Origin of the sequence: Bacillus sp. PAMC28571 (assembly GCF_014250435.1) — a bacterium.
Taxonomy (GTDB): domain Bacteria; phylum Bacillota; class Bacilli; order Bacillales; family Bacillaceae; genus Bacillus; species Bacillus safensis.
In genome coordinates, this window is the sequence record NZ_CP060191.1 from 57,672 (window position 1) to 115,342 (window position 57,671).

Below are 57,671 nucleotides of genomic sequence, written 5' to 3' on the forward strand. Positions count from 1 at the left end.
TCAACATTATTAAACATCATTGGCGGTTTTTTAGAACCAACAAAAGGCGTCGTCTATATTGGCGATCAGGATGTGACAGCTTTGCCGCCTTACCAAAGAAAAACAGGTATGGTCTTTCAAAGCTATGCACTTTTTCCACATCTGACTGTATTTGATAATGTGGCGTACGGGCTAAAGGTTCAAAAGAAAAAGAAGGCGGAAATTAAAGAGAAGGTAATGGAAAGCTTGTCTCTTGTTCAATTAGAGGCATTTGCGAAACGGATGCCCCACCAATTAAGCGGTGGTCAGCAGCAGCGGGTAGCGATTGCAAGAGCGCTGGCGATTCAGCCGTCTGTTCTCCTTCTTGATGAACCGCTCAGCAATCTAGATGCCAAACTAAGAAAAAACATGCAGACAGAGCTGCGAAATATTCAAAGGAATGTCGGGATTACCACCATTCTTGTGACACATGATCAAGAGGAAGCCTTAAGCCTTTCTGATCGGGTTGGAATTTTAGGAGAGGGAAGAATTCAGCAGATTGGGACGCCTTTAGAGGTGTACCGCCAGCCAAACAATCGATTTGTAGCTGAATTCATCGGACAGGTGAACATCTTTGAGGCCGTGTACAATGAAGCTGATGCGGCATTTACAGTTCCGCATGTCACCCATTCAAACGGTCAGCATCTTCAGCTGCAGGCTGCGGCACATCAAGAGAAGAGGGAAAAGCAACTGCTTATGCTGCGTCCTGAAAGAATCAGCATCTCTTCTGAGCGGGAGGAAGTAAAGCCGAACCATGTATCAGGCGTGCTGTCAGATGTGAGTTATATTGGGCATTCATTACGTTTGGTTGTGGGGCTTGATAATGGTGAAATCATTGTCCATGCTTCTGATGCGGCATTTCCCGAACTGCCTGAAGTTGGAGAAACCGTCCATATCCATTGGCAGCCTGAAGATATCGTTTTCTTAGATTCGAAGGTGCATACGTGATGCGAATCAAGAAAAAGAATCAACGATTTCATTGGTTTATGCTGCTGCCAGCCTGTTTGTTTCTTGTAGTATTTTTACTAGCTCCTCTGGTGATGATGCTCGTTCTCAGTTTTCGCGATGTCGATTCGATGATGAATACATTACAAACGTATAGCTTTTCTCAATATATGCATGTGTTCACGACAGATGCATATGTAAAGGCGATTGGAAGTACTGTGTGGGTGGCTTTGCAGACAACGGTGATTTGTTTATTGATGGCATACCCCGCAGCATACGTGCTCGTCAAAGCACCTAATCCGCGTTTGCGGGCATTTTTCTATATCCTACTTGTGTCGCCGCTTTTGACAAGTGTTGTGATTCGGACATTTGCATGGATTGTTCTTCTTTCGCAAAATGGTCTGATCAATGGCATGTTACTAGATTTACAGGTGATTGAGAAGCCGCTCTCGATGCTGTGGAATATGAATGCGGTCATTATTGCCTATGTCCAAGTCATGCTGCCATTTGCAGTACTGCCGATCGCAACAAGCTTAACCGATATGGATCGTCACTTAAGACCGGCTTCTATGAGTCTTGGAGCTGGCCGGATTCGAACCTTTTTTCATGTCACCTTACCACTGACCATTCCAGGCATGGTGACTGGCGCGATCATCGTCTTCTCATTGGCAGCAGGAAGTTATATCACCCCGCTGTTAGTCGGCGGACGGATGCAGCCGCTGCTGCCGCTGTCAATTTATCAGCAGGTCATGCAGGTGTATAATCTGCCTCTTGCTGCAGCTATGTCCTTTACATTATTGGTTTGTGTGCTTGTGGTAGTCAGTCTATTAAGCTATTTATTGAAGCGTTGGGAGGCGAGGATGCATGCGTAAAAAGTCAATAGGTGACCGCTTGCTTTCCATCCTGATTTGGACTGCTGGGTCATTGGTTTATCTTTTTTTAACCATACCTGTTCTTGTGATCGTCCTATCTGCTTTTAGTCCAAATGCCTTTCCTGAATTTCCACCGACTTCGTTCTCTGTGCGCTGGTTTCATGAGGTCGTGTCAAATCCAGAATGGATGGAATCTCTTCGGATCAGTGTGATTCTGCTGTTCATCGTGACGCCTCTCACGGTTCTTTTAGGGACAATGGCTTCGTATGCTTTAGCAAGGCTTTCCTTTAAGGGAAAGGAGGCTGTCCAAGCTTTCATTCTGTCACCTCTCATGATTCCTCAGGTGGTGTTAGGGATTGCAATGCTTTACTTGTTTACGGCTATGGGTTTTACAGGGTCTTTGTGGGCGCTCGTCATTGGTCACGTCATCATTGGTTTTCCCTATGTGGTTCGAACGGTAGGCGTGAGTGTTTCGAATTTAGATCCGCGGCTTGAGCTGGCTTCAATGAATCTTGGCGCAGGACCCATTCGCACGTTTTTTCGAGTCACATTACCTTTGATTAAGCCGGGAATCATTGCAGGAGGGGTGTTTTCAGCTGTGACGTCATTTGGGGAAATATCGATCAGTTTGTTCGTTTCCTCTCCTCAAACCATTACAATTCCTGTCAGGACCTTTAATTACATTGAGCAGACCTTTGATCCAAGTGTCAATGCGATATCTGTCATATTTATTATCATTTCTATCATTGCGCTGCTCATTATTGAAAAAACGATTGGTCTGTCTAAGGTGATGTAAATATAATGAAGAAACAAGGAGTTGTCATTTGAAATGACAGCTCTTTTTTTTGTTGTTTTTACAGTAAAAAAATTCACTTTTTTAGGGAATATAGTTCTTAAGATTTAAGAATTTGCGGGGAACGCAAGGAGACCTCTATCCTACATTTTCGGTCATATTTTCAAAATTTAAGGGAAAATATGAAATTTTTGCGGTATTTAGTCGATTATTTTCGGTTGAACGCAACTATTATTAGTTATTTTCGGTAAATATCGTCAATTCTCACAGGATCCCTTCGGTATAACGCATGAATCTTTACACCCATTTTTCGGTGAAAAAAACAATATTTTCATATAAAGTGGACGTAAATAGAAAATATCTAAAAGAAAAGAAGAAAAAGGCAAATCTATGGAAACATAGAGACGCAAAGCCATGTCCTAAGGTAAATGATTCTTTTTTGCTAAGGTCGGCAGGCTACCGAATGAAAAAGGGAGTCCCTCCGTTTTATTCGGGGTGGGCTCCTTTTCGGTTTAACCGTCTATTTTAATGAAATAGACTTGGTTCTTTTGATATAGAGGGTGCAGGGTGAAATTGGTGGAGAAAACATAGAAGAGGCGGAGGATGAGAATGAATACAGTTTATTACCCCTTAACACATGCGCAAAAGCGAGTATTCTACACGGAAAGATTTTATCCAGGTACAAGTATTTCTAATTTGGGTGGATTCGCCAGGTTGAGATCAGCATCTGGCCTCGATCCTTCTTTGGTCGTCGATGTGCTTCAAGCGTACATTCGACAAACTGACTCTCTTCGGCTGAGGCTCGTGTATCGAGATGAAGAGGAGGAGCCTGTTCAATATATCAAACCTTATGAAAAACAGCCGATTCGCATGGAAAAGGGCTGGAGTGAAGAGGAAGTAAGGGTTTGGGCAAACGAGCAGATTCGTGAGCCGATGCCATTGATTGACAGCCCTTTGATTGAATTTACGGTGTTTCAAATCAGTGATCAAGAGTGCTGGCTGTTCTGTAAAGCACATCATATTGTCGCGGATGGTATTTCCATCATTTTAATGGGAAATCGCATTATTGATTTATATCATGACATGCTGCAAGGAGTAGACATCTCGCCAGTTGAGGAGATTTCCTTCGTTGATCACATCATGAGTGAGCAGACCTATGAATCTTCTAAACGTTTTCAAAAAGACCAAGCTTTTTGGAATGAGCAATTTGCTCATATTCCAGACTTCGCATCTTTAAAACCGCATAAGGGATACGAGATGAGTTTGCATGCGGAGCGATTTTCAGGGGATGTTCCAGATTCTTTAAAGGAGAAGCTTCGTGTTTTTTGTGAAGAACAGAAAGTCAGTATGCTTTCGATGTTTATGTCCACTGTCTATATTTACTTACATCGTTTTAGCGGTATGGAGGATGTCGTTCTTGGAACCTTTATGGGCAACCGGACGAATGCCAAAGAAAAAAAGATGATTGGGATGTTTGTATCTACGATTCCAATGCGTGCATCTGTTCAAGGGTCGCAATCGTTTCTTGATTTCGTCAAGCAGGTCATGGCGGATCAAATGAAGATCTTGCGACACCAAAAATATCCTTACAATCTCCTCATGAATGATTTGCGGGAAAGAGAAGGGTTTACAGGACGCCTTTTTGATATTTCTTTAGAATATCAGGTCATGCAGTGGCAGAAAAAAGAGAATCTGTCGTTCATTACTGAACCGATTTTTAGCGGGAGCGGAATGAATGATATTTCAATACATGTGAAAGACCGCTGGGATACTGATACATTGACCATTGATTTGGATTACCGTACAGATGTATTCACAGAAAAAGAAATGAGTAAAATGTTTGATCGATTCTTGATATTACTAGAAGCGGCCGTCTCTCAGCCTGATCAGCTGATCGGGACACTGCCTTTACTTTCAGCAGGTGAACAAAAGGAGCTGCTGCAATTATCTGAAGGAGAATCGTTTGAAAGGCCAGCAGCAAAACCGGTTCATCACCTGTTTGATGAGACAGCCAACAAATATGCAGACAGGACAGCCGTTGTAGCAGAAGATGGAACAATAACTTATGGAGAGCTGCAACAACAGGCAGAAAAGCTGGCTCGTTTTTTACAAATGAAAGGTATCTCACGTGATGTGCCTGTTGCTGTTTTGATGGAGCGTAAGACAGATGCCATGGCAGCAGTCTTCGGCATACTAAAGGCTGGCGGGGCATATGTACCAATTGATCCGGCATTACCTGAGGAGCGCATTCAATTTATTGTGGAGGATTCAGGTGCTTCTATTGTGTTAACAGAGGAATCGTTCATTCAAGAATACCCAGCCCTTTCGGAAAAATTGATCGTGCAGCAGCAAATATTATTAGATGATGGACGGCTGCCTGAGCTTGTAGATCAGACGGCACCGGAGGATTTAGCCTACATGATTTATACATCGGGTACGACTGGAAAGCCGAAGGGCGTCATGATTGAGCATCTTCAGCTTCATCATTTGGTCCATGCTTTGCATCATGAGATTTATCAAGGGACGAATGAGCTTCAAATGGCGCTTATAGCCCCATTCCATTTCGATGCATCGGTGAAACAAATCTTTGCTGCCCTTTTATTTGGACATACGCTTCATATCATCCCGCGAGAAACGACGAGAAATGGCATGCAGCTAGCGGCTTATTACAGAAAACATCAAATTGAAGCGGCAGATGGAACACCGGCGCATGTGCAGCTTTTACTTGCTGCGGATTTGGACGGGCTGTCATTGACGCACATGTTGATTGGGGGAGAAGCGCTGCCTGCGAAAGCAGCACGTTCACTCATTGAAGCAGTTCGTATGAGTCAGCCTGATTTTACTCTGTGGAATGTGTATGGTCCAACTGAGACGTGTGTGGATGCGGCGGTGCATCGCCTGAATCTCAGTGAGCTGAGCGAATCAACTGAACAGCGCTATGTGTCGATTGGAAAACCGCTTGGTCATCATCGTATTTATATTTTAAATGAACATGATCAATTACAGCTGCATGGGGCAGCAGGAGAACTGTGCATTGCCGGTATAGGTGTTGGGCGAGGCTATGTGAATCAGCCTGAATTGACGGAGAAGGTATTCACAGCAGACCCGTTTTCTCCACATGAGCGGATGTATCGAACGGGGGATCTAGTCAGATGGCTTCCGGATGGCACGATTGATTATCTTGGCAGAATGGACGATCAAGTGAAAATAAGGGGTTACCGGATAGAAACAGGTGAGATTGAAGCTGTGATGGAGCAGGTAGATGGAGTTGATAAGGCTATCGTGCTAGTGGTTGACGAAGCGGATGGAGAAAAGGCGTTAAGTGCTTATTATCAAGCTCGTCATGAAGGTGTGTCTGTTGACATGCTGCAAGCGGCTATCAAACATCAGCTTCCAGCGTACATGATGCCTCTTTATTTCAAACAGCTCGATGCTTTTCCACTCACAGTCAGCGGCAAAGTCGACCGTCGTGCACTTGCTGCGTTAAAAGGTGATAGAGCGGTACATGCTGTTTATACGGCACCTAGAAACGATATAGAAACGAAGCTTGTTCATTTGTGGGAAGACATTCTAGATCAAGAGAAGATCGGTGTATATGATTCTTTCTTCGATCGAGGCGGGCATTCGCTCAAAGCGATGACCGTACTTACCAAGGTTCAGCGAGACTTTGAAGTGGAGGTGCCGCTCTCCGTTTTATTTGAACAGCAGACAATTGCTGCTCTAGCTGCTTATATTGAGCAAGCAGAAAGGTCTTCTGAAACGGTGATACCAAAAGCGCCGGCTGCTGATCATTATCCATTGTCGCCTCCACAGCAGCGCGTCTATATGGTGAGTCAATTGGAGCAAAGCACTGCATATCATATGCCTGCTGTTGTGAGGTTAAAAGGAACTCTGCAGCTTGAGAAGCTGACTGAAGCCTTTGACAGGCTGATCTCACGTCACGATATGCTGCGCACTTCTTTTCATACGATAAAAGGTGTTCCTCGTCAGCGGATTGTTTCATCAGTGTCCTTTCAAATAGAACAGCTGACAGGCGGTACGGTGGAAGAAAACATGCAGCAATTTGTCAGACCTTTTGATCTTGAGTGTGCACCGCTTCTTCGAATTGGTTTGCAGTCATTGCATGATCAGGAGCATTTGCTCTTTTTCGATATGCATCATTTGATTTCAGATGGTCTTTCGATCGATTTGATGCTGCGTGAGCTGTCAGATGCTTACGAGGGATCGGTTAAAGCACCATTGAAGCTTCAATATCAAGATTATGCTGTTTGGCAACAGCACCAAGGCTTTCAAAAAGAAGAGGCATTTTGGCTGCAAGAATTTTCGGGTGATATTCCGGCTTTACAGCTGCTGACTGATTATCAGCGTCCAGCTGTCCAGTCTTTCGCAGGTGATCGTGTCATCAAAGAAATAGATGAAGCGTTAAAGAATCAATTACAGGAGCTTGCAGCAAACCATCACACGACACTGTATACGGTCTTGCTTTCTGCTTACTATACATTGCTTGCCAAATATACAGGTCAAAAGGAATTCGTGGTCGGAACACCGGCGGCAGGGCGTGTGCATACAGATTTGAATGACATGATCGGTATGTTTGTCCAGACACTTGCTTTGCGGTCTGAGGTAGACCCGAATGGAACCATGTCTCAGCTGATTGAGCAAGTAAAGAAAAAGACAATGCAGGCATTTGAGCATCAGCAATATCCATTTGAACGGCTGCTTGAAAAGCTGAATGTGCCAAGAGATTTTAGCCGTCATCCATTGTTTGACACCGTCTTTACACTCGCGCCGGATCATGGAGCAGCCCAGCATATTGGAGACATGCTGGTCGAGGTTGAAGAAACCAATTTCCATATTGCGAAATTTGATTTAACACTGCAAGCGATGGAGTCCGATCGAGGTTTATCCTTTGTACTTGATTACAGTACGGCGCTATTTAAACGAAGTACGGCAGAGCAGATGATGAAACATTATGTTTATCTGCTGGAGCAGATGGTTCAAGCGCCGCAGGAAGCTATTCAATCCTATCGATTACTGTCTGAACAAGAAGCAGAAGCTCAGTTAAATAGGTGGAATCCGTTACCTTCGCCCTATCCAGCAGAAGAAACCATTGTGACGCAGTTTGAAAAACAGGTGCAGCAGCATGGTCATCAGCCTGCATTGCAATGTGAAGATGAGATTCTTTCTTATCAAGAGCTGAATGACCGAGTGAATCAGCTTGCTCATTATTTGCGTGAAAATGGTTTTGAAAAAGGGATGAAAGCGGCCTTATTCTTTGAACGTTCCAATGAAATGGTGCTCTCTGTTTTGGCTGTGCTTAAGGCTGGCGGTGTCTATGTACCAATTGACCCCGATTTCCCTGATGAGCGCGTGAAGCACTTTTTAACAGACAGCGGTGCACAATTCTTACTGACACATCAAGTGCTGCGCCATCGCTCAGTGCTCACTGCATTTGAGGGAACCATCATAGAAACAGAAGATCAAGCGATTGCTCAGCAGTCAGACAGCCCTATAGATGCTCATATTTTACCTGAGGACTTGGCGAATTTGACCTATACATCAGGTACAACCGGTAAGCCTAAAGGAAATATGGTGACACACCGGAACATTTTGAGAACGGTGAAGCAATCGAATTATCTCACCATTCATCATGAAGACACGGTGATGAGCCTCTCAAACTATGTATTTGATGCCTTTATGTTTGATGTGTTTGGTGCATTATTAAACGGAGCGAAACTCATTGTTCTGCCAAAGGATCATATTTTAAACATGAATGAGCTTTCTGGAGTGATTGAGAAGGAAAATGTCAGTATTTTAATGATCACAACAGCTCTTTTTCACTTACTCATCGACATGAAAAAAGACAGCCTGAAAAACGTAAGAAAAGTGCTGTTTGGCGGAGAACGTGCTTCTGTGCCTCATGTAGTGACTGCACTTGAGACAGTTGGGAAAGACAAGCTTGTTCATATGTACGGACCTTCTGAGAGCACAATTTTCACCACATATTATCCTGTGAATCATATTGAGAAGCAGGCGTTATCCATCCCAATCGGAAAGCCAGTGAGTCAAACGGCTGTTTATATTGTAGATGAGTTTGGACATGTTCAGCCGCCGGGTGTGGCGGGAGAGCTATGTGTCGCTGGTGATGGACTGGTGAAAGGATATTATAAGCAGCCAGAACTAACAAGCGAAAAGTTTGTCAACAATCCTTTTCGCCCTGGAGAGACCATGTATAAAACGGGCGATCTTGCACGCTGGCTGCCGAATGGAAATATTGAATTCATTGGACGGATCGATCATCAAGTGAAGATTCGCGGACAGCGTATCGAGCTTGGTGAAATTGAACACCAGCTGCTGCAGCATCCTCAGGTGAAGGAAGCTGTCGTCATTGCTGCTTCGAATGACACCTTATGTGCGTATTTCACAGCAGAAGGATCTGTTTCATTATCTGATTTGCGCGAGCAAGCAGGGCGTGAACTGCCTGTATATATGATGCCGGCATTTTTCATGCAATTAGACGAGCTTCCTTTGACGAATAATGGCAAGGTCGATAGGCGGGCGCTGCCAGCACCTGATCTCAGTGAGCAGGGGGCAAATGAATACACCTCTCCTCAAACAGAAACAGAGCGTCTGCTGGCGAACATTTGGGAGGAAGTTCTTGAAGTGCCGCGAATCGGCAGGCACGATCATTTCTTTGAATGCGGGGGCCATTCGCTGCGCGGCATGAAAATGCTAAACAGGCTATATGAAGAGATGCAGGTGGAGCTCACTTTGAAGTCTTTATTTGAATCCCCAACATTAGAAGCGTTCGCCCTTGCGGTTGATCAAGCGGATCAAACGGAGATCAAGCGAGTAGAAGTTGCCAAAGAGGCGTCCTATTATCCAGTGACATCTGCTCAGAAAAGACTGTTTGTTTTGGAGAAAATGACTGATGCGGAGCAAAGCTATCATATGCCGGCTGCCTTAAAGATAGAAGGAGCCTTTGATGAAAAACGATTTGAAAAGGCAATTGATCAGCTAGTCCAACGTCATGAAGCTTTCCGAACGAGTTTTGATTTTGTTCAGAATGAACCTGTTCAACGGATTGAAACAAATGTCTCTGTAGACATTGAAAAAATTGAACAGAACGGCCGAGACATACAGGAATTAATGAATGACTTTATCAGGCCATTTGATGTAGAAAAAGCGCCTTTACTCAGAATAGGGCTGGTTTCCGTCTCCGTAAATGCCCATTATTTACTGATTGATATGCATCATATCATTTCAGATGGTGCGTCTGTTGGCATTTTAATTGAGGAGCTATCAGCCCTGTATCGAGGAGACAAACTAGAGGAATTACCTGTTCAATATAAGGATTATGCAGTTTGGTCAAAAAGTGAGGCATCTGCTGCGCAAAAAGCAGCTGAAGAGGCTTTCTGGCTGGATCAATTACAAGGGGAGCTGCCTGTGCTGGCACTGCCAGAAGATCTGCCAAGGCCAAAAGTGCAAACATTCGCAGGAGATCGTGTCTCATTTACAATCGAAGGTTCGCTTAAAGCGAAATTGGACGAACTCGTTAGAGCGCTCAACAGTACGACCTATACAGTCCTGCTTGCTGGCTACAGTATTCTTTTAAGCAAGCTTTCAAGACAAGAGGATATCATCATTGGTTCTCCGGTTGTTGGCAGAACCCATCCTGATATTCAATCTGTGATCGGCATGTTTGTGAACACGCTGGCACTTAGAACAAGACCATCAGGACATCAGACAGCTGCTGAATTTGCGTCAAATGTTCATCAGCTTGTGTTAGAAGCAAATGAGCATCAGCTGTACCCATTTGAAGAATTGGTAGATCAGGTGCAAACGGTTCGCGACACAAGCCGTCATCCAATTTTTGACGTGGTATTCTCAATGGAAAATGCGGATATTCGTGATTTATCAATGGATGGGCTTCACATTGTTCCACAGCCATTCGAAGAGAATATTGCCAAATTTGATTTGACCTTAACTGGAAACGAATCCGCAGATCAAATTGATCTCGTGTTTGATTTTAATTGTTCTATCTTTCAAAAGACGTCAATTGAAAAGTGGAAAGAATATTTCCTTCATTTGCTGGAACAAATGGTGTCAGCGCCAGATCAATCGTTAGATCAAATGCAATTATTGTCACCGCAGCAGCAGCAAAAACAGCTGAATGAATGGTCAGGTCCTGTTCTAGACGTCCCGTCAGATCAAACCGTTCATGCCTTGATTGAAGCTAAGGCACAAGAAGCACCTCATCAAAAAGCAGTGACCTTCTGCGGAACGAGCTGGACGTATAAAGAGTTGAACAGCCGGGCGAATGTAGTCGCTTCAAGACTCATCGCAAACGGCACAAAACCAGGCGACCGCGTCGGTATTCTCACCCGCCCATCCCTTGATATGACGGCAGCTGTCCTTGGCGTTCTCAAGGCAGGTGCGGCATTCGTTCCGATTGATGCAGATTATCCAGCGCAGCGTATTGCATACATGCTGGAAGACTGCGGAGCAGAGGTGCTTCTAATGCAAAAAGGACTCACTGCGCCATCTTCATTCACAGGTCATGTCCTGTTCATAGAAGATGCGGTAGAGGGAGAAGCTCACGAGATTCAGGTTCAGATCAAACCAACAGATCTCGCTTATATGATTTACACGTCCGGGACGACGGGACAGCCGAAGGGTGTCATGGTCGAGCACCAGTCCCTTGTGAATCTTGCATTCTGGCACAATGAAGCCTTCCAAGTGACGAAAGACGATCGAACCGCGAAATATGCCGGCTTTGGCTTTGACGCCTCCATTTGGGAGATGTTCCCAACGTGGATCGCCGGCGCAGAGCTGCACATTATTGACGAAGCGATTCGTCTCGATATGATCAAACTCAATGCGTATTTCAATAAAGAAGACATCACCATTGCCTTCCTGCCGACTCAGTTATGCGAGCAGTTTATGTCAATGGACAACCATTCTCTGCGTTATTTACTAACAGGCGGAGACAAGCTGAAACAGGTAAAGCCAGTCCCATACAAACTAGTGAATAACTACGGTCCAACTGAAAATACAGTCGTAGCGACAAGCGGAGTCATCAATCCAGATCGAGGCACGCTTCCGATTGGAACAGCGATTGCCAATACACGTTTCTACATCATGGGTTCGTTATATGACCTGTCGCCGCCAGGCGTACCTGGTGAGCTCGTGATTGCAGGAAAAGGACTGGCAAGAGGCTACTGGAATCTTCCAGATGAAACCGACAAACGATTTGTCCCAGATCCATTTTATCCAGGTGAGCGCATGTACCGCACAGGCGATCTAGTGAAATGGACAGAGGATGGAGAACTGATTTATCTCGGCAGAATAGACCATCAGGTCAACATCCGCGGCTTCCGTATTGAGCTGTCAGAAATTGAAGCGCAGCTCCTGACGCTGGATTCGGTCAAAGAAGCCGTCGTGACAACGGTCAAAGATGCAAGTGATCAGGACGCCCTTGCCGCTTACGTGATTACGGAGAACGATACAGAGGACTTAAAAGAAAGCCTGAAACGCACATTGCCTGAATACATGGTGCCATCATGGATCATAAAACTAGACCAATTTCCAATGACGGCCAATGGAAAAGTCGATCTCAAAGCATTGCCAGCTCCTGATATCGAAGCGAACCAAACGGTATACGAAGCACCAAGAGATGAAGTGGAAACACTGCTTTGCGGCATTTGGGAAGATGTCCTTGGCATCAGCCAAGTCGGTATCCATGATCACTTCTTCTTCCTTGGCGGAGATTCGATTAAAGGTATCCAAATGGCAAGCAGACTCACGCAAGCAGGCTGGAAGCTCGATATGAAACTTCTATTCCAGTATCCGACCATTGCAGAGCTGCGCCCATATATTGAAGAAGCCGATCTTCTCACAGCCGACCAATCACCTGTCGAAGGAGAAGTCATTTTAACACCGATTCAGCGCTGGTTCTTTGAACGAAACTTTACGAATCAGCATCACTGGAACCAATCGATGATGCTTCATGCGCCAAATGGTTTAAATGAGAAAAACGTTCAGCAAGTACTGGAGCAGCTCATGATTCATCATGATGCATTGCGAATGGTGTATCCGCTCGAAGAAGGGCGCGTCATCCAGCGTCATCGAGGAATCGAGGAAAACAATGTGGCAATTGATGTGGTTGAAGTAAAAGGAGAGCTGTCGCAGCAGATCCAGCAAGTAGAAAAGCTGGCAAATGAAGTGCAGGCGAGTATGTCGTTAACGGAGGGACCACTAGTGAAACCTGCCATTTTCCGAACAGATCAAGGAGATCATTTATTGCTCGCTGTACACCATCTTGTCATTGATGGTGTGTCATGGCGCATTTTCCTTGAAGATTTCATGGCTCTTTATGAACAGTCGAAGCGCGGGGAAACACTTACCCTTCCTGAAAAAACACACTCCTTCCAAGAATATGCCCAAAAGCTGACTGAATACGCTGTGTCAGATGAGCTGCTATCGGAAAGAGATTATTGGAAAAAGGTACTTGCGCATTCCGTTCGTCCGCTTCAAAAGGATCATGTCACGGAGGATCAACGAATGCTTCATACAGAGACCCTTCGTTTTACATTGTCTAAGGAGGAAACACACAGTCTGCTGACGGATGTACATGAAGCCTATCAAACGGAAATCAATGATATTTTGCTGACGGCATTGGGGTTGTCCATGAAAGAGTGGACAGGAGAAGACAGGCACTTTATTCATCTTGAAGGACACGGGAGAGAGGACATCCTTCCTGCGGTCAATGTATCACGGACCATTGGCTGGTTTACTAGCATGTATCCAGTATTACTGGATATGTCGCATGCAGACGATCTTTCTTATCAGATCAAGCATTTAAAAGAGGAACTCAGGCACATTCCGAACAAGGGGATCGGCTATGGCGTTTTAAAATACTTAACGCCTGACAAGATGAAGGACGATATCGATTTTCAAGTCACACCAGATATCAGCTTTAACTATCTTGGTCAATTTGATGAACAGATCGGCGGCGGTGAATTGAGGCGTTCTCCATGGCATGCAGGACAATCGCTGAGCCCTGAATCTGAGAAACCTCATGCGCTGGATATTGTTGGTTTCGTAGAACAAGCCATGCTCCATGTGACGATTTCCTATCATCACCTTGAATTCGAAGAACGTACGATCGAACAGTTCAAGGAACTCTTAGAAAAGAATGTAAAGGCACTGATCTCACATTGTCTATCACAGGATGAGAGTCAGATCACACCTAGTGATGTGGGGGATGAGGATCTCACCATGGACGAACTTGAAAAGCTAATGGATCTATTTTAAGCAAAAATGAAGAGGTGGACTTATGAGCAAGCAGAAAATTCAAAAGGTATATCCTTTAACACCAATGCAAGAGGGCATGCTGTATCATGCCATGCTAGACCCTAATTCCTCCTCTTATTTCACACAGCTTGAGCTTGGAATAAGCGGAGATTTTGATCTCGATCTTTTTGAAAAGAGTCTCAATGAACTCGTACGGACATATGACATTCTGCGTACAGCCTTTGTCTATCAGCAATTACAAAAGCCTCGTCAGGTTGTACTGGCTGAACGTCATATAGATGTGTATAGAGAAGATCTATCTCATCTGAATCATCAAGAGCAGAAAAAGGTATTGGATCAATATAAAAAGCAAGTGAGAAAGCAAGGATTTCACTTAACGAATGATCTGTTGTTGAAAGTCGCTGTTTTTCAATTAAATGAAACAAACTGGCACCTGATTTGGAGCAACCATCACATCATCATGGATGGTTGGTCCATGGGTGTTTTGATGAAAAAACTGTTTCATTACTATGAATCTTATCGGAACGGCCGAACGCCGGATCGCTCACAAGGTAAGCCTTATGCGGACTATATCCAGTGGCTTGGAAAGCAAAACAAACAAGAAGCAGAAGACTATTGGACGGAGCGGCTGGATGGTGCTGTTCAGCACCAAGGGCTGCTGCAGCAAAAAGAAGCGAACGGACAATATGACCATCAGGAATGGACGTTTACATGGGACGCTCAAACCGTACAAGCCATTCAAGATGTGGCAAGACAATGCCAAGTGACAGCACCGAACCTTTTTCAGGCTGTCTGGTCCGTTCTTTTAGGCACCTATCATGCAGCAGATGATGTCACATTCGGAACAGTCGTATCAGGCAGACCTCCAAGTGTGTCTGGGATTGAGCGGATGGCAGGGCTGTTTATCAATACGATACCTGTTCGGGTGACATTAGATCAGGAGCAGACCTTTAAACAGCTGTTTCAAACGGTTCAGCAGCATGCTCTGGAAGCGGAAAAATATGATTTTATGCCGCTTTATGACATTCAGCAGAGAACAGCTGCTGGAGGAAAACTCTTTGATCATTTGGTTGGGTTTGAAAACTATCCTTTAGATCAGGAGCTGTCTGGTGACACCATGTCTGCACGTCTCGGTTTTGCCATTGATGTAAAGGACGGATTTGAACAAACGAATTTCGACCTCAATGTCCTTGTCTATCCTGGTGAAACGTGGACATTGAAATTCAAATACAATGCGATGGCTTTTGAAGAAAAGGTCATTGAAAACATATCCAAACATCTGACCAATCTCATGAAGCAAATCATTCACAATCCTGATGTGCGTCTTCATGAAGTGACATGTATTACAGAAGAAGAAAAGCAACTGATTGAAGCGTGGAACCAGACGGAGCGAGATTATCCGAAGCACCTGTCCATTCCTGAGCTGCTCAATGCACGTATCAAGGCGCAGCCTGACCATCCGGCATTAGTCGAAGGCGAGCGAACATTCACATATGAAGAACTTGGACGTGAAATCCGTCGTTTAGCGAGCAGTCTTGTTGAAAACGGCGTTCAGCCGGGGGATGCAGTCGCGGTGTATATGAACCGATCAGCAGATGCGGTGATCACCATGTTAGCCATTTTATACGCAGGGGCTGCTTATGTACCGATTGATCCAGCTCAGCCTGATGAGAGAATCCGTTGGATGCTTGAAGACAGCGGCGTATCCATTGTGCTCTATGCTGACAGCCAGCCGCCAGTTGATGAAAGCATCAAAGCTGTTCATGTGACCGGCATGTCTCATCACTCACAAGCGGAGTTATCAGTCGAGACGTCCCCATCTCAATTGGCATATATCATGTTCACATCGGGATCAACTGGACGGCCAAAAGGAGTTCAAATTGAGCATCAGCATATTGTGAGGTTAGCATGCTCTCAGGAAAAAATAGGGTTGAACACGTCGGATCGTATGGCGCATACAGGAGCTGTCAGCTTTGATGCGATTACCCTTGAAATCTTTACTACGCTTCTGAATGGGGCGACGCTTTATCCTGTTGACCGTGATACTTTATTGGATATTCACCGATTTGAACAATTTATCCAAACACATCAGATCACAGCGCTCTTTTTAACGACTGGTTTATTTAATCAGCTCGCTCAGCAGCGGCCGCAAATGTTCAAAGGGTTAAACACATTATTCACCGGCGGTGATGTGATCAATGTGAAAAGTGCGGAGCTTGTGAAAAAGCATCATCCATCAATTACCTTGCTGAATGTCTATGGCCCAACCGAAAATACAACCATCTCGACCATTTACGAAGTAAGAGGAGATGAAGCGGGCCCGATCCCAATTGGTCAGCCGATCAATCATACGTCAGCTTATATTTTAGATGACTATCAAAGACTTCAGCCAATTGGAGCCCCAGGAGAGCTGTATGTGGGCGGAGATGGTGTTTCAAGAGGGTACATCAAACGTCCAGATTTGACTGATCAAGTATTCATGGCAGATCCCTTTAAGCCGTCAGGACGGATGTATCGAACGGGGGACTTGGCTAGATATGGTGCAGATGGTCAGATTGAATTCCTCGGTCGTGCCGATGATCAGGTGAAAATTCGTGGTTTCCGTATTGAGCTTGGTGAAATTGAATCAGTGCTTCATCAAGAAGCGGGCATAGATGAAGCAGTTGTACTTGTTCAGCAGCTTTCTTCAGATGAAAAGGAAATCATCGCTTACTTCACAGGATCACTGACAGAAGAAGAGGTACGAGATGTATTCAATCAAAAACTGCCAGCTTATATGGTGCCGCACCATGTGATGAAGCTGGATACCTTTGCACTGACATCGAACGGGAAGGTAGATCGAAAAGCTTTACCTAAGCCTGACGAAGTGCATCGCGAGGAAATCAAAATCATTCTGCCTGAGACCGAGACAGAAAAGGCACTCGCTGACATTTGGGAGGAGCTTCTTGGGAAAACGATTGGGATAGACGAGCATTTCTTTATGGCTGGCGGGCACTCGCTCAAAGCGATGATGATGTCTGCGAAGGTTCAAGAAGTGCTTCAAAAGGAAGTGCCGATTCAAGTGATTTTCGAGAAGCCGACGATTCGCTCATTAGCGGCTTACATCGATCAGGATGGTCAAGAAGAAACCGGACATCCTATTTTGCCAGCAGAGCAGGCGGACGAATATCCGGTATCACCAGCTCAGCGCCGTTTATATATTTTGCAGACACTTGAACCTGACAGCACGAATTATCATATTCCGATCGTCTTAACGCTTGAAGGAACACTCGAATATCAGCGGCTTAAATCAGCATTTAATCAGTTAATCCAAACACATGAAATCTTAAGAACGAGCTTTCATATGAACGGGGAAGACATTGTCCAAAGGGTGCATGAATGGACTGAATTTGACCTTCCTGTTCATGACATCAAGGAAGAAGAGGCGGAGGCATTTCTTACTGAACGTCAATCGCCATTTGATTTAACAGCAGCACCCCTTTTGCGAGCTCAGCTGCTAAAAGTCAGTGAGAACCGTCATCTTCTCGTCTTGGAAGCACATCATCTCATTACAGATGGCAGCTCCATGAAGACATTCATTCAAGATTTGGCGAAGGCCTACGATGGAGAAGCTCTTGCTGAACGAGCCCTTCATTATAAAGATTACGCTGTCTGGCAGCTAAGTGAAGAAGAAACGGAGAAACAGAAGGAGCATGAAGCGTATTGGCTGAAGCAATTTGAAGGAGATTTACCGATTTTAGAGCTGCCAACTGATTATCCGCGTCCAGCAGAACGTGATTTTACTGGAGAACGATTCATGTTTGGCTGTGATCAAGCAACGACTCAGCGAATTCAGGAACTGCTTCAGAAAACCGATACGACCATGTATATGTTCTTGTTATCCGCCTTTCAAGTGCTGCTTGCCTCCTATAGCGGGCAGGAAGATATCATTGTGGGTTCGCCAGTTGCTGGACGGACACACCCTGATATCCAAGATATGCCGGGGATGTTTATCAACACCATTGCGATGCGCGGAAAACCAGAACAAACCAAAACATTTTTACAGCTGCTTGAAGAAATAAAAGAAACAAGTGTTGATGCTTTTGCACATCAAAGCTATCCGCTCGAAGAGTTAATTGCACATCTTCCATTAGACCGTGATACAACTCGGAGCCCGCTTTTTAGCGTGTCATTTAACATGCAGAACATGGAGGTACCAGCGCTAAAGCTCGGCGATCTGCACATTTCGCCTTATGCCATTCAGCATCACTCGGTCAAATTTGATCTATCTTTAGAAGCATTTGAACGCGAGGGAGCATTAAAGCTGAGCTTTGACTATGCAGCGGCGTTATTTAAAGAAGAGACCGTCCGCCGGTTCGGAACTCATCTTCTGGCGATTATTCGGGAGGCGGTTCGTCATCCAGAGGAACAGATCGGCTTGCTCCATATACTGGATCAGCATGAACAAATAGAGCGTCTGGAGAAAAAAACCGAAGGGCAGACGAATCGTCATGAGCCATTCCATGTCCAATTTTCACGTCAGGCGAAGGAAACACCGGATGCTATCGCCGTCATGGATGATCAAAGAAAACTCACCTACCGCGAGCTTGAGGATATGTCATATGCACTTAGCTGTGAGCTTAAGAAACGAGGCGTCGAGAAGGAACAAACTGTGGCACTGATCCTTGACCGCTCTGTCTATGTCATCGTCTCCATGCTTGGTGTGATGAAAGCAGGAGGAGCGTTTGTCCCGATTGATCCGGCCTTTCCTGCTGAACGAATCCGCTACACATTAGAGGATTCAGGTGCACAAGTCATCGTGACAAATGAGTCTCTAGCAGATTCCTATCAAAATCATAAGTCGATTCAAGTGGTGCAGGTTGAACAAGCAGTGCATCAAAGCCATCCACTAGAATTGCCGGAAGTATCGGTTGAGCAGCTCGCTTATGTCATTTACACATCTGGGACAACGGGGAAGCCGAAGGGTGTACAGCTCACGCATCGTAATCTATCACACTATGTCAGCTGGCTGATAAATGAGGTGACATTGCAGGAATGTGATCGGACGGCACTGCTTTCTTCTTATGCGTATGATCTTGGTTACACAAGCATCTTCCCTGTTTTAAAAGCAGGGGGGACACTCTATGTTCCTCATGAAGACGTGTATACAGACCCTGTACGTTTGATGCGGTTGATTGATGAACAAGAGCTGACTTATATCAAAATGACACCATCCTTATTTCATATGATGGCAGATTCTAAGGAACATTCATTTAATGCTTTACGCCTGGTGGTACTTGGAGGAGAACCGGTGATCCCTGAGGATGTTGAAACATTTATGATGCAGCATCCATGCGTGGCAGTAATGAACCATTATGGTCCGACTGAGACAACCATTGGTACAGTGACCAAGCTGATCACACCGCAAGAGCTGGACGCTTTGAAGGAACGATCTTTGATCGGACAGCCAATTGCTCACACAAGAGCGCTCGTATGCAATCAGCAGCAGCGGCTTGTCCCTTATGGCGCGCCGGGAGAGCTTTATATATCTGGAGAAGGCGTGTCGAGAGGATATTTGAATCAGCCTGAATTAACAGCAGAACGTTTTGTTGAAAATCCATATGATCCTCAAGAGAGAATGTATCGCACAGGGGATTTGGTCAGACAGCATGCAAATGGAGATATTGAGTTTCTTGGACGAGTAGACGATCAAGTGAAAATCCGCGGCTATCGCATTGAGAAACAGGAAATTGAGCATGCCGCACGTGCTCTGGCATCTATTCAAGAAGTCTATGTAAAAGTCCTGCACCTGTCCCGTTTGCCGGAGCTTGCACTCTATTACACAGCGCCTGAACACATTGGAACACTGACGTTTAGAGAAAATCTTGCGGAGACACTGCCGGATTATATGATTCCAACGTACTTTGTGAAAGTCGATCACATTCCACTCACCCAAAACGGAAAGGTGGATGCGAAGTCTCTGCCGCTTCCGCATGAGGTGCATATGAACCATGCGGCGCATGTGGCACCAGAAACGGAACTTGAGCGGGCGCTGTGTGACATTTGGTCAGAAGTTCTTGGGGTTGAACAAATAGGTGTTCTTGACCACTTCTTTGAATTGGGAGGTCATTCCCTCAAGGGCATGGTGCTCATTTCGAAGGTGCAAGCAAAGCTGAACAAGCATGTGCCGCTCAAAGTCCTTTTTGAAAAACCAACCATACGGGCAATGGCAGCCTACTTGGAAGAAACAGATTCTTCGGTGGTGTCATCCATTCAGCCGGCAGATAAGCAAGATTTCTATCCCGTCTCTTCTGCTCAAAAGCGTATGTATGTACTGCAGCAGCTGCATCCAGAAGCAGTCACTTATCATATGCCAGCCGTTTTAATGATGGAAGGCAGCCTTGATGTGAAGCAGCTGGAAGCAGCGCTTCAAGCCTTGATCGGCAGACATGAATCACTTCGGACAGCCTTTGTAGAAATTGACGGCGTACCCGTTCAAAAAGTCTATCGCCAAGTGCCGTTTACATTAGAGGTTGATGAAATAGAGGGCGATCAGGAGCAGTCTGTCATCGATTCATTCATTACACCATTCTCATTACATCAAGCACCATTAATGAGGGCAAAAGTGGCGAAGTTTTCTGATGAGAAATATGTATTCATGATGGATATGCACCATATCATTGCAGATGGTGTCACACGCAGCCTGCTCATTCAAGAACTCGCAGAGCTGTATGAGAAAAAGACGTTACCGCCAGTTCAGCTGCATTACAAGGATTTTGCGGTATGGCAGCAGGAAGAAAAGCAGCAGGCACTGCTTGAGAAACAGCGGCAGTATTGGCTGGAGCAATATGCACAGCCGCCGGAAGACTTAGCACTGCCCCTTGATTTTCCGCGTCCTCAAGTTCAGTCATTTGAAGGAGGGCGAGTCGATAGATGGTTGTCTGCTGAAAAGGTGCAGTCCATCAAAACGCTCATGGCGGAAAAAGGTGTGAGCTTGAACATGGTGATGCAAACGGCATTTGCCATTTTCCTTTCCAAGTTAACTGGGCAGACAGATATCGTCATAGGCGCTGTGACCGCAGGACGTACGCATGCTTCGATCGAACGGGTTCCAGGCATGTTTGTCAATACACTGGCTCTTCGAAACGAAGTGCAGCCAGAAGAAACGACAGCGCAGCTGCTTGAAAAAATGAAAGATCGCAGCCTATCAGCCTATGAACATCAAGAATTCCCGTTTGAGGAATTGGTGGCTCAGTTAGATCTTCCGAAAGACACGAGCCGCAATCCATTGTTTAGTGTCATGCTGACAACAGATGACCGTGACCTGACGTTACCGGATTTGCATGGACTCAAGCTGTCGCAAAAGCAGCAAGATATCGTTCATGCAAAATTTGATATAACGCTCGGTGTATTTGAAGAAAATGACCAAGTGGGCTTGCGCTTTGAGTATGCAGCGGCCCTGTTTAAAAAGAGCACCATTCAGCGCTGGAGCATGTATATTGAAAAAATCATAGATGATATGCTGGCTAAGCTGAATCAGCCAATTTCAGCGCTATCTCTCATAACTGAAGAGGAAAAACGAGAGCTGATCAATGAATGGTCAGGACCTGCCCTAGACGTCCCGTTAGATAAAACCGTTTATGCCTTGATTGAGGCTAAGGCACAAGAAGCACCTCACCAAAAAGCAGCGACCTTCTGCGGAACGAGCTGGACGTATAAAGAGCTGAACAGCCGGGCGAATGTAGTCGCTTCAAGACTCATCGCAAACGGCACAAAACCAGGCGACCGCGTCGGTATTCTCACCCGTCCGTCCCTTGATATGACGGCAGCTGTTCTTGGCGTTCTCAAGGCAGGTGCGGCATTCGTTCCAATTGATGCAGACTATCCAGCGCAGCGTATTGCCTACATGCTGGAAGACTGCGGGGCAGAGGTACTTCTGATGCAAAAAGGGCACACTGCACCATCTTCCTTTACAGGTCAAGTGCTGTTCATAGAAGATGCCGTAGAAGGAGAAGCTCACGAGATTCAGGTTCATATCAAACCAACGGATCTCGCTTATATGATTTACACCTCTGGGACGACAGGACAGCCGAAGGGTGTCATGGTCGAGCACCAGTCCCTTGTGAATCTTGCATTCTGGCACAATGAAGCCTTCCAAGTGACGAAAGACGATCGAACCGCGAAATATGCCGGCTTTGGCTTTGACGCCTCTATTTGGGAGATGTTCCCGACGTGGATCGCCGGCGCAGAGCTGCACATTATTGACGAAGCGATTCGTCTCGATATGATCAAACTCAATGCGTATTTCAATAAAGAAAACATCACCATTGCCTTCCTGCCGACTCAGTTATGCGAGCAGTTTATGTCAATGGACAACCATTCTCTGCGTTATTTACTAACAGGCGGAGACAAGCTGAAACAAGTGAAGCCTGTTCCATACAAACTCGTCAATAACTACGGTCCAACTGAAAATACAGTCGTAGCGACAAGCGGAATGATCGATCCAGAACAAGGCACGATTCCGATAGGAACAGCCATTGCCAATACACGTTTTTACATCATGGGTTCTTTATACGACCTGTCGCCGCCAGGCGTACCAGGTGAGCTCGTGATCGCAGGAAAAGGACTGGCAAGAGGCTACTGGAATCTTCCAGATGAAACCAACAAACGATTTGTCCCAGATCCATTTTATCCAGGCGAGCGCATGTACCGCACAGGCGATCTAGTGAAATGGACAGAGGATGGAGAGCTGATTTATCTCGGCAGAATAGACCATCAGGTCAACATCCGCGGTTTCCGTATTGAGCTGTCAGAAATTGAAGCGCAGCTCTTGACGCTGGATTCGGTCAAAGAAGCCGTCGTGACAACGGTCAAAGATGCGAGTGATCAGGACGCCCTTGCCGCTTACGTGATCACGAAGAACGATACAGATACAGAGAACTTAAAAGAAAGCCTGAAACGCACGTTACCAGAATACATGGTGCCATCATGGATCATAAAACTAGACCAATTTCCAATGACGGCCAATGGAAAGGTCGATCTCAAAGCATTGCCAGCTCCTGATATGGAAGCGAACCAAACGGTATACGAAGCACCAAGAGATGAAGTGGAAACACTGCTTTGCGGCATTTGGGAAGATGTCCTTGGCGTCAGCCAAGTCGGCATTCACGATCATTTCTTCTTCCTTGGCGGAGATTCGATTAAAGGTATCCAAATGGCAAGCAGACTCACGCAAGCAGGGTGGAAGCTCGATATGAAACTTCTATTCCAGTACCCAACGATTGCGGAGCTGCGCCCATATATCGAAGAAGCCGATCAAATGACAGCTGACCAATCACCTGTCGAAGGAGAAGTCATTTTAACACCGATTCAACGCTGGTTCTTTGAACGAGCATTCAGCGATCAGCACCATTGGAATCTCTCGATGATGCTTCATGCACCAAATGGATTTGACCTTTCCATTACAAAACAAGTCATGCAAAAACTGCTTTCACATCATGATGCACTGCGTATGGTATACAAGCAGGAACATGGCGGCATCCTGCAATACAACCAGCGGGAGCTCACGGTTCCGCTGGAGATTATTTCTCAAGATGTCTCAAAAGAGCACGACGTGAAAAAGGCTGTTTCCACATATGCCAATGAGTATCAGCGTCAGCTGAACCTCGAAACAGGTCCGTTAATGAAAGTGATTTGTTTCCATGCAGAAGATGGCGATCATTTACTCATCGTGACACATCATTTAGTCATTGACGGTGTCTCATGCCGAATTTTACTAGAGGACTTTATGTCTCTATATCAGCAGGCAGCTCAGGGACAAATGCTTGTCCTGCCGCTGAAAACTCATTCCTTTAAAGAATGGGCAGAGGCCATTGAACGTTATGCACAGTCACAGCCATTAAAAAATCAGCAGGAGTATTGGGCAGAAATTGAAAGCAAACCATTAACCTCATTACCTGTTGATCATGAAGTGACAAAAAGAAAAGTTGCCGAAACCAAATCAGTTCAAATGCAGCTGACAGAAACAGAAACTGAGCATCTTTTGACCGATATTCATCTGCCGTACACAACGGAAATGAACGATATTCTTTTATGTGCTCTCGGTCTTGCTGTTCAAGAGTGGACAGGTGAGTCCCATGTACATGTGCAGCTTGAAGGTCATGGTAGAGAGGATATTTTATCAGGGCTGGATGTCTCTCGCACGATTGGCTGGTTTACGAGTATGTATCCAGTTGTACTTGAAGCGAAGCCAGATCAGACCATAGCTGATGCTATTAAAGGAACGAAAGAAATGCTGCGGCGTGTTCCAAATAAAGGAATCGGCTACGGGATCTTAAAATACATGACAGCCGCTGAACCGTCAGGACAGCACGTACATCCTGAAATCAGTTTGAACTATCTTGGACAGATTGATCAGGAAGTGACGACAGAACTCTTTGGGCCGTCGACTTATGATATGGGACGACAAGCAAGCCCTGATTCGGAAGCTGTTTATAAGCTGAACCTTAGTGGTCTTGTTCAACAAAATAGATTCATTTTGTCTTGTTCCTATTGTGCAAGTGAATATGAAGAACAGACGATACAGCAGTTCATGGCATTGTTGAAGGGGAAAATTCAATCCATCATCACCCATTGCTTAACGCAGCAAGAACGGGAATTTACGCCAAGTGACTTCTCCGCGGCTGACCTTGAAATGGATGAAATGGACGACATTTTTGACATGCTTGAGGAGAAATTGACTTAACAACACGAGATGAATCATAAAAAAGGAAGGGAGGATGAAATAGATGAGTCAATTTAAAAGGGATCAAGTTCAAGACATGTATTATCTGTCACCGATGCAAGAAGGAATGCTGTTTCATACCCTCCATCATCAGGAAAAGGGCTTTTATGTAGAGCAAATGGATATGAACGTTAAGGGCACACTGCGTTATGACTTAGTTGAGAAAAGCATGAATATCATCGTGGAGCGGTACGATATTTTTCGTACCGTGTTTCTCCACGAAAAAGTAAAGCGCCCTGTCCAAGTTGTACTAAAAGAACGTCCTTTTACACTTGATGTTGTGGACTTGCAAGATCTTTCTGAAGACGAACAGCTTGAACGTATAGAGAAATTCAAACAACAGGATCAGCTGAGAGGATTTGACCTCTCGAAGGATTCTCTCATGCGGGCGTCTGTTTTCCAAACGGGCCCTGCCAGCTATCGCTGGATATGGAGCTATCATCATATCCTTCTGGATGGCTGGTGCTTTGGACTTGTGGTGCAGGAGTTATTTGCGATTTATCATGCACTTTTACATGACGTCCCTTACAAGTTAGAACCGGTCAAACCATATAAAGAATATATAAAGTGGCTGGAAAAACAAGATAAGCAAGCATCACTTCAATATTGGCAGCAATCATTAGCAGGGTTTGATGGACAATCGACCTTTAAAGAACAGCGGAAACAAACGAATGAACATGAATTAGGCGAAATTGAGTGGTCCATGAGTAAAGAAGAAACGGCCGCTTTATCAGAGTTAGCGCTGCAGCAAAATGCAACGTTAAGCAGTGCGCTTCAATCAGTCTGGTCGGTTCTGCTGAGCAGATATCAGCGGTCAAATGATGTGCTGTTTGGAACAGTTGTGTCAGGACGTCCGGCAGACTTGGCTGGCGTTGACAGGATGGTTGGATTGTTCATCAATGTCATCCCAAGAAGAATTCAGCTGACAGATCACATGACATTTCGTGCGCTCCTGTCAGAAACACAGCAGCAGTCTCTTGCTGCCGAGCCGCACCAATATATTCCGATTTATGATATTCAGGCAAAGACAGGTCAGCAGCAGCTCATTGATCATATTGTTGTGTTTGAAAATGTTCCAGCTGCAAAGAAGGACGAGCAAGAAGCACGGTTAGGGTTCACGGTGGAGGACATGAATGTCTATGAAAAATCAAACTATGATCTCAATCTGCTCGCATCGCCTGGAGAAGAATTACTATTGAAGCTGGCCTTTAACCAAAGAGCGTTTGATCCTCAATTTGTTCATAAGTTAAAGGAACAGCTCAGCCTATTGATACATGAGGCGGTCAAGCATCCTGATCAATCGGTTCATACACTCCCATTCGTCACAAAACAGGAAAAACAGCTGATTCTTGAGGAATGGAATGCACCTGAGCTTGAGCATGACCAGCTGTATTTATCGAAATGGTTTGAGCATAATGTCCGCAAACAGCCAAATGCAGTGGCGCTATCAGCAGAAGAGCAAACGATGACATATGCTGAACTGAATGAACAAGCCAATCGATTGGCACGACATTTGCAAAAAAATGGAGCCGAACATCAAACGGTCATCGCCATTTTAGCCGATCGAACGCCTGAACTCATTGTCAGTCTGCTTGCTGTCTTAAAAGCAGGCGCAGCCTATGTGCCAATTGATCCCGGCTATCCAGAAAGCCGCATTCAATACATGCTTAAAGACAGCGGAGCGACGCATCTTCTGACTCACTCATCCTTTATTGGTCAGGCGAAGGGACTTGGGTTTGCTGGCACGTATCTGTTTGCAGATGACCAGGAAATTTCACTAATGAGCTCAGAGAATCTACCGCTGGAAGCAGGTTTACACGATACGGCATATATCATGTATACATCAGGCACAACGGGTCAGCCAAAAGGCATCATGACAACCCATTCCAATATTGCCCGGGTGGTCAAAAATACGAACTACTTAACCATTTCAGAAACAGATACACTACTGTCGCTATCCAACAGCGTATTTGATGGCTTTACCTTTGATGTATACGGTGCACTTTTAAACGGAGCAAAGCTTGTCCTGCCGAAAAAAGACACCATTTTAGATATGCATGAGCTGACGGAGCTGATTAAAAGAGAAAGCATTTCTGTCATGTTTGTTCCAACTGCTTTATTTAATCTTCTTATTGATGAAGAAACCGATTGGATGCGCAGTGTGCGCAAGGTGCTGTTCGGAGGTGAGCGTGCATCTATACAGCATGTGAGAAAAGCCTTTGATGTCATGGGGAAAGGCAGACTAATCAATGTCTACGGCCCAACTGAATCAACGGTTTTCGCCACCTATTATCCTGTAGATGAAGCGCCTCCGATCGAAGCGCATTCTATTCCAATCGGAAAGCCGATTAACCAAACGGGTGCTTATATATTGAGCCAGCACGGACAGCTTCAGCCGATTGGAATGGTCGGAGAACTTTGTCTCAGCGGCAAAGGGCTTGCGAAGGGGTATTTGAATCGTCCTGATCTGACAAAAGAAGCCTTTATCACACATCCATTTGCTGCGGGAGAAAGGCTGTATCGTACGGGTGATTTGGCTTATTTTCGAGCAGACGGTCTGATTGAGTATGCAGGCAGAGTGGACGATCAGGTGAAAATTCGCGGCCACCGAATTGAGCTGACAGAAATTGAAGCCCACCTTCTCATGCATCCAGGCGTAAAGCAAGCTGCCCTTATGACGGATCAGCATGGCTCGCAGCATACAAGACTGCTCGCCTATATGACGTGTGAGGAGGAGTGGAAGGACAAAGTTGATGTGATCAAGTCAGGGCTGAAGGAGAAACTTCCGGCTTACATGCAGCCTCATGAGCTGATCAGACTTGAGAAAATGCCGCTGACACCAAACGGTAAGATTGATAAACGTCAGCTGCCAAAGCCGGAGACGCCTCAAGGAAACCGCCATGTGAAGCTTCCGGCCAATGAGATAGAACAAAAGCTGCTTGTCATGTGGCGTGAAGTGCTTGAACGAAATGATATCAGTACAGATGACCATTTCTTTGAGCTTGGTGGACATTCTTTAAAAGCGATGTCACTTTTATCAAAGGTGTCGAAGGAATTCGATGTTCAGGTGCCTATTCACTTGCTGTTTGAGACGCCGACAATTGAAGCCATCAGCCGTTATATTCAACAGCAGGATCATGAAGCTGCCGGCTATCTTGTATTCAATGAATCTCAAAGGCCAACAGTCTTTGCTCTTCCGCCATTACCGGGCTACGGCTTTATCTATCAGGAAGCTGCCAAAACGCTTGATAGCGTTCGTTTGATCGCCTTTGACTTTATTGAAGCTGATCAACGCATGACGCAATACGTTCAGCATATTCAGCACCTTCAGCCTGAAGGACCGCTGACTTTGATGGGCTACTCTGGCGGGTGCTATCTGGCCTTTGAGCTCGTTCAATCGCTTGAACAAGCAGGACGGACGGTGGAAAAGGTCATCATGATTGATTCCTATAAGAAAATTGGTGAAAGTGATTTAGAAGGACGATCAATTGATGACGATATCGCAGCGATTGTCCATCAATCAAAGCAAAGTGAACTTGCCCAAGAAGAGCTCGTTCAAGAAGCGCTTGCTCAAAAAACGCGGGCCTATTATGAAACATTTGTTAAGGGGGTGAATCAAGGAAAGATACAAGCAGATATTGATTTCATCCAATCAGAAGAGCAAATTGATATACCAGACTGGATGGATCATTGGGAAGAAGCGACGACCGGTGCTTATCGCTATTATCAAGGCTATGGTCAGCATGCTGACATGTTCAAAAACAAAGAATGTGCAGCCCAAAATGCCCAGCTGATCCAAAAGATCGTCAATCAAAAAAATAGAGAAGCCGTTTTGTAAACTTTAGATCAGGCAGGGGTGCACATTAGCAGTCCTGCCTGATAAAAAAGGAAAGGAACTCATATGAAACCATCAATTATGAACGAATCAAATGTACATGAATCAATGGATACGATTTTACAAGATGTACAGAGAACCATTTTACAAACCAACGAAATCGAACGCTTCGCTGTTTTTTCTCGTGAAAAAACCATTCGACCGCGGCCATATCACCTCTCTCATTTATTTCTCGACAATCACATGGAGCAGGAGGCCGCAGTTGAATCGATACAGACGCAAACGGCTTCCCCTGCTTCAGCGGACATGCCGCCCGCCCTTTCCTATGGAGGGGATCTAGATGTTAAGGAAGGAGCCCAAACCTTGCAGGACGCCTTAACGGAGGCGGCAAAAACGACAAATGGGCTGACTTATATCGTCAATAGTGAAAATGAACTCACACAATCCTACGCGCAGTTAAAGGAGGACGCTGAGCGGGTTTTGACAGGTTTGAGGGCGCTCGGACTTGAACCGGGTGATCCAGTGTTCTTTCAGTTTTCATCCAATCATGCGATGGTAACAGCCTTTTGGGCGTGTGTGTTAGGGGGATTTGTTCCAACATTAGTGTCCGCTGCACCGACCTATCGGGAAATGAATGCCTCCGTGAAGAAGCTTCATCATGCGTGGAAGCTGCTGGAGCATCCGCTCATTTTAACAGATGACTCGCTGATTGATGAGGTGCAAGGCTTAGCTTTATTGTGGCATACAGACAAGTTACGTGTCGCAGCCGTTGAGCCGATGCTTTCTTTAGCAAGAGATATAGAAGCTTATCCCGCGTCACCGGATGATTCAGTCTTTTTTATCTTAACGTCTGGAAGTACAGGGATGCCCAAATGCGTAGAGCATTCTCATCGAAGCGTGCTGGCGAATGTCAAAGGAACAGTGGCAGCCAATGGGTTTACACAAGAGGATGTGTCGTTAGACTGGATGCCTTTAGATCATATTGGCGGTATTGTGATGTTTCACCTTGTCAATGTGTACACGGGCTGTGAGCAGGTTCGGGCAAGAACAGATGATTTTATCGCTCAGCCGCTGCGCTGGCTTGACTGGATGGACCGCTACCGTGCAACGAAGACATGGGCGCCTAACTTCGCATTTGCGATGATCAATGATTATGAGAAAGACATCTCATCAGGATCTTGGGATCTTTCTGCTATGACCTGTATGATCAATGGGGCTGAAGCGGTCGTACCGAAGACGATTCACCGATTTTTACACTTGCTTGCTCCGCACGGCTTAAAGGGAGACGCCATGAGACCGGCATTTGGCATGTCTGAAATCTCTTCAGCCGTTGTCTTCTCTTTTGCGATAGAACGGGGAGATGAAAGCAGCGGGATTCTAACCTTTGAGGAAACATCACTCACAGAGCAGCTAAGACCAGCGGAGGCACGTGAGACAGGGACTGTCAGCTTTACAGAGCTGGGAAGACCAATTCCTGGTATCACGATTCGTATCGTTAATCATCAGCATGAGCTTCTTCCCGAAGATCATATTGGCAGTGTGCAAATTAAAGGGCCGACGACAATGAAGGGCTATTACAAGAATGACGAAGCGAATCAAGAAGTCTTTCAAACAGACGGCTGGTTTCACACGGGGGATTTAGGTTTTCTGCACGATGGAAGGCTGACATTAACCGGAAGAGAAAAAGACATGATCATCATCAACGGGAAAAATTATCACAACTATGAAATAGAAGTCGTTGCAGAGGAAGTACCTGGCGTCGAAACGAGCTTTGTAGCCGCTTGTTCCGCCCGGATGGAAGCATCTGCATCCGACGAGCTGATTCTCTTTTTTACACCGAAGCTGTATGAACCTTCTTATATCATGAGGGCAAGTCAGAATATCAAATCCCATATTGCATCAAAAATGGGGTTGACTGCATCGCGTGTGATCCCTGTCCAGAAGCACGCCTTTCCGAAAACAAGCTCTGGAAAAATAGAAAGGGCACAGCTCAAGAAGCGATGGCAGGAAGGCGAATTCGATGAAATCATCAAGGAGCTGGACATCAGACTTGAAAATGAGCACACCTTGCCTGATTGGAGTTTACAAAAAAAGTGGACACCTGCTCCGCTTCATGAAGCGGAAAAACAAACAGAAGGGGACACGGTGATCTTTGCAGACACATTAGGGCTGGCAGATCAATTGAGATCCCTTTCAAGCAATGAACAAACTTATATTACGGTTGAACCGGGGCAAGCATTCACACAACTCACACAAACACACTTCATCATCCACCCGAATCGGCCGTCTGACTACGAACAACTCTTTGAGACGCTCCGTTCGTATGGCGTTTCGGTGAAACAAATCATTCACCTTTGGAACTACACAACTCAAGAAGACACACTTCATGCAGCGTTGGCGAAAGAAGCACAGAAAACAGGCAGTATGAGTGCACTATATGTAACTAAAGCGGTCGCTGCCTATGATGAGCCGGTAGAGATCACCTTTGTCTCTGCCCATGCGATGAATTTGCCGGAAGATCAAACACATGATGTGGAGAAAGCAACGACAGCAGGACTGATGACAGCTGTTCAGCATGAATGGCCGTTTATCAAGGTGCGGTGTCTTGATTTTTCTCTGACAGAACCGGATGCTGGCCGTTCTCATGCATCATCGATCGTGACAGAGCTCACACATGACACAAGCCATCATATCGCCGCTTATCGTGAAGGTGTTCGTTATACTCCTCTTTTAATACCGCTTCATCTGGAAAAAGAACAAAGGATGAAGAAACCGCCATTTGAATCATCCGGGCTTTACGTGATGACAGGCGGGCTTGGCGGCATTGGGAGGATGCTTAGTGAGTACCTGCTGACATCCTATCAAGCGCATCTAGTACTGGTTGGAAGAAAAGCGCGAGAGGCTTTATCTGCGGAGCAGCAAGACGTATTGATTTCACTTGAGAAACTAGTGGAAAAGCACGGCGGTACAGTTCTTTATGAAAAAGTAGACATTACTGACGCAAAAGCCATTGAAGACCTGATCTCAAGAGAGGAGACGGCATTAGGTAAAAGGCTGCATGGCGTTATTCATTTCGCTGGCATCATTCAAGAAGAGCTGCTTCGTGATATGACGTCTGTGTCATTACATGCGATGTACGAAGCGAAGGTATATGGCACGATTGCGCTTCATGAAGCAGCCTCTAAACGGGAGAATGTCTTATTCCTTTCTAGCTCGTCAGCTCGAACGTTAAAGGGCGGGATGACCGTTGGCGCTTATTGTGCGGCCAATGAGTTCGTTGAACAATTTGCTCATTATCAGAGGCTGACATCTACAGTAAAACCATATTGCTTTAGCTTTAGCATGTGGGATAAGACCGGAATGAGTGAAGGTTCGATGATCAAAGGCATGCTAAAAGAAAGGGGCTATCTCCCGATTCAAAAGCGGGCGGGCATTCAAACTATGCTGGCATGCTTGATGACAGATGCTCCCCTCATTTATATCGGGCTGGATCGGTCGAAGCAGGAAATTCAAGAGATGATACAGGGGGAGACTCAAACAGAGCAGGTCATATATGTCTTTTTCAAAACCGATCAAACAAAGGCTGTTGAAGAAAGGCTGTATCAGTCCATTTATACGTGTATACAGTCTCGTCTCTCTGGTGAATATTCCGTCCATCTATATCCTGAAGAATACTGGAAAGAAACAGAGGATGGGATGCCGGACGAAGTGCATTTCAATGAATTAATAGAGGAAAGTGGACATGCTTCAGAGGACAAAGCACCTCAAACTGAGACGGAGAAACTCTTGGCACACATTTGGTCCGAGCTGCTTGATGTCTCAAACATCAGCTGTGGTGATCATTTCTTTCTACTCGGAGGTCATTCGCTCAAGGCAACGCAAATGCTGTCTGCTGTTAGACAGAAAACGGGATTTGACGTGCCGCTCGCTGTTCTTTTTGAGCATACGAGACTTGGAGAGTTAGCGGAGTGGATTGATTCACATGCCAAAGCCGATGAAGCGATTCTGATACGGAAAATAGAAAAGGGTCAGGAGCTTCCGATGTCCTATGCCCAGCAAAGACAGTGGTTCCTCTATCAATTACAGCCTGATCTGCCATTATACAATAATACGATTTCCTTTCGGATGAATGGACCTTTAGATGTAAAGGTGCTTCAGCGCAGCCTGCAGCAAATGGTGCAAAGGCATGAATCACTCAGAACATCCTTTGCGATGAACGGCGATGAACCGGTACAGATCATACATGAGCATATGACTCTTCCAGCGCTTGAGGTGGTCGATGTATCGGATTTGGCATCACAGAAAGAAAAAGAACAAAAAGCGGCTGAGTGGGCGAAAAAAGAAGCGGGCACGCCTTTCCGCTTAGAGCATGATGCACTCTTTCGCACGAAGCTGATTCGGCTGTCAGAAACAGATCATTTGCTGCTGATGTCCATTCACCACATCGTGTCAGATGGCTGGTCGATTGGCATTGCCGCAAAGGAGCTGTCCGAATGGTATACAGCGATCATCGAAGGGAGAGAGCCTGTTCTCTCACCGCTGCCGATTCAATATGCAGATTACGCACTATGGCAGAAGGAGTATTTGACGGGAGAAACGCTTCAGAAGCAGCTTTCCTATTGGAAGGAGCAATTTGCGGTACCTGTGGAAGAGTTGATGCTGCCGTATGACTACACGCGTCCGGCCGTTCAATCTTATAGGGGAAAAACGAAAAAATACCGCTTATCGAAGCCGCTGTCTGACCAGCTGTCTGCTATTTCTCAGAAAACAGACAGCACCCTTTATATGACATTACTTTCGGCTTTCTCTACCTTGCTGCATCGATTGTCTTCACAGGATGAGTTTGTCATTGGATCCGTCATTGCCGGGAGAAATCGGACGGAGATGGAGCAGCTCATCGGATTTTTCGTGAATACGCTGGCACTTCGGATCGATCATAGCGGGAATCCGGCTTTCACAGAGCTATTAGAGCGAGTGAAGGAAACAACAATGGGTGCCTATGCGCATCAGGATGTGCCGTTTGAGATGGTCGTAGATGAGCTGAATATTGTACGTGAGGCTGGGAAGCAGCCGCTGTTTCAGGTCATGTTCGTTCTGCAAAACCTGCCCCTTGAAGCTTCTCCGATGGGTGAGGTGACATCTGTTTTAGCTATTGAAGATAATGATACAGCCAAATTCGATCTCTCTCTGTTTGTTTTTGAAGGGGCGGAGGGTCTTCAATTAAAACTAGAGTATGATGCAGACTTATTTTCTGACGACACGATGGAACGGTTCCTTCGTTACTACGAGCAGCTGCTTGCATGTATTTGTGAAAATCCAGCACAGCCGATCAAACAAATGAATTACCTGCCAGAGAAAGAGAGGAATCAGCTGCTCTATGAATGGAGCGGCACAACAGATCAACCAGCGGGCCCGCTTCTCATCACAGAACGGTTTGAAGCGCAGGTGAAAAAGACGCCTCATGCGATCGCCCTCGAATCTGGGGGAAAACAGTGGACGTATCAGGAGTTACAAGAGAAAGCCGACCGGCTTGCCGCTTATCTGCAGCAGCGAGGAGTGAAGCCGCATGAACCAGTAGGGCTTCTGATCGACAGGTCGCCTGAAATGATTTTTGGGGTGCTGGCGATTGTGAAAGCAGGCGGGGCCTACGTCCCAATTGATCCTGAATATCCAGATGCACGCATTGATTATATGCTGAGGGATACAGGTATTCAGCTGTTACTGACAAAAAATGAATGGCTGAAACAAGTCTCGATCAGTCAAACCGAGCTCATTTGTCTTGATCAGGGGTATGAAGAGTTTTTATCAGAGGCAGAACTCAAGTCTGCTGCTTTAAAACCTGATGGACTCGCTTATATCAATTACACATCAGGATCAACCGGTCAGCCAAAAGGGGTTTTAATTCCGCATCAAGCGGTCATCCGGCTTGTATGCGAAACAGATTATGTCACCCTTAATGAACAAACGCGTATTTTACAAATCGCGAGCTTTTCCTTTGATGCCTTTACGTATGAAATATGGGGAGCCCTGCTCAACGGGGGAAGGCTGATACTGACCGATCGAAATACGATCTTATCAATGGATACACTGGCTGACACGCTGACATCTTACAAGATCACAACAGGATTTCTGACAGTGCCGCTGTTTAACCGATTAACAGAGGAACATCCAGAAGCTTTATGTGGATTCGATGCCTTATTGGTCGGCGGTGATGCTTTGTCAGCTGCTCATATCCGTAAAGCGCTGCTGTATTTACCTGAAGGTCTTTTAAACGGCTATGGACCAACTGAGAATACGACGTTCTCCTGTGTGCATCACATTCGGGCAGTGGATGAGGGGCAGGCAACAATTCCTATCGGTCAGCCAATTGCGTATTCTCAGACCTATGTACTAGACGACCAGCTGCAGCCGGTTCCGCAAGGTGTTATTGGAGAGATTTACGTAGGCGGTACAGGGCTTGCACTCGGATACCTTGGAGATGAAGAAAAAACATCGCAATCATTTATCCCGCATCCTTTCCAAGAAGGAGCGCGTTTATATAAAACAGGCGATATGGGCCGCTGGCTGCCAAACGGCATCATCGACTGCCTTGGAAGAATCGATCATCAAGTGAAAATTCGCGGACACCGCGTCGAATGCGGAGAAATTGAAGCTGCTATGCTGCGCTTTGAAGACATCATAGAATGTGCGGTCATTCCGCATCAGCATGATAGTGGTCATAAGCGATTGATCGGTTATTTTGTCCAAAAGGGCAGCATGACCACGCAAGACATTCGCCATCAATTAAAAGAAATACTGCCAGATTATATGGTGCCAAGCCTATTAATAGAGCTGGAGGAACTCCCGCTCACGGCAAATGGCAAGGTAGACCAAAAACGTCTTCCGCCGCCAGAGTGGAGACAGGAAGAAGTGGACAAACCGGCTGACAGGGCACTCAGTGAGGAAGAGCGTGTACTGGAAAAAGTATGGACTCAGCTGCTCGGTACGCCTTCGATTGGCGTACATGATAACTACTTTGAGCTTGGCGGAGATTCGATTATTGTCATACAAATGGTGGCGCGCTTAGCACAGGAAGGCTATGTCATTCAGCCGAGAGATGTATTTGAAAAACAGACGATTTCACAGCTGGCACTTGCTATGAAAAGGTCAGATGCTGCTGCGTTCTATGACCAGTCACCTGTCACAGGAGCTGTTCGTCTGCTTCCAATCCAATCATGGTTCTTTGAGCAATCAATGACAAACCAAGATTATTGGAATTTATCAGCGCATATGGAATTCAAGCAATCCATACAGCTAAAGCAGCTGACACAGGTTCTCTCAAAAATTGTCGATCATCACGATATGCTGAGAGCGATGTATACAAAAACAGCAGATGGATCATGGATTCAAACCATTCGTGCGCCTGGCATCCCCCCTTGTGTCTCCTTCTTTGATTTGACGGGTGTTTCTCAGGAGGAAGCGCTGGAACAAATCCGCATGGAGACCGCCGCTTGTCAAGGAACGTTGTCATTAGGGCGGGGAGAAGTCATCAAAGCCATTCTTTTTCACACAAGTGATGGCACGTCTGAACTCTTTATCGCTGCCCACCATCTTGTAATGGATGGAATCTCATGGCGCATCATACAGGAAGACATATTAAATGGACTGAAGCAGCTTGCGGCAGGGCAGGAAATCGAGCTTGCAAAGAAAACTGCGTCCTATCAGCAGTGGGCAGATGCTCTTTATGAATATGCACAAACCGATCAATTACAAGAGCAGGTTCCTTTTTGGCAAAATATCATCAGACAAGAGGAAGAGGGTTCTCCTTTTCAAACACCTGCGCTTTTCAATATAGAAGAACATGCAGAGATCCTGTCTATTCAATTGACGAAGGATCAAACAGATATTTTATTAAAACAGGCATCACAAGCGTACCGAACAGAGGTAAACGATTTACTCTTATCAGGACTCACACAAGCCGTTGGAAAGCCGCTGCTCATCACGTTAGAAGGGCACGGACGCGAGGATTTATTTGAACAGATGGATTTGTCACGAACAGTCGGATGGTTTACAAGCTCTTATCCTATTTTTATTCCTTTTATTCAAACCGATATTGAGAGACAAATCAAAGATGTCAAAGAAACCTTAAGAGCTGTGCCGCAAAAGGGAATCGGCTATGGCTTGCTTCAATATATGACAGCATCTCGTTTCCTTAAAAAGGCCGCGCCGCAGATGAGCTTTAATTATCTTGGACAGTTAGATCAAATAGACGGTGAAGCACATCTTTATTTAGCAGATGAACGAAATGGACTTGTACATGATCCAAAAGCAGAAAGACAGCATTTGATCGATGTGTACGGATATGTTGTGAACGGTCAGCTTCAGATGAATTTTATGATAAACCGTGAACTGCTTCAGTATGAAGAGGTGCGCCTGTTACCTGAACGGTTCAAAGAAAAAATGGAGGATATTCTGACGCATTGTGTAGAGACAAAAGGCGGCTTTACTCCATCTGATTTTCCAATGGTTCAGCTGACGCAAGAGCAAATCGATGAGCTTCCAGAGAATGTAGTGGATGTGTATCCACTATCTCCAATGCAGCAAGGGATGCTGTTTCATGCTCTATTAGATCAAGCGTCACAGGCGTATTTTGGTCAAGTGCATATGACACTCGTAGGCTTAACGGACGGCGCAGCCTATGAAAAGGCCTGGAATCTGCTTGTGGAGCGTCATTCGATTTTGCGGACAACATTTGCTTGGGAAGGGCTAAAGGAGCCTGTTCAGTTGATTCAATTAGAAGGAAGCATTCATCTCACTCAGCACGATGTGCGCCACCTGAGCGAAACGGATCAGAAGGAAGCCATCCAGCAATATTTGCAAACAGATCGTTTAAAGGATTTCAAACTAGAAGATACGGATGAACCACTGATTCGTATTGCTTTATTCCATCGTGATGAAAACACATGCACGTTTATTTTTAGCTTTCATCATATTTTAATTGATGGCTGGAGTTTGTTCAGTTTTATTGAAGAATCCTTTTCTTTATACCGCTCTCTTGTGGATGAACGGGAGGTGGATCTTCCTGCTGTCCGTCCATATAAAGATTTTATCGAGTGGCTGCAAAAGCAGGATCAAGAGAAGGCGCTAGAGTTCTGGAAAGGTTATATGTCAGGAGTAGAGGAGGCTACACCGCTACCAGGAGACGGCGGGCAGGCTTCGGATGAAGATGCAGGTGTTGATCAGCTAAGTATCAAACTAACGCCCGAGATGCAGCAGAAACTCGAAAAGATGACAGGCGCGCAGAAGGTGACAATGAGCACATTGATTCAAACAGCATGGGGGCTGCTTTTGCATCTTCATTCAGGATCAGAGGATGTTGTGTTCGGAGTGACAGTATCAGGACGGCCGGCGGATTTACCACAGGTTGAAAGCATGACAGGGCTCTTTATAAACACATTGCCGCTCCGTTTGCCGATTACGCCAGAGTGGACCATTTCCAAGCTGCTGGCACATACGCAGGACACAGTTTTTCAGATGCGGGAATTCGAATATACCGTACTGCCAGATATTCAGCAGCTGACCCACATCCCGAATGGAGATTCATTGTTTAACAGCATTGTCGTGTTTGAAAACTATCCGATTGAATCTATCGAGCCATACGGAGTGCGCATTTTAGACATTGCGAGTCATGAAGAAACGAACTATGACCTGACCCTTGTGGCAGTTCCGGGAAATACGCTGGAGCTTCGGGTCACCTATCGTTTCAATCAATATACAGAAAAGCAAATACAAGCGCTGATGCAGCAGCTGATCCACACACTTGAAGCGATGACAGAACAAATGGAGACACCCCTCTCTTCCTTCACGATCGTGACGAATGAAGAAAAAGAGCGGATGATCACCGATTGGGCGAAAAATGCACAAGTCAGCGTGCTGTACCCAGATCAAGAAGAGGTCTATTCAGGTGTGCATGATCCTTCCTGTGAGACGGAAATATATGTCCTGAGCGAAGAGCATCAGCTCATGCCGGTAGGATTTTCTGGAGATATTTTTATCGGTGTAAAGGATATCAAAGCAATTTGCGGGGAGCTTGCCGATTGGATGGAGACGCATAAAATTCCGCATCCATTCAAACATCAAACTGGCGAATACCTCTATCCGACAGGGGATGTCGGCGTTTGGACTGAAAAAAACAAGATTCAGATTTTGGATTGGATGTAGGAGGAGAAGAACGATGCTAGTGAGTAGACGAAAAGGACATGCAGCAAATCATATCGTCAGAATCAACGGAAAACGGATAGATCTCAAAGCATTAGAGCAAGTCATGATGCTTCATTTTCCGCTTAAGGAATGTGCAATCATTCCGAAGAAAAATCAAGAAGGCAGTTTATCGCTTGTGCTATTTGCACAGGCGAAGGACGCTTCGCTGACAAGAGAGGATCTGAAGAAAGGTCCGCTTCATCCTCATGAAGTGCCGGCCGCTCTCGTCTTATTACCTTCTTTGCCAAAGACAGAAAGTGGAGCAGTCGACAAAGAGGCACTGCTTTCAATTGAAATCATAGATCAAGAGGAATTAAGAAAGATAGAAGAGCGCACCAAAGCTATAGATGGAGTAGAGGAAGCGGCCGCTTTCATTGAAAGTCAGTCAGAAAAACGCATGCCCTATCATCTAGATGACCTGTTTCCTGACCGACAGCGTACTCAAGGGAACGAAACGCTTTCGAAAAGTGAAGCGGGCGAAGCAAAACCATCATCTCTACATGAGAAGCCGCCTGCACTTGTGTATGGCGGAGATGTGATCAAAAAACCAGGCACACCTGTCACACTGACAGAGGTGCTGATTCGATCAGCCTTTATGTCACCAGACCGCGGGGTGACTTATTTGAAAGAAGGCGGGCGTACGTTGACCCAAACCTATCCTGAATTACTAACTAGCGCTGAACGGGTTCTGTCAGGTTTAAGGGCAGCAGGACTGTCAAACGGCGATCAAGTATTACTTCAATTGAAAGACCATCAAGATTTTATCACGGTGTTCTGGGGCTGTATTCTCGGAGGAATCATTCCGACCCCAGTCTCTGTGCCGCCTGTTTATGATGAAGTGAATCAAGGTGTGAATAAGCTGAAGGGCGTGTTTCAGCTGCAAAATGAACCTTTCATTATTACGAATGAAGCAAGTGCTGAGGACATTGCTGGCCTGCGTGAGACATTTGAAGCAAAGGTCGTGCCTATCTTAACAATTGAAACATTGCTGGCGTATGAACCAGATGAACAGCATTATGAGCCAGAGCCGGATGAGCCTGTGCTGCAGCTGCTGTCTTCAGGAAGTACGGGTGTACCAAAGTGTATCCGTCATCATCATCAAAGCATTTTATCTAGAATTATGGCCTTTGAGCAGGTAAACGGCTTTACACATGAGGATGTGTCGCTTAACTGGATGCCGCTTGATCATGTTGGTGGAATTGTCATGTTTCATGTACATGACGTCTACCTTGGCTGCCAGCAGATAAGTCCATCCATCGATCAATTTATCGAGCAGCCGATGGTGTGGCTGGATTGGGTAGAAACATACGGGGTCACAAGGACATGGGCACCAAACTTTGCCTTTGCCATGATGAATGAATATGAAGACGACATTCGTAAGGGAAACTGGGACCTGTCTACTCTGACTTATATCATGAATGCAGCCGAAGCGGTTGTTCCGAAAGTCACGCAGCGCTTCATGCACATGATGGGCCAGCACGGATTAAACCGTCATGCAATGGTACCTGCTTACGGTATGTCAGAAACATCCTCAGCCATTGTTCAGTCAAAGAAATTTATGCGGAACAGTGAACAGGATGGACAGCTGACGATTGATCAAACCTCGTTAACAAGTGAGATTGAATATGTGACGCACGATCATCCGAACAAGATGACGTTTACAGAAGTCGGCACGCCGATTCCGTCTGTATGGATTCGAATTGTAGATGAGCATCACGAGGTGCTGCCAGAAGATCAGGTTGGGCGCTTGCAGGTGAAGGGTCCAACAATTATGATGGGCTACTATCAAAATGAAGAAGCCAATCAAGAAGTTTTTGCGGAAAACGGCTGGTTTCACACAGGGGATTTAGGGTTTATTCATGAAGGGCGTCTCGTTCTGACAGGTCGAGAAAAAGACATCATTGTCATCAACGGCGCTAACTATTTGAATTATGAAATTGAAGCGGTTGTAGAAGAGGTGGACGGGGTCGAAGTCACTTTTGCCGCTGCGTACGGCATTTATAATCCCGAATCAAGCAATGACACGCTTGCCGTCTTTTTTGTCTCACAAAGGGATTCAATAGAGGAACAAATCGCGATGATTCAACAGATTAGAGAGGCCATCATTCGAAAAATCGGCATAGAGCCTGATCACATCATTCCGGTGAAAAAAGACCAATTTCCAAAAACGGAGAGTGGGAAAATCCAGCGTGCCCAGTTAGGCGCAGCACTAAAAGATGGAGCCTTCCGTGACATTGAACAAGCACTGGATCTTGCTTCTGAAAATGAACAAACACTCCCAGACTGGTTTTTCAAACGCATTTGGGCTAAGGAGCATATCGGTCCAACTCAGCCTTTTACTGATCATGTACTCGTTTTCGAGGATGAAAAAGGGCTGTATCAATCGCTTTACACACAATTTGAGCAAAAGAAACAGCCATATATTTCTGTGAGAAAAGGGCATGAATTTTTGCGTCTGTCCAAAGGGATGTACCAGATAAATCCGAGAATCAAGGGGGATTACGTCAGGCTCATTGCCGCACTTGAAGCAGATGAACTAAAGATCGGACGTATGCTCCATCTGTGGAATGTGTCAGACAAAGAAGACATCGTTGATCCTGCGCAGTTCAAAGAGCTGCATGCCAGCACCAATCAATCCATTTTGTACTTGTATCAAGCATTGAGACAAGCAAATAAAGAGCCCATCCGTCTTGTCGTTGTGACAAAAGGTGGTCAATTTGTGAAGCCTGAAGACGATCTTCATGTGGAGAAAACGCCGCTTGTAGGTCTGCTAAAAACCATTCCGCAAGAATGGGAAGGAGCAGAGGTGTCTCATCTTGATATTGAAGCGGAGAATGCAGAACAGGATGCCAAGCATATTGCGGAAGAATTGTCTGCGATTCATATAAAAGCAGAGGTTTCTTACCGAAATGGGGACAGATTCGTACCAAAGCTGGAAAAAGTCAATATGATCGAAGCGCCTCAAACAGAAGGTTTTTTAGAATATGAAGGTCTTTATTTATTAACTGGAGGACTTGGCGGGATTGGGTTTGAGCTGTCTAAGCAAATGCTCCAATTTGGCTTAAAGCTCATATTGATTGGACGGACATCTCTGGAAGACAGCTTGGAAAAGAAAGAAGCCTTCTCACAGCTTAAAGATGTTGGTGACGTCATTTATATCCAAGCAGATGTGACCAACTTACGTGACGTTGAACAGGCGATTTATGAAGCAGAAAAGCATTTTGGACAATCAATCCGGGGTGTGCTGCATTTGGCCGGTGCTGGTAATGTGTCTGAGCATTTTCAGCAGGCGGACAAGTATACACTGGCTCATACGTCAGAAGAGGATTTCACAAAAGAAATGTCAGGGAAAGCAGACGGAGCATGGGTCCTGCAGGAAGCCTTTAAGTATGATCCGACAGTACCGCTTGTCTTTTTTGGATCGGTCAATGGCTTTTTTGGCGGCACAACATTTGGGGCATACTCTGCGGCCAACAGCTTTTTAGATGGACTCGCGCATGCTCTCACCTTTCAAGAAGGAAGACGAGCGATCTCTTTGAACTTCAGTATGTGGGATAATCTCGGTTTGTCTAAGGGGCATACCGGAGCAGCTCTCACCGTTCGCAAAGGATTTCAATTGATTGGAAAGAAGCAAGGTCTCCATTCATTATGTTTAGGTGTCCGGCTCAATGAAGCGCATCTATTTATCGGTCTGGACGAAGCAAATCCAGACATCGCCGGGTATCTTCAGCCAGCTCCAATACCGGTCTTTGAGAAAAAGCTTTTTTACACCGTTCAGCCTGGCAAAGAAGTGCATGTTGAAGAGATCACGAGCGTCTCAAAAGGCAAATGGGACATTCAGCAAGTAAAGGAAATACCGAAAAAGCAAGATGGCTCTATTGATTATGAAGCACTCAAATTGAATCATGACAAAAACGGACAAAGCCTTGAAAAGCTATTGCCAGAAACGAAGACAGAGCAGCTTCTTGCCGCCATCTGGGAGGATATTTTAGATGTAGATCGTGTGTATAAAGAGGATCAATTCTTCGACCTTGGCGGGCATTCACTAAAGGCGACTCAAACCATTTCTCGGATCAATCATGAATTTTCAATGAAGGCGCCTTTAAAAATATTATTTGAAAGCAAACATCTGGCACATCTGGCGCAAATGGTTGATGACATCAAAGGAACGCCAGCCGTTCAGGAAGCGGAAATTCCAAAGCTTGAAAAGCAAACAAGCTATGAGCTGTCACATGCCCAGAAGCGTATTTGGTTCTTATCGACATTAGAAAAGAACCATCATTACAATATATTAGGTGCTTGGAAGCTGACAGGACCATTACACGTTCAAGCATTAACAAAAGCGATTGGCCTTTTAACAAAGCGGCATGAAGCACTTCGGGCAGTATTTAAATCACTTGGCGGCAAGCCGGTTCAACTCATTCGTGAAGACCTTCCGCCATCTGTGACAGTGGCAAATTTCTCGTTATTTAATGAAAAAACAAGAGCGAGAAGACTCAAGCAGCTCATTCAGCAAGAGGCAGACCGCGTTTATGATTTAGAAAGAGGGCCACTTGCGCAGTGGACGATAGTAGATATGGGCAAGGAGGAGTATTATCTCCTTTGCGCGCAGCACCACATCATTTCAGATGCATGGTCACTCAGCCTGCTCATTCAGGAATTAGAAGTGGCGTATGAAGCGCTGCTTGCAGATGAAACGCCGCAGCTCCCAGCCTTAGAAATCGAATGGACAGACTATGTACATTGGGAAAATGAACAATTAAAGCATCATCAAGAAGACCAAGCCTATTGGCTCAATACGTTACAAGGTGAACTTCCAGTGCTGGAGCTGCCGTTTGACCGTCCTCGTCCGCCGGTTCAAACATTTAACGGTGCTACAGAGCAAATCGTACTGGATGAACCGCTTATCCGCCGCTTGCAGGCTTTGTCCAAGCAGCAGGGCACGACATTGTTCATGACGATGCTGTCCGCGTACTACGTCCTGCTTCACAAGCTGTCAGGACAGACAGATATCATCATTGGATCGCCTATCGCGGGCCGGGATGCCAAGCAATCAGAGCAGCTCGTTGGGATGTTTGTGAATACACTTGCGCTGAGACAGGACGTCTCAACAGCAGAGACGTTCGCCGATCTTTTGGAAAACGTGAAAGAGATGACGTTAAAAGCGTTTGAGCATCAGCATTATCCATTTGACAAGCTTGTCGATGACCTTTCGTTAGATAGAGATTTAAGCCGGTCCCCTATTTTTCAGGCGGCCATGGGGTATGTCACCGATTCGCTCGATGTAAACCTTAAAGGGCTGACAAGTGAACATGTGATGCTCCATCATACAGTATCTAAATTTGATCTCACCCTGCATGTATTTGAACAGGAAGAGCAGCTGTCGATTCAGGTGGAATACAATACGGACTTATTTGATCAAGAGACCATTCATCGTTATATGAACTATTATCTCCATGTGCTAGATGGCATGACGGCACAGCCTGAGCGTATATTTGCTGATTATTGCTTAATGAACAAAGCGGAACAGGCGGCGATGATTCTAGGGAAAAATCAAACGGAAACGCCTTATCCAAAGCGTACGCTTCAAGAATTGTTTGAAGAGCAGGTGCAGCGTGATCCGCATCGTATTGCCTTGTCCTATATGGATGAGCATATGACGTATGAAGCTTTGGATAAGAAGGCGACAAAGCTTGCTGCTTACTTGCAGTCAAAAGGAATTGGACCAGGCTCCCTTGTCCCGATGCTATTTGATCGCTCCTTTGACATGATTGTGTCGGTCCTAGGAATCATCAAATCTGGTGCTGCATATGTTCCGATGTCACCTGAATATCCTGACGCACGCATCCGTCTCATCGTTCGTGATACGCAAAGCGATGTGATCATCACCCAGTCTCATCTTGCAGATCGTCTAGTAGGCTTTACAGGTACAAGGATTATTATGGACAAGCCAATACCAGAAACAAATGCAGTGTATCAAAGAGAATCATCGATTATAGATGAAGACCAGATCGCCTATGTCAATTACACATCAGGCTCAACAGGTACACCAAAAGGCGTGATGCTTCCTCATGCAGGAGTTGTCCGCTTAGTTAGAGAAACAAACTATATCAAGCTCGGTCCAGATGACAAAATGCTTCAGCTCTCAAACTATGCTTTTGATGCTTTTACATTTGAATTATGGGGGATGCTGCTGAATGGCGGTCAGCTGATTCTGCTCCCAAAATATGCAGCACTGAATATGGAAGAATTAACGCAATTCATCAAAACGTATCAAGTGACTGCCAACTGTCTGCCAACCGCTTTATTTAATCGACTGGTGGAGCACGATCCGAAAAGTGTGGCAGGCTACCGCACATTACTCGTTGGCGGGGAAGCCATGTCTAGTGAGCATGCACGAAAGGCACTGCCGCATATGGAAGGTGCGCTCGTCAATGCTTACGGTCCAACAGAAAATACGACATTAGCCACAACACATCAAGTCACACACGTGCCAGTAGGCGCAAAATCAGTTCCAATTGGTGTGCCGGTGTCGAACTCAACTGTCGTCATACTGGACGATGCGCTCAACCCAGTACCAACAGGCGTCAAAGGAGAAATTTATATCGGCGGAACTGGTCTTGCGAAAGGTTACCTTCATGATCCAGAGCAGACAAAGGAGCGATTTATTGACAATCCTTTTCCTGAACTAAAGGGAGACAAGCTGTATCGTTCAGGCGACCTTGGTACATGGCGATCAGATGGCACCATTGAATATCTCGGCCGAAAAGATCATCTAGTGAAAATTAGAGGCTACCGAATTGAATGCGGAGAAATTGAGACAGCCCTGCTCAAGCATCCACAAGTCAAAGAATGTACAGTCATCGCCAAAACGTATGGCAGCTCAAAACGGCTGGCGGCCTACCTTGTAACAAACGGAGAAAACCCTGTTCCGGGCTGGAAAGCCTTTTTGCAGGAAAGCCTGCCAGGCTATATGATTCCAAGTTACTTTATCGTACTGGATGAAATGCCGGTGACAACGAACGGAAAGGTTGATCAAAAAGCATTGCCAGAGCCAACAGAAACAATTTCCCTTTCCCATGATGACGACAAACCGGTCACCGAAACGGAGGAGCGGATTGTCGCAGCTTTCAAGGAAGTGCTTGGTGTGAAGCAAGTAGGTATGCATGACTCCTTCTTTGATCTGGGCGGCGATTCCATTATGAGTATTCAGGCTGTGGCCAAATTAAAAGAAAAAGGTGTTCGTGTTGATCCAAAATGGATTTTCATGCACCCGGCGCCTGCGCAATTAGCCGCACATTTGGATGCAGTGCCAGAAGCCGCTGAGAACGTCGAAAGGTCTCCGAAGGACTACGTGATCGAGCTGAAAAAAGGCGATCCAGCCGAACCGAGAATATTCTTCGCGCCGCCTGCTGGTGGAACGGTGATGGGCTATATTGATGTTGCTAAGCTCATGACACATCAAGGTGCTGTGTATGCCTTGCAGTCTCCTGGTCTATATGAGGATGAAGAGCCGCAATTCCTCCATTACACGGAGCTTGTGACCCTTTTTATAGAAGCCATTGAAACGTTATACCGTCCGGGGATTGACTATCTCGCAGGGCATTCAATGGGCGGGCATCTTGCCTACGGAATGAATCAGCGGCTCTCTCATGCAGGAAAAGCACCGAAAGGACTCATCATTTTAGATACGGTCCCAGTGCTAAGAGATGAGGCAGATCAGGCACTTCATGCCGATATGAACGAAGAAGAAGTAAAAATGCTCGCGCTTGTCCTTGGAATGGGGAATCTTGTCGGCATTCAGCCAGAAGCTTTACAAGGATTGAGCTTCCAAGAAGTGAAGCAGAAAATACTCAAAGAGGCAGAAAAGGATGAAGTTGTTCATCAATTCATGAATGATCAATATTTAGATAAATATTTGCAAATGCAAACGCATAATACGATCATGTCACAAGCCATTGAATTAGAAAAAGAGCCATTCCCTGTACCATTTTATATTGTCCAAAGCAGTGATCACGCAAGCGATTTCCAGAAGAAGTTCGCAGATTGGGAGGCTTATACGAAAGAGTCGTGCTCGTATTACCACATCAAAGGCGATCATGTCACCATGATGAAAAGACCGCAGGCAGATGAACTGGCACGGATTCTTCAAACGATTATAAAGGGGTAAAGACGTATGAATCAGTTATTGAAAACCTTTGAAAAAAAATCAGATCTCATTCAGCTTATTTGTTTTCCTTTTGCCGGCGGATATTCCGCCTCATACCGTCCGCTCTTTGAACAGCTAAAAGACGTGGCCGAAGTCACAGCAGCAGAGCCCCCAGGGCACGGCACCAATCTCATGCCGCTTGAATCAAGCATTGAGCGGCTGGCAGAGCTGTATAAAGAAGGACTTACGGACAAATTGAACCGTCCATTTATTCTGTTTGGACATTCAATGGGAGGGCTTGTGGTATACAGACTAACCCAGCTGCTAGAAAAGGAAGGAATTTATCCTGCAGCAGTGGTGATCTCAGCCATTCAGCCTCCGCAAACAAAACGGCAGATGCTGACGCATTTATCCAATGAAGCATTTGTACAGCATATTGCCGAAATGGGCGGGATTCCAAAGGAATTACTAGAGAACAAACCAATGATGGATTACTTTACGCCGTCATTGCGTGCAGACTACAAGGCACTAGAAACCTTCCAGCACACAGATCAATCGATTATCGACACACCTGTTCATTTATTCAATGGAAAGCAAGATGAGAAATGCATGCAGGATGCAAGCGGCTGGTTAAAATGGGCAAAAACGATCGAACGCACCAATTTCGATGGAGGCCACATGTACATCAACACACACCTCGAGCCATTTGCAGAGCAGATGAGACAGGTGATTGAGCTTACAGTCAAGCAGCAATTGATCAGACATTAAAAAAGAAAGCGGCTCTCTATAAGAGGCCGCTTTTCTTATGAATGCTGTTTCTTCACCACATTCCCGCCAATCACCCCGCCAATGACCAGCACCCCTCCGAGGAGATGGTACCAATCAATCGTTTCGTGTAAAATGAGAACTCCGGCGGCGACCGTGATAAACGCGGATAAATTGTTAAAGATGCTGACCTTTGCCGCTTCTAGCTGCGAGAGTGCATAGTTTGATAAATATGCGGTAAGAAGAGATGAAAGAATACCTAAAAAGAGCATCGACCATACAAAGGATGCTTCTGTAAATGGACTGAAAAACTGAGGCAATGACCCATTGATCGAATGCCGAATAATCGCGGCGGCATTGAAAAAGACAAAGCCAAAGAAGGTCATCACAAAGGTGAGTTCGATCACATGGAATCGTTTTGTAATCACTCTGGCAAACACACTATATGCACTGGATGACAGGGCTGAAAGTAAAATCAGCACATAGCCGATGAAGTGAGAATGCTTGACATCAATTCCTTTCATGACAAAGAGAAGCATCACCCCGCACACAGAAAGGAAGGTAAACAGCACTTGTATCCATGTCGCACGTTCCTTTAAAAACCAGGCTGCCAGCAGCATCGTTAAAATGGGAATCGTCGCTTGAATGATGCCAGCCTCTGAAGAAGATGTATACATCAATCCCCACACTTGAAAAGCAAAGAACAAAACAGGGTAAAGCAAGGAAAACGGTACGATATAAATGAGATCACGCCATTGAATGGATATGCGATACTTTTTTCGTAGAAACGGATACAGCAATAGAGCGGCTGCAAAAGAAACGGTAAAGCGGTGTGCCAATAAATCGATTGGATTTGCTGATTCTAATGCGATTTTGACAAACAAAAAGGAAAAACCAATGATAGAGGCGTATGCGATCGCGGCAGCATACGCTTTTTGTTTTGACATATTCATAACGTGACTCCTTACATGAGCATGCATGCTTCAAATGAATTGACCGGTTCTGTTCTTCTATCGTAATCGGATCATCTAACGTGTACAATAAGAGAACATGATATCTGTACCGGTACAAGGAGGAAATGGCGTGAGGAAATATGATCAGCTTGTCTTGAGCTTAAAAGAAAAAATGGATTCTGGTGAGTACAGTGCTGGAATAAAAATTCCCTCCATTCGTCACTTAGCGGCTCAATATGCAGTGAGTAAAAGCACTGTCATCAAAGCGCTAGACACATTGGAGCGTGAACATCTGCTGTATTCTGTAGAAAGGAGCGGCTATTATGTCGTGAAAACGAAGCAATCAGCAGGTAAGCAGGACAGCACATGGATTGATTTTGCTTCATCTGCACCTGATCCCGTTGTGTTTCCATATGTCGATTTCCAGCACTGTATCAACCAAGCGATCGATTTGTATCAAAATGACTTATTTATTTATGGCACATCCAACGGTTTACCATCACTGCTGCCAGTCATTTCAAAGCGATTAATGGATTATCAAGTGTTTGCTCATCCAGAACAGATCGTCATGACCTCTGGTATTCAGCTCGCTTTATCCATTTTAAGCACCATCCCTTTTCCGAATGGAAAACAAACCATACTAGTCGAACAGCCGGGGTATCACTTATATCTCCAATATTTAGAGAAAAACCAATTGCCTGTGCGTGGAATTCAACGGACGGAAAAAGGGATCGATCTGATCGAATTAGAACGTATCTTTCGAGAAGAGGAGATTCGTTTTTTCTATACGATGCCAAGATTTCAAAACCCGCTTGGAACGAGTTTATCAAAGCAAGAAAAAAGAGCGATTGCAGCCCTTGCTGAGAAATATGATGTCTACATTGTTGAGGATGATTATCTAGCAGATTTAGAATTCGATACAAAAAGAGACCCGATCTATTCATACGATCAGGCAGGAAAGGTTATTTATTTGAAAAGCTTTTCTAAAATCATCTTTCCGGGGCTACGAACAGGAGCTGTCGTTTTACCTGAAGAACTGATTACACCTTTTAGCGAACACAAACGGCTGATTGATATCGACAGCTCCATGCTGTCCCAGGCAGCTTTAGAAATCTATTTAAAAAGCGGGATGTTTGAGCGGCATAGAGACAGGATGCGGGCGAGCTATCGAAACCGCTCCAAGCAGCTCGTGGCAAGTTTAAAAAATGATCAGAGCGCTTATCAGCTGGGAGAACAGGAGCCGGCTACCCATACACATGTACAAGTCGACCGGTCGATTTCCATGAACCAGCTCATTCAGAAGCTGAAAAAGGCATCTGTTTCCATTCAGCCAATTGACCGCCATTACCTGCAGTCCTATCAAAAGGACCCCATTCTTCAGCTGAACATCTGGCAGGTGAAAGAAGAGCAGATCACACGCGGAGTCGATCTATTAAAGACGGTATTTCAGCAAAGCACGCGTTATTAAAGGTGGGACAGGACATCACTGCAAGTGAGCCTCTCAACGCTTTCAGCCGCAGCAGACTTTCGTGTGCATACCGCCATTTGGTAGGCAGGGTCAAGTGAATATGTTTGAACAAAGCAAGGCGCTTCATGATCAGGTAATGTCAACGCAGCCTGTCCATCCTCTGACAGACGGGCTGTAAAGGACGAAAGCCCATAGGATAAGCCTTTTCCAGTCAGCTTGATAAAGGCCTCCTTCATTGACCAGAGATGAAAGAAATAGGCTTCCTGCCGTTCTGCCGGTTGTGAGAGTAAATCCTGATACTCATCCGCTGAAAAAAATCGTTTGGCAATCGCCAGATCAATAGGTTTGATTTCCTCAATATCAATGCCAACAGGTGCATCATCTACTGCACAAACGACCCAATCGCCAGAATGAGAAAGATTAAAATGAAAAGAAGGAAGCTGCCGGACAACTGGCTTGCCATTGCCCTCAGTTTCAAAAACGATCTGATCCATAGGCATATCGTACATATCATGGATCGTTTGACGAACCAGCACCTCACCTAACAAGGTTCTTCTTGCATCGATCAAAAAACGAAAGCGTTCAGCCGCAGCACGTTTTTCAGATGACACAAAGGTTTTCAGCCGCTCTATTTGTTGTCGTGCATTGTTTTCATCTAAGTGTTGTAATTGGATAGCAAATATCTTCATAACGAACCTCTAATTTTTTACATTGATTGTACCATTGGGGAGTGCCGCGTAAAAGGGTCCATTAACGTAAAAAGGCAGCGAGCCTCGCTGCTTTTACGTCTGATTCACGATGTGGACACCATTCGGATCAATTGTATTCATTTCATCAACATCCGTCATGTTCACGTTAAGCAAGGAAAGCTGTTCTCCTTTTTGCCAGTGAATGGGCTGATGCAAAGGTGATAGCAGCTGATCTACTTTAGGTGTCTGTGACAAATCAGCAGCAGCAATTGTCATAGCGTGCAGCGCATCGGTTCCCGTTTCAATGACATCTGTACGCCGCTGTAACTCAAGCCTTAAACGAAGAGGTGTCGAAAGAAACGTTCTTCGTTCCCCAGCTTGGATTGGCCAGTTTAGTTCTTTAGCTTGTGCAAGCAGTTGATCATATTCTTCGTCTGAGACAAGAAAGCCGATGTGATCAAACATGACTTTTTTGCTATAGCCAAAAGTGATATTGATCTGGCCTTTTCTCATTTCGATGATTCGAAAGGTCGGCTGCTCTTCTCTAAAATCTTCCCAAGTGAGCGGGGGATGAAAGGAGCCATCTTTTGTGAAACGACCTTTTACCTCAAAGCCTAGCGAACGATATGCTTGCTCTGTCTCTTCAACAAATGGTGTCCAGTAATGATAGTGGAAAAGCTGCATAGTCTCCATCTCCTGTGTGTGAATATTCTGTTTATTTATTTTAGCACAAGAAAAGCCATTCTAATTATAGAATGGCTTGTTCTCATCTAGTCAGGGTTTGAACAGGTTTCTCTGCTGTTTTTGTAATGAGCAGCTCCAGGAGCCGTGTTGATTGAGGCAAGGAGAAACGAAGGACAAGACCTGTGAAGATCGCAGTCAAAATCGTTCCAATGCCAATCGGTCCACCGAGCATCCATGCAAATAGAAGCACTGTTAACTCAATGCCATTTCGAACCCACTGTACGTTCAGTCCCGTTTTCGCTGAGATGAGCAGCATTAATGAGTCCCGTGGCCCAGCGCCAAGATTAGCTGAAACATAAATGCCAACGCCATATCCAGAAACAACAACACCTGTAATAAATACATATAAGGCCGGTAAATATCCGTGCGGCGCAGGTAATATCGCATTAAAGAAATCAATAAACACGCCAATCAGCACCATATTCAGTAAAGCGCCGATCTTTGGAAATGATTTCGTAAAAATAGAAGTCAGTGTCACAATAAGTGCACCAATAATAATGGACCATTGTCCAATTGTGAGTCCAAAATGCTGAAACAGTCCGTAGTGGAAAGCGTCCCAAGGACCAATCCCAAGGATCTTCCCTTTCACTGTCAGCGATAGTCCAAAAGCTAGTACGATCAATCCAACAAAATAAAAAAACCAACGTAAAAGATGTTCCCGCTTCAAAAGCATTCCCTTCTTTCTTAAACACTCGAGTTCCATCGTAACATACTACTGCGCCCCTTTAAATGGCTTTGTTCAATTGTAATCGCTTACTTTTAAAAAGATAAAAAAAGGCTGTCCTCACCACGTGAGAACAGCCTTTTTTCATCATACTGGATTCAAAATCCGGTTTAAGAATTGTTTTGTTCGTTCTTCCTTTGGTCGTTTGAAGATTTCTTCCGGGGGACCTTGTTCGACGATGACGCCGCCATCAATAAAAATCACTTCGTCTGCTACTTCTTGGGCAAACTTGATTTCATGTGTGACAACTGCCATGGTCCAGCCTTCCTTCGCTAGATCCTTCATGACCTTTAAGACTTCCCCGACAAGCTCAGGGTCAAGCGCAGAGGTTGGTTCATCAAAAAGCATAAGCTCTGGCTGAATGGCAAGTGCACGGGCAATCCCGACACGCTGCTTTTGACCGCCTGAGAGCTGGAATGGATACAGATCCTTTTTATCTTCCAGACCGACCTTTTGCAAGAGCTGAATGGCTTCTTTTCGAACTGTTTCCTTTGGACGGCGCTGCACCTGGACAGGACCTTCCATCACATTTTCAAGCACTGTACGGTGGGGAAACAGGTGATAATCCTGAAACACCATTCCTGATTTCCGGCGTAACTTCAGGAGATCAGCTGATTTATTTTTTTTCGAAAAATCAATCGAGAAATCATCGAAGGTAAAGGAGCCGCCATTTGGTATTTCAAGTGCATTTAAACAGCGAAGCATCGTTGTTTTTCCTGAACCAGATGGACCGAGAATGGCCACAACCTGCCCTTTGTTGATCGAAAAATCAATCGACTTTAAAATCTCATTTTCACCAAAGGATTTCTTGAGACCTTTGACTGTTAGCATGTCGTTCCCTCCTTACCTTGCGACATATCGATCAAGTCGTTTTTCAATTTGATGCTGAACGAGCGATAGAATGAAGCAGAATACCCAATAGATGAGGGCTGCTTCCATATAAATAAACAAGATTTGGTCCAAGTTCGCCGCAGCAATTTCCTGTGATTTACGGAACATCTCTGCCACGAGAATTTGGGAGGCAAGGGATGTATCCTTCACCAAACTAATAAATGAATTAGAGAGCGGTGGAATCGATACACGCACAGCCTGCGGTAAAATCACGCGGACGAGCGTTTTGCGATGTGTCATCCCAATGGAATAACCTGCTTCCCATTGTCCTTTTGGAACAGACAGGACAGATGCACGGATAATTTCAGACGCATACGCACCTACGTTTAAAGAAAAAGCAATAATGGCACTTGGATATGGATCCAGTGTGATATTAAATGTCGGAAAGAAATAGAAAATAATAAACAATTGCACAAAAAGCGGCGTTCCGCGAACGGCCGACACATAGATGGAGAAAATCCATCTGAGGGCTTTAATCTTAGACATTCTAGCAAGAGCTGTCACAAGCGCGATAAAAATACCAATAATAAAGGCAATGATGGCGAGGGGAATTGTATAATAAATCCCCTGCATCACCATTGGCCAAAAAGATTGCTGAAGAAGATCCCAAGGAATGACGACTCCTAGGATATTATTTTGTAACATCTTCACCAAACCATTTCTTAGAAATCTTAGCAAGTGTACCGTCTTTCTTCATTTCTTTTAATGCGCCATTCACTTTGTCAACGACTTCGCCGCTGCCTTTTCTGAATGCGAAATACGTTTCTTGAGGATCTCCTGTTTCAAATGCAACTTTTAGGTTTTTGTTACCGCTTGTTTTCAAGTAATTTAATACAGCTAATTTGTCATTGAACGTTAGATCAGCACGTCCTTGCTGAATCAATTGAATGGATTGTGCAAGACCTTCAACGCCTTCAATCTTAGCGCCAGCATCTGTTGCTAATTTATTGTAGTTACTTGTTAACGATTGTGCTGCTTTTTTGCCTTTGACATCAGATAGTTTCTTGATATCGTTGTTATCTGATTTTGTCACAACAATAGCTTGAGATGTCGTGTATTTATCAGAGAAATCATATTGATTTTCACGTCCAGTTTTCCCCACTTGGTTCGCTACCACGTCAAAACGTTTTGCGTTTAGTCCAGCAAACATACTGTCCCATTGTGTTTCTTTGAATTCAGGTTTTAAGTCAAGACGTTTTGCTACTTCAGTGATGACTTCTACATCGTAGCCAGTTAATTTATCTGTCTTTTTGTCATGGAAGGTGAAAGGAGCATAAGTTCCCTCTGTTCCGATGGTTAATACACCTTTATCCTGAATGGATTTCCAAAGGTCGCCTGATTCCTTAGACCCAGATTGTTTATTCGCGTTGTCGCTTGCACCAGATCCACATGCCGTGATCAATGCAACACAAACGCCTAAAATAATGGCAAAGAACATTTTTTTCATTTTATTCCCCACTTTTCTTGTTGGTATTTACAACATATGATCTTACAGAGAAGCAACCTAAAAGTAAAGCATTTGAAACTAGCTTGAGCGAATCTCACCAACTTTATGCCCTCAAACGGTCGAACGGACAAACGATAGAACTATACCCAAGTTAAAAGGTGAATAAAACCAAACACAAGTTCAAGATGATTAAGATGATTTGATTGGTGGAACGTGCTAAAAGCAGAATAACTTGTGACAAAAGTGATCATAAAAACTGTCTAAAATGAGGCTCGAAAAGAATGAAACGAAACCAGTGTGCAACGAGAAAGTTTCATGCTGGTTTTTTTGTGCAATATTTTAGATATATGGCATCCTATCAAATGGTTTGATCCACCACATAGTTGTGCGAACATTAATAAAATAAAGACTTTGAGACAGTGACCATAGAAGGAAGCATATTTATTATAAAAGATGTATAATTAGTAGGTTGTTTTGAAAATGGAATGAATCACATGGAGACATGTTTTGATAACAGAGCATCTTAGAAGAAGGAGGGCATCATTGTGGATGTTGGACAAAATCAGCCCGAACAATTGAAAAGGGCGATGACCTCCCGCCATTTATTTATGATTTCACTTGGCGGTGTCATTGGGACAGGCTTTTTCTTAGGAACGGGCTATACGATTGGACAAGCAGGGCCAGTCGGAGCTGTTCTTTCATATATTGTGGGCGGATTGATCATGTATTTAACCATGCTGTGTCTTGGTGAGCTGTCGGTTGCACTTCCTGTGTCGGGGTCGTTTCATACGTATGCGACGAAATTTGTCAGCCCGGCAGCAGGTTTTGCTGTCGGCTGGATTTATTGGCTCGGCTGGGCAGCAACGGTCGCCCTTGAGTTCTTATCAGCAGGGCAGCTGATGAGGCGCTGGCTCCCGCAAGTGGATGTGTGGATTTGGTGTCTCATATTCGGACTCTGTCTTTTCTTATTAAATGCCCGGTCAGCGAAAGCGTTCGGGGAGTCGGAGTTTTTCTTTTCCACCATTAAGATTATTGCAATTTTACTCTTTATTGGCGTAGGCGGAGCGGCGATGTTTGGGTTTATTGAAACAACGAGCGGTGAACCCGCCCCATACTTCAGCCATTTTGTGAGTGACGGGCTGTTTCCAAATGGCCTGCTCGCTGTTGTGATTACGATGATCACGGTGAATTTTTCGTTTCAAGGAACAGAGCTGATCGGGATTGCGGCAGGAGAAAGTGAAAACCCTGAGAAAACCGTTCCCCGTTCGATACATCAAACCGTATGGCGTACACTTGTCTTTTTCGTCTTATCGATTTTCGTCTTAGCAGGTATGGTGCCTTGGAAGGAAGCTAGTGTGCTGCAAAGCCCATTTGTTACTGTGTTTGAGAGAACGGGTATTCCTTTTGCGGCAGACATCATGAACTTTGTCATTATCATTGCTTTATTATCTGTTGCGAACTCTGGCTTGTATGCATCAACGAGAATGCTGTATTCCTTATCGAAGGAAGGAATGGCAGGAAAAGCATTTAGACGCGTCAATCAGCGCGGTATTCCGATGAATGCCTTACTGCTCACGTTCCTGTTTACAGGGATTTCGCTGTTATCCGGCTTCTTTGCAGAGAAAACGGTATTTGCCTGGATCGTGTCCATTGCCGGCATGAGTGCACAGACAGGCTGGATCACGATTACATTATCACAGCTGCTTTTCCGTAGAAAATACTTGAAAGCAGGCGGAAAGCTGGAAAACTTAAAATTTAAAACGCCTCTTTATCCGGTGCTGCCAATCATTGCAATCACACTGAATACCATCGTGTTGGTCAGCCTTGCCTTTGATCAAGAGCAGCGCATCGGGCTATATGTTGGGGTACCGCTCATGATCATTGGGTATATAGTCTATCACCGCTATGTGAAAAAGCATCAGGCGAAAAGTGAACCGCTGAAGCTGCAAATTCATGGAGATGATGAGATCCGGTTTTAAAATCAAAAAACACTAAATGTAAGAATATAAGATATTTAAAAACACCTCTGATATCAATCTGAAGGTGTTTTTTTTTGAAGTGATTAAAGTTAGTTCATATCCTGTTTAAAATCTTGTTGTTCAAAATGTTGGCGCTTATTCTGATATCCTACGTTATTATGACCCCAAAGCTTCTCGTAATCCCATCCTGTTAGCGCTTTCAAAACACTTCTTGTTTCATCATCAGCCTGTTCCATTGAACCATTATTCTTTAACCTATTAATTTCATTAATCATAATGGAATGAGTTTTCTTAGATAATTTAAATTTAAATGAAATGACTAAACTAATCCCGACTAGCCCTACAGTTCCGAAAAACAGAATACCTACAATCCCATTTATTGCTGTCGTAGACTGTGTCGTCGCGCTTGCAACGAATCCACTTTCCTGTAAAATAACTCCTACCAAAAATGTGGCTAAAGCTGTAGTACTTTTGCGTGTAAACGTCATAATACCTGCAAATATTCCTTCTCTTCTTTTACGAGTGACCATTTCATCTACATCAGGAATGAAAGTGTAAATATTCCATGGTATATAATATAATCCACTCTTTCCGATGCCTAAGATAACAGAGAAAGCATACAGCGCTATAATCATATAAGCTGGTTGTGTGAAGTATAAAAATATATAACCGCTGATACATGTAATAATCGCAATATAAGATATTTTCAAAGATGGCGCAGGACCTATTTTAATCACGAGCCAACCAAATAATATTGTACATACCATTTGAAGTAATGAACCAATAGATAATAAATCGGCTGCCAGCACTGCATCTTTATTTAAAGAAAACACAACAAAGTAGACAAAGACAGCGTTTAAAATATCCATGGCCGTAAACGAACAAATATACATCGTGAGGTGCTGACGGAAACTTCTTATTCTAAAAGTAGATGTTAAGTCAATGATGACTTTTTTGATGGATTCTATAGCAGGTACTTTTTCTACACCATCAGGTTCTATCATGTCTTCTTCTATTTTACGTTCCCATGTTGTTCTATGTGTAATTAATAATGCAGCCATAAAAATAAAGGTGAAGATCAT

19 protein-coding genes and 1 riboswitch (2 of these 20 cut by a window edge) are annotated in these 57,671 nt (G+C 45.0%); of the genes, 11 read left to right on the forward strand and 8 right to left on the reverse strand.

Annotation, left to right across the window (positions count from 1 at the left end; translation table 11 throughout):
• The 9 genes from H7F25_RS00270 to H7F25_RS00310 form a co-directional block, all read left to right on the forward strand.
• Window positions 1–966 carry the 3' portion of an ABC transporter ATP-binding protein gene (locus tag H7F25_RS00270; RefSeq protein WP_024427274.1) on the forward strand. The gene continues 126 nt to the left of window position 1, outside the view, so 966 of the gene's 1,092 nt are visible here — the last part of the coding sequence; the start codon falls outside the window, past its left edge; its stop codon occupies window positions 964–966.
• The gene (locus H7F25_RS00275) at window positions 966–1,835 is read left to right on the forward strand and encodes an ABC transporter permease (RefSeq protein WP_025092818.1); all 870 of its coding nucleotides are present in this window, start codon (window positions 966–968) and stop codon (window positions 1,833–1,835) included. The genes H7F25_RS00270 and H7F25_RS00275 overlap by 1 nt, the downstream gene beginning before the upstream one ends.
• Complete coding sequence (locus tag H7F25_RS00280; RefSeq protein ID WP_024424298.1) at window positions 1,828–2,631, forward strand: ABC transporter permease; 804 nt, start codon at window positions 1,828–1,830, stop codon at window positions 2,629–2,631. Before H7F25_RS00275 ends, H7F25_RS00280 begins: the two co-directional genes overlap by 8 nt.
• 368 nt (window positions 2,632–2,999) lie before the next feature.
• Window positions 3,000–3,092, forward strand: a riboswitch (cyclic di-GMP riboswitch).
• Between the two features lie 145 nt (window positions 3,093–3,237).
• Window positions 3,238–13,944, forward strand: coding sequence for a non-ribosomal peptide synthetase (locus tag H7F25_RS00285; RefSeq protein WP_185854082.1), 10,707 nt, complete (start codon window positions 3,238–3,240; stop codon window positions 13,942–13,944).
• Between the two features lie 22 nt (window positions 13,945–13,966).
• Window positions 13,967–24,667, forward strand: a complete 10,701-nt coding sequence (locus tag H7F25_RS00290) for a non-ribosomal peptide synthetase (protein ID WP_185854083.1) — start codon at window positions 13,967–13,969, stop codon at window positions 24,665–24,667.
• Window positions 24,668–24,710: 43 nt separating this feature from the next.
• On the forward strand, window positions 24,711–28,544 hold the full coding sequence (locus H7F25_RS00295) for a non-ribosomal peptide synthetase (RefSeq protein WP_185854084.1): 3,834 nt from the start codon (window positions 24,711–24,713) through the stop codon (window positions 28,542–28,544).
• A 63-nt stretch (window positions 28,545–28,607) separates the two neighbouring features.
• Window positions 28,608–38,741 (forward strand): non-ribosomal peptide synthetase, encoded by a 10,134-nt coding sequence (locus tag H7F25_RS00300; protein WP_185854085.1) that lies wholly within the window; start codon window positions 28,608–28,610, stop codon window positions 38,739–38,741.
• A 13-nt stretch (window positions 38,742–38,754) separates the two neighbouring features.
• Window positions 38,755–46,950 (forward strand): non-ribosomal peptide synthetase, encoded by an 8,196-nt coding sequence (locus H7F25_RS00305; RefSeq protein ID WP_185854086.1) that lies wholly within the window; start codon window positions 38,755–38,757, stop codon window positions 46,948–46,950.
• Window positions 46,951–46,956: 6 nt separating this feature from the next.
• Window positions 46,957–47,697, forward strand: coding sequence for a thioesterase II family protein (locus tag H7F25_RS00310; protein ID WP_185854087.1), 741 nt, complete (start codon window positions 46,957–46,959; stop codon window positions 47,695–47,697).
• A 35-nt stretch (window positions 47,698–47,732) separates the two neighbouring features.
• Here H7F25_RS00310 and H7F25_RS00315 read toward each other — a convergent pair whose 3' ends face one another.
• A complete protein-coding gene (locus H7F25_RS00315; RefSeq protein ID WP_172881380.1) occupies window positions 47,733–48,647 on the reverse strand; it encodes a DMT family transporter in 915 nt (304 codons plus the stop codon).
• Between the two features lie 130 nt (window positions 48,648–48,777).
• Between H7F25_RS00315 and H7F25_RS00320 the strand changes: the two genes are divergently transcribed.
• The gene (locus tag H7F25_RS00320; protein ID WP_185854088.1) at window positions 48,778–50,115 is read left to right on the forward strand and encodes an aminotransferase-like domain-containing protein; all 1,338 of its coding nucleotides are present in this window, start codon (window positions 48,778–48,780) and stop codon (window positions 50,113–50,115) included.
• On the opposite strand, the gene H7F25_RS00325 is transcribed toward H7F25_RS00320, so the two are convergent.
• The 6 genes from H7F25_RS00325 to tcyA form a co-directional block, all read right to left on the reverse strand.
• A complete protein-coding gene (locus H7F25_RS00325) occupies window positions 50,112–50,804 on the reverse strand; it encodes a 4'-phosphopantetheinyl transferase family protein (RefSeq protein ID WP_185854089.1) in 693 nt (230 codons plus the stop codon). The two genes, H7F25_RS00320 and H7F25_RS00325, sit on opposite strands and share 4 nt — an antisense overlap.
• A 93-nt stretch (window positions 50,805–50,897) precedes the next feature.
• Window positions 50,898–51,488 (reverse strand): hypothetical protein, encoded by a 591-nt coding sequence (locus H7F25_RS00330; protein ID WP_044332655.1) that lies wholly within the window; start codon window positions 51,486–51,488, stop codon window positions 50,898–50,900.
• Window positions 51,489–51,570: 82 nt separating this feature from the next.
• Complete coding sequence (locus H7F25_RS00335) at window positions 51,571–52,215, reverse strand: YczE/YyaS/YitT family protein (RefSeq protein ID WP_024427289.1); 645 nt, start codon at window positions 52,213–52,215, stop codon at window positions 51,571–51,573.
• Window positions 52,216–52,359: 144 nt separating this feature from the next.
• Complete coding sequence (locus tag H7F25_RS00340) at window positions 52,360–53,103, reverse strand: amino acid ABC transporter ATP-binding protein (RefSeq protein ID WP_024424287.1); 744 nt, start codon at window positions 53,101–53,103, stop codon at window positions 52,360–52,362.
• A 12-nt stretch (window positions 53,104–53,115) separates the two neighbouring features.
• Window positions 53,116–53,808: an amino acid ABC transporter permease gene (locus H7F25_RS00345; RefSeq protein ID WP_024424286.1), complete on the reverse strand. Its 693-nt coding sequence runs from the start codon at window positions 53,806–53,808 to the stop codon at window positions 53,116–53,118.
• Complete coding sequence (tcyA, locus tag H7F25_RS00350; protein ID WP_024424285.1) at window positions 53,795–54,610, reverse strand: cystine ABC transporter substrate-binding lipoprotein TcyA; 816 nt, start codon at window positions 54,608–54,610, stop codon at window positions 53,795–53,797. The genes H7F25_RS00345 and tcyA overlap by 14 nt, the downstream gene beginning before the upstream one ends.
• Before the next feature lie 545 nt (window positions 54,611–55,155).
• On the opposite strand from tcyA, the gene H7F25_RS00355 reads away from it, so the two are divergent.
• Complete coding sequence (locus H7F25_RS00355) at window positions 55,156–56,589, forward strand: amino acid permease (RefSeq protein WP_185854090.1); 1,434 nt, start codon at window positions 55,156–55,158, stop codon at window positions 56,587–56,589.
• Window positions 56,590–56,678: 89 nt separating this feature from the next.
• Here the strand turns inward: H7F25_RS00355 and H7F25_RS00360 are convergent, their stop codons facing one another.
• Window positions 56,679–57,671, reverse strand: partial view of an MFS transporter gene (locus tag H7F25_RS00360; protein WP_185854091.1) — the 3' portion only. 558 nt of this gene lie beyond the right edge of the window; only the last 993 of its 1,551 coding nucleotides appear in the window; its start codon lies off the right edge, out of view; the stop codon is at window positions 56,679–56,681.

What these genes read in the sequence shown, in the direction of transcription:
- H7F25_RS00275 (WP_025092818.1), top strand. Translation starts at nt 966, where the DNA reads ATGCGAATCAAGAAAAAGAATCAACGATTTCATTGGTTTATGCTGCTG.
- H7F25_RS00280 (WP_024424298.1), top strand. Translation starts at nt 1,828, where the DNA reads ATGCGTAAAAAGTCAATAGGTGACCGCTTGCTTTCCATCCTGATTTGG.
- H7F25_RS00285 (WP_185854082.1), top strand. Translation starts at nt 3,238, where the DNA reads ATGAATACAGTTTATTACCCCTTAACACATGCGCAAAAGCGAGTATTC.
- H7F25_RS00290 (WP_185854083.1), top strand. Translation starts at nt 13,967, where the DNA reads ATGAGCAAGCAGAAAATTCAAAAGGTATATCCTTTAACACCAATGCAA.
- H7F25_RS00295 (WP_185854084.1), top strand. Translation starts at nt 24,711, where the DNA reads ATGAGTCAATTTAAAAGGGATCAAGTTCAAGACATGTATTATCTGTCA.
- H7F25_RS00300 (WP_185854085.1), top strand. Translation starts at nt 28,608, where the DNA reads ATGAAACCATCAATTATGAACGAATCAAATGTACATGAATCAATGGAT.
- H7F25_RS00305 (WP_185854086.1), top strand. Translation starts at nt 38,755, where the DNA reads ATGCTAGTGAGTAGACGAAAAGGACATGCAGCAAATCATATCGTCAGA.
- H7F25_RS00310 (WP_185854087.1), top strand. Translation starts at nt 46,957, where the DNA reads ATGAATCAGTTATTGAAAACCTTTGAAAAAAAATCAGATCTCATTCAG.
- H7F25_RS00315 (WP_172881380.1), bottom strand. Translation starts at nt 48,647, where the DNA reads ATGAATATGTCAAAACAAAAAGCGTATGCTGCCGCGATCGCATACGCC.
- H7F25_RS00325 (WP_185854089.1), bottom strand. Translation starts at nt 50,804, where the DNA reads ATGAAGATATTTGCTATCCAATTACAACACTTAGATGAAAACAATGCA.
- H7F25_RS00330 (WP_044332655.1), bottom strand. Translation starts at nt 51,488, where the DNA reads ATGCAGCTTTTCCACTATCATTACTGGACACCATTTGTTGAAGAGACA.
- H7F25_RS00340 (WP_024424287.1), bottom strand. Translation starts at nt 53,103, where the DNA reads ATGCTAACAGTCAAAGGTCTCAAGAAATCCTTTGGTGAAAATGAGATT.
- H7F25_RS00345 (WP_024424286.1), bottom strand. Translation starts at nt 53,808, where the DNA reads ATGTTACAAAATAATATCCTAGGAGTCGTCATTCCTTGGGATCTTCTT.
- tcyA (WP_024424285.1), bottom strand. Translation starts at nt 54,610, where the DNA reads ATGAAAAAAATGTTCTTTGCCATTATTTTAGGCGTTTGTGTTGCATTG.